The following is a 54,948-nucleotide window of genomic DNA, read 5'->3' as shown; positions in this document are numbered from 1 at the left end:
CGCTCCGCCGCCACCCCTGAGCGGAGCGCCGCCCAGCCCGGAACCGGAGGCGAAGGTGGACGCGAACATCGGCTTCATCGGACTCGGCGTCATGGGGCGCCCCATGGCGCTCAACCTCGCCCGCGCCGGGGTCCCCCTCGTCGTCTGGAACCGCGGCGCCGCCGCGAGCGAGGCACTGCGGGCGGCGGGCGCGGAGGTGGCGTCCGGCCCCGCCGAGGTGTGTCGGCGCGCGGACGTGGTCCTGCTCATGCTGGCCGACGGGCCCGCGATGGACGCCGTCCTCAGGCGCGGCACCCCCGGCTTCGCCGCCGCCGTCACGGGACGCGTGATCGTCCACATGGGCACCACGTCACCGGGCTACTCCCGCGACTTGGCGGCCGACGTCGCGGCGGCGGGCGGCCGGTACGTCGAGGCGCCGGTGTCCGGGTCGCGCGGGCCCGCCGAGACCGGCGACCTGGTCGCGCTGGTGGCCGGCGAGACCGCCGACGTCGGGGCGGTCAGCCCGCTGCTCACCCCGATGTGCCGGCAGGTGTTCGCCTGCGGGCCGGTGCCCGGGGCGCTGCTGATGAAGCTCGCCGTCAACCTGTACCTGATCACGATGGTCACCGGCCTGGCCGAGGCGTTCCACTTCGCCGACCGGTACGGGCTCGACCGGCGGCTGCTGCGGGACGTCCTCGACGCGGGCCCGATGGCCAGCGCGGTCTCCCGCGCGAAGGCGCGCAAGCTCCTCGACGGCGACTTCACCGTCCAGGCGTCCATCACCAACGTGCTGGACAACAACCGCCTCATCGCGGAGGCCGCCCGGCACGCCGGCATCGCCTCGCCCGTCCTGGACGCCTGCCATGCCCTGTACCGCGAGAGCGAGGAGCAGGGGCACGGGCCGTCCGACATGGCCGCGGTCGTGCACGCGATCGCGTCCCGGACGGCCGGGACGGCCGGGAGCGCGGCGGTCACGGCCAGTCCGGATCGGGGCCGTCCAGCTCCAGGCGAGCGAACGCCGCCGTCTCCAGCAGCCCGGCCAGCCGGAACTCGATCTCCCGCTCCGGGGCCTCGCGGATCAGCGCGCTGAACGCCTCGCCGGCGTCGCGTCCGGTGCGGGCGGCGATCAGCGCTTCGACCCGCCGGTCGGCCGGGACGACCGGAACCGCCTCGACGATCGCGGTATCGGCCAAGGCCGCGGCGTCGGCGAGCGCGGCGGTGTCGGCCAGGTAGGCGTCGCACCAGACGGCGGCGATCACGGCCAGGAGGTCGCGGCGGTGGACGGTGCGGCCGACGAGGCGCAGGCCGGGCCGGTGGTCGCCGTACAGGGCGGCGGTGTGCGCGGCACGGGCGAGGCGGGCCGTGTTCCACGTGCGGACGCGTGCGGCGGCACGGCGGACGAGGTCGGTCATGTCGGTGCCGTTCAGATGAGTGGCCCTCCGCGGGGGCGGTGGTCGCGCCGCCGGGCTCCGGGAACGGGCGGGCCGCCGCCCCGGAGGCGGGACGGCGGCCCGGTGCGGACGCTGCGGCTCAGCGGTGGGTGAAGACCGGGGTCCAGGCGCCGGCCTTGTCGGAGCGCTGGTAGCCGGTGAGCGGGGTGATCTTCCCCTTGAGGTCGACGAGCAGGAGGCGGTTGCGGAACTCGTCCTTGCGGGCGCACTTCTTCACGTCGCAGCCGATGGCGAACAGCCGGCCGTTGTCGGCCCATGCGAGGGCCTGCTGGACGGGGAAGGACGCCACCTTCCGGCCGCCGTCCGCCTTGGTGATGGTGATGGAGGGGCCGGGACGCGGCCCGAACACGGCCCGCAGCGTCCCGTCGGGGGACAGGCCGGCCGCTTCCATGTCATCGGCCTCGTGCGCGGGCGCGGGCCGGCGGCGTCCGTCGAGGTCGTAGAAGACCTTGGTCGGGACGGTCGCGGTCGGCGCCCAGATCAGCTTCCCGTCGCGGCTCCAGCCGAGGTCCTGCCGGTGGTTCGGGTTGTCCTTCGACGCGGGCAGGGGGTGGAACGCGCCGGGCTTCTTCGCGCTGCCGGCGACGTAGTAGCCCGTCCGCGGCGACGTGCCGGGCGACCGGCCCAGCGCGTCGGGGTTCGAGGAGTAGGACGTCAGGAGCAGCCGGCGGCCGTCCGGCGACCAGGCGAGCCCCCCGACGGGGTGGTCGACGGGGATCCAGTGCGTGACCTTCCGCGTCTTCATGTCGAGCACCCCGACCCGGCGCGCGGGCAGCGGGCCTTGCAGGACGGCCGCGCGCTGCATGCCGGGCGCGACGCTCAGGTAGGCCCACGGTGCCTGCTCGTACACACCCGTCGACGGGTTGTAGAGGTGCCAGGTGCGGCGGATCGTGCCCGTCTCGGCGCCCATCGGGGCGTTGTGGGTGTAGTAGGCGGCGACGGCCGTGTGGCCGGCGGCGACGAGACGCTGGGGGAAGGCGCTGCCGAGGTCCGTCCGCAGCGACGTGTCCGAGGACAGGGAGACGGGCTCGAACGCGACCTCCTGCCGGTCCGGCGCGCCGCCCGTGACACCGCCCGCGACGAGCACGGCGGCGGTCGCCCCGGCGAGGAGCGCGCCCGTGCCGCCGAACAGGGCGAACTTGACGGAGCGGCGCCGGGTGCCGCGGCGCAGCGCGCGGTCGGCGAGGCCGTGGGGGACGCGGGCCTCGTCCGCCCAGTCGTCGAGCGTGCTCTTGAGGATCGTGTCCGGCTTCATCGGCGGGCCTCCTCGGGCTCCAGGGCGTTCAGTTCGGGGGCGAGTTCGCGCAGCCTGGCGAGCGAGCGGTGCGTGGTGCTGCGCACCGTGCCGACGCTGCAGCCGAGGACGCGCGCGACCTCCGCCTCGGGCAGGTCCTCGAAGAACCGCAGGACCAGGACCGCGCGCTGCTTGGGCGTGAGGCGGGCCAGGGCCGTCCGCACGGTCAGCTTCAGATCGACCGCCGACGCCGCGTCCGGCCCGGCCGGGCCCGCTCCGTCGGGGAGCGCGCCGATCTGCGTCTCGCGCCGCCGCCGCGTCCGCCGCCAGTTGCTGACCTGCTGGCGGTACATCGTGCGCCGGACGTACGGCTCGGGGTTGTCGACGCTGCCCCAGTGCGCCGCCGTCTTGGCGAGCGCGGTCTGCAGGAGGTCCTCGGCCGCGTGCTGGTCGCCTCCCGCGAGCAGGTACGCCAGCCGCATCAGGGCCACCGACCTCGTCTCGACGAACTCGCGGAATCGCCGCTCCGCTGCGTCGTCCATCGTCACCTCCGGATTGCTGTCCCCCTTCCAGACGCTCCCGGGCGCGCGCCGCTATGCGTCCCGCCGGCCGATTTCTCCGGTGGGCCGCTTCCTCCGGCGGCCCGCGCGGTCGGCGGTCGCGGTCAGCGGTCGTCGTCCGCCGGGGTATCGGCGAGGGGCCGCCCGACGATCCGCTGGAGCGTGGCGACGTACTCGTCGAACGCGCGGCGGCCCTCGCGGGTGAGCTTGAACCAGGTGCGGGGGCGCTTGCCGACGTAGCCCTTGCGGATCTCGACGTAGCCGGCCTTCTCCAGCGCGCTCGCGTGCTTGGACACCACCGAGTCGCTCAGGCCGAGGCTGTCGCGGATGAAGCCGAACTCGGCCTCGGTCGCGGTCGCCAGCAGGGAGACCATCTGCAGCCGCGCGGGGGTGTGGATCACCGGGTCGAGGTTCATCGGGCGACCTTCCCGGCCAGCCGCGCGAACACCATGGTCTCCGCCCGGCGGAGGGTCGCCGCGCTGTAGGCGGCGGCGACGACGCCCGCGACGGCCTTCTGCCAGACGCCCGAGTCGGCGGCCAGGCCGACGAGGAGCGGGACGACGCCCCAGACCACGAAGATCGAGATGATCCAGAGCGCCATCACGGCACCGGCCTTCGGCGTCCAGGTGCCCGGCCGGAACCTGATGCGGGTGCGGCTGGACAGCGCGGCGACGAGGCCCAGCAGCCCGGCGACCGCCGCGGCGGTGAGGCCGGCCTGGGCGGAGCCGTCCAGCTCGGTGGCGACCGCGGCCGCCGTGGCGAGGCCGATGACGCCCGGGAGGTACCACATCGGCAGCCGCTGGTCGGCGTACGCCTGCTGCTGGGTCCGCTCGATCGCGGCGAGGGCCTCGGCGGCGTCGGTGTACTGGTCGCTCATGGGGGGCTCCTGCTTGCTCAAGAAGTACTTTCCGATGAAGAAAGTACTTTCTACTTTCCGATCCGTCAAGTACTTGCTGGAGGCGTGCACGGCCGTCCCCGCGCGGACGCGGCGGGAGGTGACAGGTCTGCGGCGGGAGGTCTCGGACCTGTCGAATCTCGGTCATTCGGTCGGCCGAAGCTGGTCGAAAGTCGACCTAGACTTTGCGCCCGGGCTCGCCACGGGTCATGATTTGCCTCACATGGTTCTCATAAGTAACTAATTACCCCCTGTGTACGGCGCGCAACGCTGGGGGATGAGGAGGGGGAGAATCTGTGGCGAACGACGGTTCGACCACTAATGGGCGCCCGTGGGCGGATCTGCCGAGGGAACTGGCAGACCACATGAGGCCGCACCTCGACGAGGTGGCGGACGACATGATCCTGGAGATCCAGACGCGCGTCAGGGAGTACGACCGCCCCGGGGACGGCTCCTACTCCGGCACCCTGCGGCTCGCCGTCGAGCGCGTGCTGCACTTCTTCGTCGACCGGGTGGGCGACCCGGCGCACGACCCCGCTCCCGTGACCGACTTCTTCCGCGCCATCGGCCGCGGCGAGGCCGGCGAGGGGCGCAGCCTCGACGCCATGCAGACCGCGATGCGGGTCGGCGGCATGGTCGCGTGGCGACGGATGACCGAGGGCGCGGAGGCGCTGAAGGTGTCCCCGCGCACGCTCGGCGCCGTCGGCGAGGTGCTGATGCAGTTCCAGGACGAGCTCGCGCACGCCGCCGCCGAGGGCTTCTCGCAGGCCAAGGCCGCCGTCGCGGGCGAGATGCAGCGCCGCCGCAAGCGCCTGCTCGACCTGCTGTTCGCCGACCCGCCGGCCGCGCAGGAGGCCATCGCCGACCTCGCCGCCGCCGCGCACTGGCCCGTCCCCCGGACGGTCGCTGCGGTCGCGCTCGGCCGGCACCACCAGGACGCCCGGCAGCCCGCGTTCCCGCCGGACGTCCTCGCCGACCTGACCCGGCGCACCCCCAGCCTGATCATCCCGGACCCGGACGGCCCCGGCCGCGCCAAGCTCGTCGACCGGGCCCTGTCCGGGACGCTCGCCGTCGTCGGCCCCACGGTCCCGCTGATGGAGGCGGCGCGGTCCATCCAGTGGGCGCGCAAGACGCTGTCGCTCGTCCAGCGCGGGGTCATCGAGGCGGAGAGCGGCGTGATCCGCAGCGTGGAGCACATGTCCACGCTGATCCTGTTCCAGGACGAGGGCCTCATCACCTCGCTCGCCGACCTGCGCCTCGCGCCGCTGGCGCACCTGCGCCCGAGCCAGCAGGACCGGCTCGCCGAGACGCTGCTCGCCTGGCTCCAGTCGGGCCGCAACGCCAACGAGGTCGCGATGCGGCTGCACGTCCACCCGCAGACCGTCCGGTACCGGCTGCGCCAGCTGGAGGAGCTGTTCGGCGACCAGCTGCTCGACCCGGACCTGCGCTTCGACCTGGAGATCGTGCTGCGCGCCCGCGCGCTGCTCGCCGACAACGCGGGCGAGCGGATCATCACGCCGTCCCGGGAGGCGGTCGGCGACTCCGGCGAGGTGGTCAGCTTCCGCCGGAGCTGAGCCCCTGGGCCGGGCCCTCCGCCGCGGGTTGGACGCGGCGGAGGGAGCGCAGCCGCTCGGCGGTCGCGACGCGCTCGGCGAGCCGGGTCTGCGCGTCGCACAGCAGCCACAGCTCGCCCTCGTCCGCCGCGTGGATCTCCTCCAGGCAGCCGTTCACGAGCTGGTAGTCCGACAGCCGGGTGACCCTCGTGGCGCGCAGGCCGCCGTCCGAGCGTTCGCTGCGCCATCCGGGCATGCACATGGTCACCGACATGGTCCGGGGCTCCCTCGGTCGGCCTATGGTAGGTCTACCATAGGACTACCAAGCATCGCCCACAACGCGTTCCGCAGAACCCCAAAAGGCCGCCGGGACGGGTGGGATCTGTACGGTGTGAGGTCAATGCACCGACCCGGAGCAGGATCTGATCTGGTATGCCGCGACCCCCCACGAAGGCACAGGTGATCTCGAACGCGCTCGCCGCCCGCATCGTCGAGGGCGAGCTCGACCCGGGGTCCTGGCTGCCGTCCGAGCGGCGGCTGGCGGAGGAGTTCGGCGCCGACCGGTCCACCGTGCGGCGGGCGCTGCGGATCCTCGCCGAGGCGGGCCTGGTCCAGCTGCGGCACGGCGCGGGCGCGCAGGTCCGCACGGCGCCGCGGGTGCGGCGCGCGGCCGCCGACATCACCCGGCAGGTCGGCGAGTGGCGCGGCTTCCACGTGTCCGCGCAGACCGGCGGGCGCCGCCCGTTCACCCGCACGACCGTGACCGAGATCCGCGCCTGCGCGCGGCTCGCGCCCCGGCTGGACGTCCCCGTCGGGACGCGGGTACTGGAGCGGGCGCGCGTGCAGGGCGTGGAGGGGGAGCCGCCCGTCCAGACGGCGACGACCTGGGTGATCTGGCCCGTCGTCGAGCAGATCCCGGTGCTGCTGGAGGTCAACACCGGCCCCGGCGGCATCTACTCGCGGCTGGAGGAGGCCGGGCACCGCATCACCTTCGAGGAGGCGGTGACGTGCCGGCTGCCCCGCGCGGACGAGCAGGAGACGCTCGGCATCGGCCCGGACCAGCCCGTCCTCACGCTGTGGCGGCGCGCCTACGACCAGGACGACCGCGTCGTCGAGGTCACCCACCGGGTGGTGGTCGGCGACCGTCACGAACTCGTCTACCGCTACGGGTCGGGAGCCTGAGATGACCGAAGAGCCCGCAGTCCGCCAGGTCGCCTCGCGGATCGTCTACGAGAACCCCTGGATGGTCGTCCGGGAGGACGAGGTCGAGCGCCTGGACGGCTCGCGCGGCATCTACGGCGTCGTCGACAAACCCGACTTCGTGCTGGTCATTCCGGTCGAGGACGGCGGCTTCCACCTCGTCGAGGAGTACCGCTACCCGATCGGCAAGCGCACCTGGAGCTTCCCGCAGGGCTCGCTCCCCGACCGCCAGAGCGCCCACCCCGAACTCCTGGCCCGCCTCGAACTCGCCCAGGAGACCGGCCTGCGCGCCGGGACGCTGCGCCACCTCGGCCACCTGAACTGCTCGCACGGGACGAGCGGCCAGGGCTTCGACATCTTCGTCGCCTCCGACCTGGAGGAGGGCGAGGTCGACCGCGAGCACGAGGAGCAGGACATGCGGCAGAAATGGGTGTCCAGGGACGAGTTCAAGGCGCTCATCAGGGCGGGCCGCATCACCGACGACTCCACCCTCGCCGCCTACGCCCTGCTCACGATGGACGAGACGAGCTGAAGCAGTCCACCGAGCGGTCGGCGGGGCGCTCCTCCAGGATCCTCCTGGCCCGCGACCGCGCGAGGTTGGCGCTCATCGCCGGCTCGTTCTCTTCGAGGTCGAAGGCGATCTCGCGCAGCGCGCACGACCGCAGCGGCTCCGGCAGCGCGTCCAGCGCGGGCACCGCGTCGGCGGACAGCCCCCGCAGGTACGGGACGTCGATCTTGCCCGTCTCGGCGTGCCGGGCGACGTTGTGCTCGGCGATGAACCCGTCCGGGTTGAGCAGCGCGAGCGCGATCATCGCCGCCGCGCCGGTGCCCGCGACCGCGCGCGGCAGCCAGGCGACGCGCCCCCGCACCACGCCGGCGACGGCCACCATCACCACGACGAGGCCGAGCCACAGCTCGAACGCGTGCACCCACAGCCGCAGCCGCGTCCAGCCGAACGTCTCCTCGTACAGGTAGAGGCGGCGCAGCGCGACCGCGACGACGACGAGCGTCAGCGCGCACAGCAGCCCCAGCAGCACCCGGACGGTCACGTCGTCGCCCCGGCCCCCGGCCGGCGCGTAGCGCTTGGCGACGGCGACGACCACCAGCACCAGCACGGTCACGACGACGAGCTGGAAGAACCCCTGCCGCGCGTACTCGGCGTAGGTGAGGCCGGTCGAGCGCAGCAGCTCGTCCTTGTCGTCGGCGAGGAACACCCCGGCCTGGATCGCGCAGAACAGCAGGAACAGCAGGTCGAGCGCCGCGATCGGCACCGCCCACGACCAGCGCCCGGCGGGCCTGCCGCGCTCGGGGGTCAGCATGCGCAGCGGCGGCGGCGACTGGCCGAGGTAGGCCCCGGCGGACGCCACCGCCATCGTCACGACGCCGGTGGCCGCGTAGAGGACCACCGAGAACGGCGACACCTCGGGGACGAGGCCCGAGGCGAGGCTGCCGAACGCCGCGTCCGCCCCGACGAACAGCGCGCCGAACACCGCGAGCAGCCCGCCCGCGACGAGGGACGTCCGGATGACCGGCCACGCCTTGCTCTTGTCGGACGTGACCGTCTCGAAAGCGCTCTCCCCCACCCACGGCAGCATGGCGATGCCCGCCGGCGCGACCGCGATCCCGCCGAGCAGGACCTCCGCCCACGACCGCCCGCCGGACGCCGCGTACGACCCGGTGGCGACGGCGAGCATCAGCGCGGGCACGACGACCCACTCCGCCTCCCGCAGCGCGACGGTCGAGGCCAGGCCGAGGGCGAGCAGCCCGAACACGATCGCCGTCCGGTTGACCCGCGTCCCCCGCTTCCCGGCGCCGGGCCGCACCATCCGTCCCGCCGACCACGCCGACGCCGCCGCCACGTACGCGACGGCCACGGAGGCGATGACGACCCCGACGCCGAACAGCCCCTCCCGCAACTGCGGCCCGACCGCGACGGCCCCGATCACCCCGGCGATCAGCGTGCCCGCCATCAACGACGGCGCCATCGGCCGCACCGGCCGCTTCCACGCCTTCAGCGCCTTCTCGAGCTTGGTGGGCGCGTAGACGACCGGCGCCGCCGCATATCCCGGCCGCGCCCCGTAGACCGGCGGCCCCTGATGAGCCGGATAACCCACCGCCCCCGGCGGCGGCGGGGGAGCGACCGCCGCCCCGCGCGCCCCTTCGGCGCCCACACCGGACGTCCCGCCAGGCTCCGCGCCGGGCATGCCACCAGGCTCCGCGACGGGCGCCCCGCTCGGCTTGGCGCTGGGCGTCTGGTCGGCGGCGGGGGGTGGCGTCCGGTCCGCTGCATCTCCCGGACCGGTGTCCGGCTTTGGTGCGGGTTCGTCGGGTGTTTCGGGGGTGGAGGTCATGTGGGGTCTCCGGTGGGTGGGGGGATCAGGACGCGGATGCGGCAGCCGGTCGGGGTGTCCAGGACGGTGATGTCGCCGCCGTGCAGGTCCACGGCCCAGTTCGCGATGGCGAGGCCGAGGCCGGTGCCGCCGCCGGGGGTGCCGGCGCGGGTGCCGGACGCGGCGCCGCGGGAGAAGCGCTCGAACACGCGGGCGCGCTCTTCGGGGGGAATGCCGGGTCCTTCATCGGCTACTTCGATGATCAGTCCGCCCGGGAGGTTCGCGGGACGCGCGGTGACGGTGACGGGGCGGCCGTCCGGGCCGTGCCGGGCGGCGTTGTCGAGCAGGTTCGCGACGATCTGGTGCAGGCGGTCGCGGTCGGCGACGGCGTGCAGGCCGGGGGCCACGTCGGTGGCGAAGACGGCCTCCGGGTGCCCGGCGCGGGCCTCGGCGGTGACGCCGTCCACGAACTCGGCGACGTCGATGTCGGCCAGGTCGAGGACGGCCGCGCCGGCCTCGGCGCGGGACAGGTCGAGCAGCTGGGTGACGAGCCGCCCGAGCCGCTCGGTCTGGTCGAGCGCGGATTCCAGGACGTCGGGCGTCGCCGGGGTGACGCCGTCCGCGACGTTCTCCAGGACGGCGCGCAGCGCGCTGATCGGGGTGCGCAGCTCGTGCGAGACGTTGGCGACGAAGTCGCGGCGCTGCCGCTCCACCTCGGCGAGGTCGGCGGCCATCCGGTTGAACGCCTGCGCCAGCTCGCCGACCTCGTCCCGCGACGTGGCCCGCACCCGGCGGCTGTAGTCGCCGCGCGCCATCGCCCGTGCCGCCGCCGTCATCTCCCGGAGCGGCGCGGTCATCCCGTGCGCGAGGAGCTGTATCACGACGAGGGAGATCAGCACGCCGACCGGCATCGTCTGCCGCGCGCGGAACCCCAGCGGGTACCCCCACAGCACGATCAGCACGGCGACGCACGCGGTCACGACGACCACGACGCCGAACTTGACCTTGATCGACCGGAGCGGGTCCAGGGGGCGGGGCAGCCGCGCCCACAGCCGGTGGACGATCGGGGTCACGGCGCCGGCTCCAGGCTGTACCCGACGCCGTGCACGGTGCGGATCAGCTCCTGCCCCAGCTTGCGGCGCAGCGCCTTCACGTGGCTGTCGACGACGCGGGTCCCGGAGGCGTCCGCCCAGTCCCACACCTGCTCCAGCAGGACGGCGCGGGTCAGCACCGCCCCGCGGTTGCGCAGCAGGCAGGTGAGCAGGTCGAACTCGGTGGGGGTGAGGTGCACCTCGCGGCCGTCCCGGCGGACGCGGCGGGCGCGCTCGTCGATCTCCAGCGCCCCGAGCCGCACGGCACCGTCGGACGCCTCCATGGCGGGCCGCTCCACGCGCCGCAGCACCGCCCGGATGCGGGCGACCAGCTCGCGCATGCTGAACGGCTTGGTCACGTAGTCGTCGGCGCCGACGCCGAGGCCCACGAGCAGGTCCGTCTCGTCGTCGCGCGCGGTGAGCATGAGCACCGGCACGGGACGTTCGGCCTGGACGCGGCGGCACACCTCCAGGCCGTCGAAGCCGGGCAGCATCACGTCCAGCACGATGAGGTGCGGCTCGTACGAGCGCGCACGCTCGACCGCCGAGGGTCCGTCCCCGGCGGTCTCCACGCCGAAGCCCTCGGCGGCCAGCCGGTCCGCCACGGCGCGCGCGATCGTCGGCTCGTCCTCGACCACGAGGACGCGAGTCTCATTACCCGTCACGGGACCAGACTCTAGGAGTCCGGTATGTGTGCGCCGGGCATGGAATGTGGAGGAGCCGTGAAGATCAGGGCCCGGTGGGCCACATATGGACGGGGGTGTTCGCGCGCATGTGCTCGGTGTAGGAGCGGGTCATCATGCGGAGCGCGTCGTGGCGGGACGTGCCGGACGACTCCTCGATGGCGTTGACGGTGGCGATCTGCCAGGCGGCGCCGGTCTGCCCGGTGACGCAGCGCCGCTCGATGATGCCGAGGAGCCGGTCGCGGCGGGCGGGGTCGACGCCCCACCGGTCCAGGCCCTCGTGGGCGAGCGGCAGGAGCTTGCGGAGGACGAGTTCGGCGGCGGGCACCTCGCCCATGCCGGGCCAGTAGAGGGTCGAGTCGAGGCCGTCGCGGGCGGCGCGGTGCAGGTTCTCCTCGGCGGTGGCGAAGGACATCCGGGTCCAGACGGGACGGTCGGCCTCGGCGAGCATCCGGACGACGCCGTAGTAGAAGGCGCCGTTGGCGACGACGTCGGCGACGGTCGGCCCGGCGGGCAGCACGCGGTTCTCGACGCGCAGGTGCGGGCGGCCTTTCACGACCGCGTAGATGGGGCGGTTCCAGCGGTAGATCGTGCCGTTGTGCAGGGTCAGCTCGCCGAGTTCGGGGATGCGGCCGTCCTCCAGGACGTCCCGGGGCTCCTCGTCGTCGCACAGCGGCAGCAGCGACGGGAAGTAGCGGGTGTTCTCCTCGAACAGGTCGAACACGGAGGTGATCCAGCGCTCGCCGAACCAGACCCGGGGCCGGACGCCCTGCGTCTTCAACTCGTCCGGGCGGGTGTCGGTGGCCTGCTCGAACAGCGTGATCCGGGTCTCGTGCCAGAGCCGGTGCCCGAACAGGAACGGGGAGTTGGCGCCCATCGCGACCTGCGGGCCGGCGATGGCCTGGGCGGCGTTCCAGTACGCGCCGAACTGGTCGGGGCTGACCTGGAGGTGGAACTGGACGCTGGTGCAGGCGGCCTCGGGGATGATCGTGTCGGCGTGCATGCGCAGCGGATCGCGCCCGTCGATCGCGATGCGCATCTCCTCGCCGCGGGCGGCGAAGATCTGGTCGTTCAGCATCTTGTAGCGGGCGTTGGCGGAGAGGGTCTCCTCGCCGATGTCGGTGCGCCGCAGGGTCGGCAGGATGCCGATCATGAGGAGCCGGCCGCCGACCTCGGTGGCGCGGTCGTCGGCGTGCCGCAGGTGGTCGCGGACCTCGGCCTCCAGCTCGCCGGTGCCCTCCCCGCCGAGCTCGCGCGGCGGGATGTTGATCTCCAGGTTGAACTGGCCGAGCTCGGTCGCCCAGGCCGGGTCGGCGATCGCCTTGAGGACGTCCGCGTTGCGCATCAGCGGGTCGCCGAGCGCGTCGATCAGGTTGAGCTCGATCTCCAGCCCGATGTGGGGGCGTTCGAAGTCGAACTGGGATTCGCCCAGCATGCGGGCCAGCACGTCGAGGCACCTGCGCACTTTGTCGCGGTACCGCCGCCGGTCCTCGCCGCTGATGGTGACCGAAGCCACGTCCCTGCCCATGTGTCCGTCCCTGTGCTTCGGAGGAACCGTCATAAAACGGGATGTCCCGGTAAGCGAAGGCGAAAACCCGGCATCCATGTTGGGACTCCCCGTTGGTGAGCGATGGATAACGTGTCTCCCCGGGAGGGCCCATGCGCATGCGCCCCCGGTCCATCCGGGCCCGGGACACGCTCGTCGCCGCCGTCATCGCCGCGTTCGTGCTCGGCATCACGGCGGCCGGCGTCGACGTCGCCGTGCGCGTCGACGTCAAGGCTGATCTCCTGCGGCAGACGCAGGTGGACGCGCGCCGGGTCAGCGGCGGCGTCCGCGACGGGTCGCTGGAGGGCGCGATCCCCGACGACACCGGAGGCCGCCTCCACATCCAGGTCGTCGAGCCCGGCGGGCGGGTGACGAACGCCACGCCCGGCGAGGCGCGGCGGCCGCCGGTGAGCAGACTCTGGCCGTCGAGCAACCTGCGCGTGCGCGACTTCACCGTGTGCGACGGCACCTGGCCGCGCCGGGAGTGCTTCGTCGTCGAGGCGATCCGGGTCAGCACCGCGCCGGACTCCGTCGTCGTGTACGCCGCGGAGCGGCTGCCGTCCTACTTGGTGAACGGAGTGCTGGAAGGCGTGCTCGGCGCCGCCGTGCTGCTGCTCGCCGGGGGCGTCGCGTGGATCACCTGGCGGATCGTCGGCCGCACCCTCGGCCCGGTCGAGGCGATCCGCGCGCAGCTCGCCGAGATCAGCGCCACCGACCTCAGCCGGCGCGTCCCGCAGCCGGCCGGCGAGGACGAGATCGCGCAGCTCGCCCGTACCGCGAACGCGACGCTCGACCGGCTGGAGCGCGCCGTCGGGCGGCAGCGCCAGTTCGCCTCCGACGCCTCGCACGAGCTGCGCACGCCGATCGCCGGCCTCCGGGCGAACCTGGAGGACGCCGCGATGCACCCGGGCGACACCGACCTGGAGGAGGTCGTCCGGTCGGCGCTGCGCGACACCGACCGGCTGGAGTCGATCGTCACCGACCTGCTGCTGCTCGCCCGCATCGGCACCGGCGGGACGGCGGTCCAGGAGCCGATCGACCTGGCCGCGCTCGCCGGCGCGGAGCTGCGCCGCCGCGCGTTCCCGGTGCGGATCGCCACGGACCTGTCCGCGGGCGTCCCGGTGCGCGGGGTGCGGATGCAGCTCGTCCGGCTGCTCGGCAACCTGCTCGACAACGCCGAGCGGTTCGCCGGGTCGGCCATCACGGTGGAGGTGCGGCGGGAGGACGGGCAGGCGCTGCTCGCCGTCACCGACGACGGGCCGGGCATCCCGGCCGCCGACCGGGAGCGCGTGTTCCAGCGCTTCACCCGGCTCGACACCGCCCGCAGCCGGGACGCCGGCGGCACCGGCCTCGGCCTCGCGATCGCCCGCGAGATCGCGCGGGCGCACGGCGGGACGCTGCACGTCGAGGAGCACCGCGCCGCCGGTGCCCGGTTCGCGCTCCGGCTGCCGCTCGTCCCGCCCCAGGGACGCGAGAAGGCCCAGGGACGCGAGAAGGGCCAGGGACGCGAGAAGGGCCAGGGACGCGAGAAGGGCCGCCCGAAATCGGACGGCCCTTCTCGCTGAAGCTGGGTGCGGGAGACGGTCAGGCGCGGACGGCCTGGACCTCCAGCTGGATGTCGACCTTGTCGCTGAGCAGGGCCTTCTCGCCCTTCAGCGGGACGTTGAACTCGATGCCCCAGTCCTTGCGGTTGATCGAGGTCTCGGCGGAGAAGCCGGCGCGCGTCCCGCCCCAGGGGTCCTCGGCGACGCCGTTGAACTCCACGGACAGGGTGACCGGGCGGGTGACGCCCTTGATGGTCAGGTCGCCGTCCAGGAAGTACTCGCCGCCCTCGGCCCGCACGCCCTTGGTCGCGAAGGTCATTGTGGGGTGCTTCTCGACGTCGAGGACGTCGGAGGTGCGCACGTGCGCGTCCCGGTCGGCGTTGCGGGTGTCGAGCGAGCCGACCTGGATCTCGGCCGTCGCGGTCGACGCGGCGAGGTCCTCGGCGATCTGCACCGAGCCGGTGAACTCGGTGAACGTGCCGCGCACCTTGGTCATCAGGTGCCGGATCACGAAGGTGACCTCGGAGTGCCCGGGGTCGATGTTCCAGGTCCCGGCGGTCAGCTCGGGGGCGACGGCGGCGATGCTCATGGTGACTCCCGTAGTGGTCGGTGATGCTTGGTGCTTGAAACTTCAACGACTCGTCGAAGGTTAGTTGAGGGTTCAAACACCTGTCAATCCCGGATTGTTCCACGCGCCGCGCGGTGGCTCACGGGCGAGGGGTGGTTCACCGACCGCAACTTGGTCCATACAGCGTGCAACCCCCGGTGCGCCTCATGCGTAATCAGCGGGCACAGAGGCGAGCCGGAGTCCCTCCGGCGGGATCACTTGGAGTCTTCGTGAGCGATGCACCACCGCGCGCCGCCCGTCCGGCGGCCGGGGCCGCGGTCCCGGCCGTCCTGCTGGCGGCGGCCCTGCTCCTGACCGGCTGCGGCGGCGGGAGCAAGCCCGACCCGGCGAAGGCCGCGCCGGTCAAGGGCACGACCGCGCTGCCGCAGGCGACCACCTACACGACCCTGGACGACCTGCCGACGGACACCTCGGCCACCGCGGGCAACGGGACGGTGGTGCACCCCGAGGCCGCGACCCCGATCTCGGCCAAGCCAGGCGCGCCCGCCGTGGCCGAGCTGCCGAGCACCCAGCTCAAGGGCCCCACCTGGGTGCCCGTCGTCGAGTCCCGGCCCGGCTGGCGCCGCGTGCTGCTGCCGAGCCGCCCGAACGGCGTGACGGGCTGGATCCCCGACACCGGCCTGAAGGCCGCCCGCAGCGGCCACGTCGTCAAGGTCGACCTGAGCGACCGCAAGATGGCGCTCTACGACGCGGGCCGCAAGGTCGGCGCCTGGACCGTGGCCGTCGGCGCGCCCAAGACGCCCACCCCCACCGGGCGGACGTTCATGCTCGCCTCGCTCGCCCCCGCGAAACCGACCTACAGCCCGCTGATCCTGCCGGTCGGCGCGCACTCCGACACGCTCGACACCTTCGGCGGAGGACCCGGCACGGTCGCCTTCCACGGCTGGCCGTCCAAGGACGTCTTCGGCAAGGCCGTCACGCACGGCTGCGTCCGCGTCCCGGCGGACGCGCTGAAGCACCTGGCCAAGGTGCCGCTCGGTACGCCCGTCCTGGTCACCGCCTGACCCAGACCTCCGGCCGCCAGGCCGGTCCCCTTCACCCCCGACTTAGGAGAAACCGTGCGTTTGCAGACACTCACCAAGGCCGTCGCCGTCGCCGGGGCGCTGGCCCTGCCCTTCGGCCTGGCCCCGGCCGCGTCCGCCACCAGCGGCGGAACCGGCTCCGCCACCGCGATCTCCGCGACCGGCCCGGTCGCGATCCCGGCGACCCCGACGGTCACGTCGTCCGCCCAGCAGCCGGCCCGCAAGAGCCTCGCCGAGCTGCCCGCGAACCCCCTCGTGGAGGCGGGCCTGCTGAACGTCGCCGCCTGGTCCGGCCACGGCCGCGCGTCCGTCGCCGACCTGAAGGTGCCCAAGCTCGGCCTGTCCGCGCACGCCGTCACCGCCAAGTGCGAGAACGGCAACGGCGTCTCGCACCTGACGAAGGCGACGCTCAACGGGCGGACGCTGAAGCTCGGCGCGACGCCCAACACCACGATCAACGCCGACCTGAAGGGCCTCGGCACCGCCGCGATCACGCTGAACAAGCACGTCAAGGACAAGGACGGCAGCCTCACGATCACCGCCATCGAGGTGGTCGCGACGCTGGCCGGCAAGACGCAGACGCTCAGCATCGCGTCCGTCACCTGCGGCAAGGCCGGCAAGCCCGGCAAGCCCGGCGAGCCCGAGCAGCCCGGCACGCCGACCAGCCCGCCGTCGAAGACCCCGGCCCCCGCCCCGTCGGCACCGACCAGCCCGGCCCCCGCGCCGACCCCGGTGCCCGGCGACCTCCCGGTGACCGGCTGACACACCCCTCCCGGTGGCGTGCGGGGTGGTCCACATCCGGCCACCCCGCCCCGCCGCCGAGGACGCCGCACGGCCGCCGGCCCGCCCGACCTAGAATCCGGCTCGTGGACGGCGACGCGCTCAAATCGCACATCCCGCACTCCGCGCGGGTCTGGAACTACCTGCTGGGCGGCAAGGACAACTTCGAGGCCGACCGCCGGGCCGCCGAGCACTCCATCAGCCTGAAACCCGACATGGTCGAGCAGGCCCGCGCCGACCGGGCGTTCCTCGGCCGGGCCGTCCGGTACCTGGCGGGCGACCAGGGCGTCCGCCAGTTCCTCGATATCGGCACCGGACTGCCCACGGCCGAGAACACGCACCAGGTCGCGCAGCGCGTCGCCCCCGATTGCCGCATCGTCTACGTCGACCACGACCCCCTGGTGCTGGCGCACGCGCGGGCCCTGCTGGCCAGCAGCGCGGAGGGAGAGTGCCACTACATCGACGCCGACCTGCACGACCCGGACGGGATCCTCGCGAAGGCCGGAACCCTGCTCGATCTCACCCGCCCGGTCGCCGTCATGCTCGTCGGCATCCTGCACCACGTCGAGGGCGCCGAGGACTCCCACGCGGTCGTCCGGCGGCTGATGGCGGCCGTGCCGTCCGGCAGCCGCCTGGTCGTCAACCACCCGACCAGCGTCGTCCACGGCGAACGGTCGGAGCGGAGCGCCCGCACCTGGAACGAGTCCGGCGGCAGGCCGACCGTCACCCTGCGCACCCCCGCCGAGATCGCCGCGTACTTCGACGGCCTCGAACTGGACGAGCCGGGCGTGGTCTCCTGCTCCCGCTGGCGCCCGGAACCCGCCGTCCGCGAACCCGAAGTGGACGCCTTCTGCGCCGTCGGCCGCAAGCCCTAGAGCGACGGCGATGGCGCACGCCACACCACTCCCGCCTTGTATTTACACAGTCGTCCTTGTAAAAAAGTAAGAAATAGGACCGCGGGAGCCTGGCGGGTGCACATGTCTCATGGAGTCGAGGTCGTTCTCGCCTGCGTCCTCGTCCTGGCCTCGGCCGTGTGGGTCGGCGGATTCGTGGCGATCGGCGTGGTCGCGCGGGTCAGCGTCCAGACGCTCGGTCCCGGCGACCGGGTCGCGTTCTTCCGCGCGCTGGGCCGCCTGTACCTGGGCGTCGGAACCGGCGCGCTCGTCCTGGCTCTGGCCAGCGGCGCGGCCCTGGTCGCCGACCGCCCGTGGGACGGCACACTCACCGCCACCGCCGTCCTGGCCGCCGCCCTCATCGCGGCACTCGCCTTCGGCGTCCTCCAGGCCCGCCGAATGACCCGCCTTCGCCGCAGCGCCCTGGCCCACCCGGATGACGCCACGCTGACGGCCCGCGTACGCACCGGAGCCCGCAACGCCGGCCTCCTGCGCGCCTCCATCGGCCTGCTCAGCCTCGCCCTGGTAATCCTCGGCACGGTCCTGGCGACCTGACCCGCCAGGTCGGGCACCGCTCACGTGCTCGGCTCGGCTCAGGCGAAGAGGGCGGCGAGGCCGGGGGTGAAGTCGCTCGCCCGGGCGCCCAAGATGGTCCGTTGCAGGACGAACCCGGGGAGCAGGGCTGGTGGCGGCGTCTCCTGAGGACCCGCGGGGCGCGGTGCTGGCCTCCTCGGTCATGCCGCTCGTCATCGTCAGCGTGCTGACCGGCGTGATCGTCTACCTGGTGACGCGCTCGGCATGGGGACGGTCCCTCGGTCTCTTCGGCGGGGCGGTGCTGGCCGCGCTGGTCGTCACGGGGATCATCCAGGGCTGGCTCGGCGTGCTCGGCGGGGACTGGTACCTCAACGCGGCGGTGCTCGCCCTCATCGTGGTGTCCATCGCCGGGGCGGAGATGGGCGCCGAGATGCTGCTCGGCCCGAAGGGCCTCGCCGTCGTCGCCCCGCTGATGGTCTTCATCGGCAATCCCTGGTCGGGCGCGTCGTCCGCCCCCGAACTGCTGCCGGAGCCGGTCGGCTGGATCGGTCAGCTGCTGCCCCCGGGGGCGGGGGTGACTCTGCTGCGCAGCACCGCGTTCTTCGATGGCGCCGGCGGTGCACGGGCCCTCGTGGTCCTCTTGGCGTGGGCGGCTCTCGGCCTCGCCGCGATACACACCGCGGACTGGCGGCGTCGGCGGTCGCAGGGCCGCCCGACTGCCGGTACCGCAGCGCACCTCGCGGAGAGCACGGCCTGACCCGGGTCAGTCCTGTGAGAGCGCCAGGTCGATCCTTGGCCGGTCAGCCCGCCTGCTCGACGGGCTGCCGGAGGACGGTTCTGAGCTTGTCGGGCGCTGCCCGGCGGGGGTCGCCCAGGTAGACCTCGTGGTGGTGGCCGGTCATGCGCAGGTTGTTGGCGGCGAGGTACTCCCCGTGGAGCTTGGCGAGTATGGGGCCCTCGTCGTCGTACGGCCCGATGTGCAGGACTTGGGCGCAGAGGCCCTCGTGCAAGGGCTCATGGCGGACGTCGGCGATCGTGGGGAAGCCCTTCTTCTTCAGTGCGGTCTCTTTGGCGTCGTCGATGAAGTCTTCGGTGATCCAGTCGGGCTGGCTGATGAGCATGCGCCATTGCCAGGCGTCCTTGTCCCGGGCGGTGAACACTTCCGGGCGGTCGGACCACCACAGCCCTTCCAGGGGGCCTACGACGAAGTCGCGGTCGAGGGCGCGCTTGCTGGCGAACTTGATCGTGTAGGCGACGGTGTAGAGCGCTTCGACGGCGCGGGCGTAGTCGGCGCTGGTGTTGGGGTCGCCGCTGCCGTCGACGGCGATGAACTGTTGCGCGGGGACGTCGACCAGCGCCCAGTCGCTGTTCCTCGGCGCGTAGTACTGCTTGAGTTCTCGCTTGACGTCATAGCGGGTCATGGGCGTCGCCTTCCTGGCGGGGATTGCCGGCCAATTCCGTCCGGTAGGCGGCCAGCCATTGCTGTTCGGCGGTCAGTTGGCCGAGCGTGTAGTCGAAGACGGCGCGGGCGAAGGCGGGCATCTGCGGCTGGGCGTCGCGGGCCGCGGTGATTTCGGCGATCTTCTCCGCGAGGGCCGTCGCGCGCCGGTCGAGCGCGGCCTTCAGGCGTTCGGGCGGGATGACCGGCTGGTTGGCCAGGCCGACCAGGATGGGCGGGAACACCGGCTGGAGTTCGGCCACCACCGCCTCGGCCGCCCGCGCGCACGCCCGGCGCCCCTCGGCCGTGGGCCCGTACACCCGCCGGGCCTTGCCCCGCGCCGGACGCTCCGTGTCGGTCTCGGCGATCAGGCCGCGGTCGCGCAGCCGGGTCAGCAGGTAGTAGATCGAGCTGAACCCGATCTCCGTCCACTCGCGCATGCCGCGCGCGCTGATGACCTCGTCCAGCTCGTACCCGTGCCTCGGCTTCTCCGTCAGCAGGCCGAGCAGGGTCAGCTCGGCAGGCGTCAACTCAGCGGCCATGCTTCTATCCTAGTACTAGAATAGAAGCGCGCGGGCAAGTGCGGGGACTGCCCGGTCCGTTAGGCGGCGGACCGGGTCTTCAGGGGGTGGGCGCTGCCCTGGAGGAGGGTCTGGGCCACCAGGGGCGGGTCGTCCGCCATGGGGACGTGGCCGCAGCCCTCCAGCCAGACGAAGCGGGCGTTCGGGAGGCGGCGTTGGGCGCGGATGGCCTGGCTGCGCAGGAGCAGGCGGTCCTTGGTGCCCCAGGCGATGGTGACGGGGACGTCCGCGCAGGAGCCGAGGAAGCGGGTGGTGCGGCCGGCGCGGAGGGTGGGTTCGAAGCCCGGGGCGTCGCGCATGGCGCGGGCGTCGCCGGTGAGGGTCTCGACGTCCATCAGGTCGGGACGGCCGTAGATCATGCCGAACATGAGGGTGCGGCGGCGCGGGGAGCGGGCCAGGCGGGTCAGGAAGGTCTCCGGGACGCGGGCGCCGAGGCGGGACGCGCGCAGCACCGACATGCCGTAGCGGAGTTCGAGGGCGTTGAAGAAGCCCGCCGGGGACAGGACCGTGGCGGAACTGGCGAGGCCGCGGTCGGCGGCTTCGAGGGCGAACAGGCCGCCGAGCGAGTTGCCCGCGATGTGCGGCCGGTCGAGGCCGAGGTCGGCGAAGGTCTGCGCGAGGGCGCCGATGGCGGTGTCGAGGGTGTAGGGCGTGCCGGCCGGGAGGGCCGGCGAGTCGCCGAAGCCGGGCAGGTCGACGGCGATGACGTCGCGTTCGGCGGCGAGCAGGTCCATGACGGGCGCCCAGCCCTGGCGGCGGTGGCCGATGCCGTGCAGCAGGACGAGGGGCGGGCCGTCGCCGCGGCGGTCGAAGACGATGTCCACGGCCGCAGGGTAGGCCGGAAGTTACTCAGCAGTCACTAGTGACGCTCGTCACTGTGCGCACTCGGCCGGGCGGCGGTGCTCCAGGGCCTCGCGGAGCTGGCCTCGGCCGCGGTGGATGCGGGAGCGGACGGTGCCGAGCTTCACGTTGAGGGTCGCCGCGATCTCCTCGTAGGACAGCCCCTCGATGTCGCACAGCACGACCGCGGCGCGGTACTCGGGGGCGAGGGAGTCGAGCGCCTTCTGGATGTCGGCGTCGAGGTGCCGGTCGTCGTAGGCCTGCGCCGGGGACGGCTCGCGGCCCTGCAGCCGCTCGGCCGCGTCGTCGGCGAGCGAGTCGAACCGGATGCGCTGCTTGCGCCGGGCGCGGTCGAGGAACAGGTTCGTCGTGATCCGGTGCAGCCAGCCCTCGAACGTGCCGGGGCTGTAGGACGACAGCGAGCGGAACACCCGGATGAAGACGTCCTGGGTCAGATCCTCGGCGTCGTGCCGGTTGCCGGTCAGCCGGTACGCCAGCCGGAACACCCTGGTCGAGTGCTCGCTGACGATCTCCTCCCACGTCGGCGGGGTCCACGCCATCGCGCCTGCGCTCACCACTACCCCCGTCTGATACTGGATCGTTACGGCCAAGCATGCCGGTACCCAGATAAGAGCCGTGTAAGGACCCCGCGCGTGGCCGGATGAGGCGGTGTGGGATGTGACTCATCTCATTGGACCGGGCGCCAATAGGCATTGAGTTCACGCGCCGTCCGGCAGCAGGATCGGGATCGGTCCCCACCCCGACTCCTGCGAGGACGTGGCATGGCGCGAAGCTACAACCTGGCCGACCTGATCGAGATCCTGGCCGCCGCCGGACCGGACCGTCCGGCCCTCGTGGCCGGAGCCGAGCGGCGGACGTACCGGCAGCTCAGCGAGCGTGCGAGCCGGGTCGGGCACCATCTGGCGGCGGCCGGGGTGCGGCCCGGCGAGCACGTCGCGATCCTCGCCTTCAACCGGGCCGAGTGGATCGAGGCGATGCTCGGCGCGTTCAAGATCCGCGCCGTGCCGATCCCGGTGAACTACCGCTACGTGGCGGCCGAACTGCGCCACGTGCTCGCCGATTCTGATTCGGTCGCGCTCATCGGCGAGCGTTCGCTCTTGGCGAAGGCGGAGGAGATTCGCGGGGAACTGCCCGCGCTGCGGCATGTCGTCGTCCTGGAGGACGGTTCGGCGGACGAGATCCCGGGCGCCGTCGAGTACGAGGCGGCTCTCGCGGCGGCCGACCCGAGCGACGACTTCCCCGAGCGCTCCAGCGACGACCGCTACATCATGTACACCGGCGGCACCACCGGCTACCCGAAGGGCGTCGAGTGGCGCTGCGAGGACATCTTCTTCGGCGCGCTCGGCGGCGGGAACGCCCTCGGCGACCCCATCGGCAGCCCCGAGGAACTGGCCGCCAACGCCGACCAGCCGGGGATGGCCGTCCTCGACTGCGCGCCCGTCATGCACGGCGCCGGCCAGTGGGTCGCGTACATGGGGCTGTTCACCGGCGCCAAGGTCGTCCTCTACACCGACCACGCGTTCGACGCCGACAAGGCGCTGCGGCTGCTCGCCGAGGAGAAGGCGAACGTGCTGATGCTGGTCGGCGACGTCATGGCGCGGCCCGTCGCCAAGGCATTGGCGGGCGGCGGGCACGACACGTCGTCGCTGCTGGCGATCGCGTCCGGCGGCGCGCCGCTCACCGAGGGCGCCAAGCAGGCCCTGCAAGAGCATCTGCCGAACGTGCTGTTCCTCGACAATTACGGCGCCTCGGAGACCGGCGCGTGCGGCCCGTCCGTCGACTCCAAGGAGGGCACGGCCCGGTTCATGATGAAGCCGGGCATCACCGTCCTGGACGACGACCTCAACGTGGTCAGGCCCGGCGAGATCGGCAGGCTCGCGCGCAGCGGCCACATCCCGCTCGGCTACTACAACGACCCGGAGAAGACGGCGTCGACGTTCTTCACCGACGCCGACGGCACCCGCTGGTCGGTCCCCGGCGACTTCGCGAGCCTGGAGAAGGACGGGACGATCATCCTCCTCGGCCGCGGCTCCCTCATGATCAACACGGGCGGCGAGAAGGTCTACCCGGAGGAGGTCGAGGTCGCGCTGAAGGACCACCCGGACGTGTACGACGCGGTCGTCGTCGGCCTGCCCGACGAGCGGTTCGGGCAGCGCGTCGCCGCCGTCGTCGCGCCCCGTCCCGGCACGACCGTCACGCTGGAGCAGCTCACCGAGCACTGCCGGGGCCGGCTCGCCGGCTACAAGCTCCCGCGCCAGATCACCCTCGTGGACGAGGTGCAGCGCACGGCCGTGGGCAAGTCCGACTACAAGTGGGCCCGCTCCGTCCTCGGCTGACGGCGCCGCGCCGGTAAATGCGCCGGGCGCGGTTATACCACGCCCGTGCGCGCTTTTCTCGCTGGACCGCGGTCAAAAAACAATTGATGGCGAGGGAGCGTGCCTTGAGCGCGTTCCGGCGATTAACCCCTTCATGAATGGGGATCGGCCGATACCGCTGGCGCGGCGGTATCGCCTGCTCTCTGTGGTCGGCAGGGGCGGCATGGGCACCGTGTGGCGCGCCTACGACGAGATGCTCGACCGGGACGTCGCCGTCAAGGAGGTGCACCTGCCGGCGCGCATCACGCAGAGCGAGCGCAGGGTGCTGTGCCGGCGGCTGCTGCAGGAGGCGCGCGCGACCGCCGCGCTGCGGCATCCCGGCGTGGTCGCCGTGCACGACCTGATCCTGGAGGACGGCCGGCCCTGGATCGTCATGGAGTTCCTGGCGGGTTGCTCGCTGAACCGGCTGGTCATCGAGGACGGCCCGCTGAGCGTGCGGCGGACGGCGGAGATCGGCGCCGCGGTCCTGGCGGTGCTGCGGGCATCGCACGAGTCGGGCATCCTGCACCGCGACGTCAAGCCGAGCAATGTGCTGCTCTGCGACGACGGCCGCGTCCTGCTGAGCGACTTCGGGCTCGCCGTCCAAATGGACAATGGCCGGGAGTTGGCCGACACAATGCCCGCGGGCATTGAAGGGTCGCCCGCCTATCTTCCGCCGGAGCGCATCGACGGGCAGCCGAGCGTGCCGGCGTCCGACCTGTGGTCGCTCGGCGCGACGCTCTACATGGCGGTCGAGGGTTTCGCCCCGTTCCTGCGCTGCCACGCCCTCGCGTCCATGGTGGCGGTGATGCTGGGCGACTACGCGCGCCCGGCGCGGGCGGGCCCGCTGACCCCGGTCATCGAGGGGCTGATGCGGCAGCGGCCCGAGGACCGGCTGACGGCCGAGGCCACGGCGGAACTGCTGCGCGACCTCGTCGCCGACCTGCCGGAGCCGGGGATCACCCGGGCGCCGCGCCCCGAGCGGGTGCGCGTCCCGGCCGCGCGCCGGGCGTTGCGCGGGCCGCGCGTCCCGTGGACCCTGCGCAGCGGGAAGGCGCCGTGCGGCTCGCCGCGCTCCCGCCGGTCGTTCAAGGCCCCGATGTTCCGTGGGCGGCGGCTGCGGCCGGGTGCCGTCGCCGGGGTGGCGGTGCTGGCCGTGCTCGCGGCGGGCACGGGCACCTGGGCGGCCCGCTGGACGGCGGTCGGCAAGAGCGACGCGGTGGCGCTGCGGCCGGCGGCGGGCGTGACGGCGAAGACCGCGAAGTACCACGAGAGCGGCGCCTACTCGGTGCGGGTGCCGGCGGGCTGGCAGTCCGAGCGCAGCGGCACCGTCATGACCTGGAAGGACGCCGGGGCGGGACGGGGCCTGCGCATCTCCCCGGCACCGGGCGATCCGCTCGCGGGGCTGCGCGCCGAGGAGCACCGGGCGGTGGGCGAGCACCGCTTCCCGGGCTACCGCAGGCTGCGGCTGGAACCCGCTCCCGAGGTCGCCGAGGGCGGCGCCGAGTGGGAGTTCACCTGGCGGTCGGGCGCGGGCAACGGCGTCAGGCACGTGCTGTGCAGCCGGGCGGCCGGGTACGAGTTCTGCTTCTCCGCGCCCGACCCCGACTGGACGCCGGGCCAGCGGCTCTACGACAGGATCCTGAAGTCGTTCAGGCCGGAGAAGCCGAAGAAGCACCGGAAGCAGGAGAGGGCGCAGCAGAGCGACTGAGGGGTCTCCCGGGTTCGTGGCGGGGGCGGCGGCTCAGGTGGTCTGCTGGAGGCGGAGCAGGAACTCGGCGTTGGACGAGGTGCCCTTCATCTTCTCCAGCAGCTGCTCGACGGCCTGCTGCTTCTCCAGCCCCTGGAGGGCGCGGCGCAGCCGCCAGGAGAGCGCGAGCTCCTCGGGGGACATCAGCAGCTCGTCGCGGCGCGTGCCGGACGCCTCGATGTCGACGGCGGGGAAGACTCGGCGGTCGGCGAGGCCCCGGTCGAGCTTCAGCTCCATGTTGCCGGTGCCCTTGTACTCCTCGAAGAAGACGTCGTCCATGCGGGACCCGGTCTCCACGAGCGCGGTCGCGAGGATCGTCAGCGAGCCGCCGTTCTCGATGTTGCGGGCGGCGCCGAAGAACTTCTTCGGCGGGTAGATCGCGGTCGTCGCGACGCCGCCGGCGAGGATCCGGCTGCTGGAGGGCGCCGCGAGGTTGTAGGCGCGGCCGAGCCGGGTGATCGAGTCGAGCAGCATGACCACGTCGTGGCCCTGCTCGACGAGCCGCTTGGCCCGCTCGACGGCGAGTTCGGCGAGGGCGGTGTGGTCCTGCGCGGGGCGGTCGAACGTCGAGTGGATGACCTCGCCCTGCACGGTCCGCTGCAGGTCGGTGACCTCTTCGGGCCGCTCGTCGATGAGCACGACCATGAGGTGCACTTCGGGGTTGTTCTGCGCGATCGCGTTCGCGACGGCCTGCAGCACCATCGTCTTGCCGACCTTCGGCGGCGACACGATGAGCCCGCGCTGGCCCTTGCCGATCGGCGCGACCAGGTCGATGACGCGGGTGGCGAGCGGGCCGGTGTCGAGGCGGAGCCGCTCGTCCGGGAACAGGGGGGTGAGCTTGCCGAACTCGGGACGGTTCGCGGCCTCGGCCGCCGGGAGGCCGTTCACGGTCTCGACGCGGGCGAGCGAGCCGAACTTCTCCCGGCCGGACTTCGGCGCCTTCGCGGTGCCCGCGATGACGTCGCCGGGGCGCAGGTGGTGCGCCTTGACCTGGGCGAGGGAGACGTGCACGTCGTCCGGCCCGGCGAGGTAGCCGGAGGTGCGGATGAAGGCGTGCTTGTCCTGGACGGCGAGCAGGCCGTGGAACGGGACGGCGGGCCCGTCGTCGGCGGTACCCGTGCGCCGCGCCTGCTGGCCGCTCTTGCGGGCGTTCTGGGCGGGCACGGTGTGCGCCTGCGAGCGGCGGCCCGCGGCGGTGCGCCCGGTGGCGGGTTCGGAGGTGAGGGTGGAAGTGGACATGCGGGTCCCTTCTCAGGCTCGCGCGGAGCGGTCCGCGCCGCCTGGAGTCGTTTCCCGGGTACGGCGGCGGAACCCGCGGCGCGTACGCGAGAGGAATGCGAAAGATGCAGCTCGGTTCACCGGGCTGACGTCGGCTCCCTTGTGCGGCGGTCCGGAACGCCGGAATGCGCGTGCCGAACCGGGAGGATCACCGGGCGCTCAGATGGCCCGGGCGGGGAAGAAATGCCTTCGTTGCGATTCGCGGAATCCGGAGGCACTGCCTTGACAGTACAGCACGCGACGCGGGTTGCGCATTCCCCGATTGCCGCTGATTTTCTTCATGCAGGTCGAGCCCCCTGTGACGATGCGGCGGCACCGCGTGGCGCCGCCGGTGGCCGCCGGCGCGCGTCCCCCGACGCCTCAGGCGGCCATTGCACGGTATGACTCCCCGAAAGGCCCCGGGGTTCCCGGAGGCCGCGGCCGGGACCGGCCGCCCCGGGATCGCCGGGGCGCGGCGCGCTCCGTACGATGAGCCGGGCCGAGGCGCGACGACATCCGGGCACGGGACGCCCGGGCGAGGGAGGACCATGGCCGCCGGGCTTGACTTCGAGGTCGCCGAGGGCGTCGGGACGATCACCATCGACCGGCCGGCCAAGCGCAACGCCATGTCGGCGGACATGTGGCGGGCCCTGCCCGGCATCCTGGAGGCCCTCGCCGAGGACCCGGCCGTCCGGGTCGCCGTGCTGACGGGCGCGGGCGGGAACTTCTGCGCGGGCGCCGACATCGCCGAGCTGAACGACATCCACCGCGACGACGACTCGCACCTGTCGACGGTCGCCGAGCGGGCGCTCGCCGCGTTCCCGAAGCCGACGCTGGCCGCGATCGAGGGGTACTGCGTGGGCGGCGGCTGCCAGCTCGCGGCGGCCTGCGACCTGCGCTTCGCCGCCGAGGACGCCCGGTTCGGGATCACCCCGGCCAAGCTCGGCATCGTCTACCCGGCGGCCGCGACGGCGCGGCTGGTCCGGCTCGTCGGGCCGGCCGCCGCGAAGTACCTGCTGTTCTCCGCCGACCTGGTCGGCGCCGGGCACGCGCTGCGGATCGGGCTGCTGGACGAGGTCGTCCCGGCGGGCGGCCTGCACGACCGGGTCGCCGCGTTCACCGCGACGCTCGCGTCCCGGTCGCTGCTCACCCAGCAGGCCACCAAGGAGATCGTGGACGCGATCGCCGCCGGCGGCCCCGTCCGGGAGAAGACGGACCGGTGGCTGGCGGAGGTCGCGGCGAGCGGCGAGGTCGACGAGGGCGTCGCCGCGTTCCTGGAGCGCCGCGCCCCCGCGTTCACCTGGACGGCCCCTACTCGCTGAGCCCGGCCGGTGCGCCGGCGGACCAGCCCGACAGGTCGCAGAACCGGCCCTCCGGCAGCCGGTGCAGGCGCCGCGCCGCGCCGGACGGGTCCGCCAGCGGCACGGCCCCCTCGGGGCGGCGCAGCTCGGCGAGCGGCACGACCCCGCACACGAGCGCGGCGGGCGTCCGGACGATCAGCAGCGGCCCGATCTGCGCGCCGCCCCGCTCGACGCCGCGCAGGGCGCCCAGCAGGACGCGGGCCTTGCCGGTGCTCTCCGGGCAGTCCTCGCGCAGCGCGGCGACGAGGTCGACGAAGTCGCGCTCCAGCGCGCGCGGGCTGCGCCCGGACAGGAAGTAGCGGTCGCGGTCGGTCAGCTCGACGCGCAGCCCGTACCCCTCGGCGAACCGCTCGTACGGGCCCGCCAGCGCGGGACGCGCGTCGGGCGGGTCGGCCATGAGCGCCCCGGCGACCAGCTCGGCGGGCTCGGCGCCGAGGGACGCGGCCACGGCCTGGTCGAGCCGCCCGACGAGGTGCGCGCGCAGCGACGCGACCTCGGCGGCGAGCCGGTCGAGGGCGTCGCGCTGCTCGGCGGCGGCGTCGCGCTGCTGCTTCAGCCGGGCGGTGACGTCCGGCAGCAGCCGGTCGTTGATCTGCGAGATCAGGGACCGAATCCGGGAGTCGGCGGCGCCGAGCGCCTCCCGGTCGCGGTCCTGCTCGGCGGTGAGCCGGTCGAGCCGCTCCCGCTGGGAGGCGCGGAACCCCTCCAGCTCGTCCCGGGTGCCCTTGAGCGCGCGGAGCTGGGTGCGGATGTCGGCGATCTCCGGCGCGCCCGGGGAATGCCGGCGCTCGAACGCCAGATACAGCTCCCGCCCGGCGATCGCCAGGCACAGCAGGACCAGAACCACCGTCATCGCGCCCTCCCGGGGCCGTCTCGCGGAGCAGACTATGCCACCCGGTACGGCCCGGCGGGGGCCGCGCGGCGCCCCCGCCCGTCCAGCGGCCTACTTGTTCAGATACGCGAGGACGGCGAGGACGCGGCGGTTGTCGTCGCCGGTCACCGGCAGGTCGAGCTTGGCGAAGATGTTGGCGGTGTGCTTGGTGACGGCCCGCTCGGTGACGACGAGCCGCTCCGCGATCGCGGCGTTGGAGCGGCCCTGCGCCATCAGCTCCAGCACCTCGGTCTCGCGCGGGGTGAGCCGGCTCAGCGGGGTGTCGCGGGTGTTGGACGCGACGAGCCGGGAGATGACCTCGGGGTCCATCGCGGTGCCGCCCGCCGCGACCCGGCGGACCGCGTCCACGAACTGGGCCGCGTCGAACACCCGGTCCTTCAGCAGGTAGCCGATGGCGCCGGTGCCGTCCGCGAGCAGCTCCCGGGCGTAGAGCTGCTCGACGTACTGCGACAGCACCAGTACCGGCAGGCCCGGCACCTGGCGGCGGGCCTCCAGGGCGGCCTGAAGGCCCTCGTCGGTGAAGGACGGCGGCAGGCGCACGTCGACCACCGCCACGTCCGGGCGGTGGTCGAGCAGTGCCTTCAGGAGCGACGGGCCGTTGTCGACGGCGGCGGCGATCTCGAAGTCGTGCGTCTCCAGCAGGCTGACCAGGCCCTCCCTCAGAAGGGCGAGGTCTTCGGCGAGGACAACGCGCACGGCAGCTCCAGCGTCACGATCGTCGGGCCGCCCACGGGCGAGCTGAGGGCGAGGACGCCGTCGAATGTACCGATCCGCCGCTCGATGCCGCGCAGCCCGGTCCCGCCGTCGAGGGTGGCGCCGCCGCGCCCGTCGTCGGTGACGGTGACGCGCAGCATGCCGTCCTCGTACCGCAGGTCGATCCAGACGCGGGACGCGCCGGCGTGCTTGGCGGCGTTGGTGAGGATCTCCGACACCGCGAAGTAGGCGGCGGACTCGACCGGCGGCTCGGCCCGTCCCGGCAGGTCGGCCTCGACCTCGACGCGCATCGGGTGGTCCAGTGCGAGGGCCTTCACCGCGTCGCCGAGGCCGCGGTCGGCGAGCACCGGCGGGTGGATGCCGCGGACCAGATCGCGCAGCTCGTGCAGCGCCTTCGCCGACGACGCGCGGGTCTCGGCGAGCAGCAGCCGCGCCTTCGCCGGGTCCTTGTCGAGGAGGTGCTCGATGGCGCCGAGCGTCATGCCCATCGCGACGAGCCGGGCCTGCGCGCCGTCGTGCAGGTCGCGCTCGATGCGGCGCAGCTCGGCGGCGGAGGAGTCCACGGCCTCCGAGCGGGTCTCGGTGAGGTGCTGGACGCGCAGCGCCAGCTGCGACTTCTTCGTCGGCCCGAGGATCGTCCGGCCCCAGCGCCCGTACACGGCCATCATCTTCGGCCCGATGGCGTACCCGAGGGCGATGCAGGCGGTCGCGACGATCACGGTGGACAGGATGCGGCCGGGCTCGCGGCCGTACCCCTTGGTGACGTGGATGTAGGCGTACCAGTCGCTGCCGCCGTAGTGGCCGATCATGTCGCCGGCGAACGCGGCCAGCAGGTACCCCCAGATCCCGTACAGGATCAGCAGACCGGGCAGCGCCGCGGTGAACAGCGCGACGAACGGGTCGGTGACGACCCACAGGTAGTCGCGCCAGGTGGCCGGGTCGGAGATCAGCGCGATGAACCGCTTGAACATCCCGTGCAGGCCGGGCTCCTGCTCCGGCTCGGGCAGGTACGGGCGCTCGATCCGGGCGTCCGTCCACTTGTTGATGCGCTCCCGGTAGGCGTCGAGCTGGGTGCGCATCAGCATCGTCGCGGACGGGAACAGCAGCACCCCGATGAAGCTCGTGATCATCGAGACGACCGTGAGGAACCAGAGCCCGGCGAGCGTCGCCGGCACGGCCAGCAGCCACAGCGCCAGCCCGCGCCACGGCGCCCTCGCATGGCGCAGCAGTCGGGTTTCCTTCACCAATTCACCGCTCACTGGTTCCTCCAAGGCTCACCTGCCATCTGGAGTCCAGTCTTCTGGCGAGCGCCCACGTGCACAGTGTGCCCGCACACCGAGCGTGGGGTGTACCTACGTCCACCCTGGGACGCCGTTTAGAGCCATGTCCCGCCGGGTGCGCGCTTCCTAGCGTCATTGGGTGTCACCCCGCAGACGACCTAACCAGGGGAACCCCCATGAAGCGAAATCTCGCCGCCGCGCTCGGCGGCTGGAGCGCGCGGCACCGCGTGACGGCCATCCTCGGCTGGCTGCTGTTCGTCGTGCTGGCCTCCGTGCTGGGCGGCGCGGCCGGCCAGATCACGATGGCCGACCACGAGCAGGGCGTCGGGCAGTCGGCGCGGGCCGCCCAGATCGTCGCGGAGGCCGGCATCGAGGACCCGGACCAGGAGACGGTGCTGGTCTACGGCGCCCCCGCGGGCTCGCCGGAGATGCGCCGGGCGGTGGCGGACGTACGGGCGAACGTCCAGGCCACGGGCTTGATCACCGGTCTGCGGCCGGACGTGGTGGCCAAGGACGGGCGGCATGTGATCGTCCAGTTCACGCTGAAGGCGGCGCCGGACGACCCGCTGCCCGCGATCCGGGACGCGGTGGCGAAGGCCGAGCGGGGCAACCCGTCCGTGCGGATGGGGCAGTTCGGCGGCGCCACCGCCGACGCCTGGTTCGACGACGCCCTCGGCTCCGACTTCAAGCGCGCCGAGCTGACGGCGGTGCCCCTCGCGCTCGGCATCCTGCTGGTCGCGTTCGGGGCGCTGCTCGCCGCCGTGCTGCCCGTCGTCCTGGCGTTCACCGCGTTCCTCGCCGCGACCGGCGTCCTCGCGGTGGTCAGCCACGCGCTGCACGTCGACCAGACGACGAACTCGGTGATGCTGCTGATGGGCCTCGCCGTCGGCGTCGACTACTGCCTGTTCTACCTGCAGCGCGAGCGCGAGGAGCGCCGCAAGGGCCGCGACCGGGAGACCGCCCTGGCGATCGCCGCCGCCACCTCCGGACGCTCCGTGCTGGTCTCCGGAATCACCGTGATGGTCGCGATGTCCGGGATGTTCCTGTCCGGCCTGCTGCTCTTCAAGGGGTTCGCGGTCGCGACGATCCTCGTCGTGCTCATCGCGATGCTCGGCTCGGTGACCGTCCTGCCCGCGCTGCTGTCCCTGCTCGGCGACAAGGTCGACTTCGGCCGCGTCCGGCTGCCCCGGCGGCGCCGCGAAGGGCGCGCCGGCGTGGTCGGGACGCTGCTGAGGCCTGTCCTTGCCCGTCCCGGCATCGCCGCCCTGCTGTCGGCCGGGCTGCTGCTCGCCCTGGCCGCGCCCGCGCTCGGCATGAAGACCGAGCGGCTGCGCATCGACCAGCAGATCCCGCCCGGCGAGGAGATCGCGCAGACCTACACGCGGCTGAACGAGGCGTTCCCCGGCAACCCGGAGCCCGCGGTCGTCGTGCTGAAGGCCCGCGACATCGACGCGCCGCAGGTCGCGCGGGCGATCGACGAGCTGAAGCGGCGGGCCGTCGCGTCCGGCGAGATGAACGAGCCGATCGACGTCACCGTCCACGACCGCGCGAACGTCGCCGAGATCGAGGTGCCGCTCGCCGGGACGGGCTCGGACGCGACCTCGAAGCACGCCCTGGAGACGCTGCGGGAGCGGATCGTCCCGGAGACGGTCGGCAAGGTCGGCGAGGCGCCGGTGACCGGGCAGCTCGCCTGGTCGACCGACTACAACGGGCAGCTGAAGTCGAGCATCGCGCCCGTGTTCCTGTTCGTCATGGCCATCACCTTCCTGCTGATGCTGGTCTTCTTCCGCTCGCTGCTGATCGCGGCCAGCGCGATCGTGCTGAACCTGCTGTCGGTGGGCGCCGCCTACGGGGTGATGGTGGCGGTCTTCCAGCACGGCTGGGGCGACTCCCTCGTCGGGACGACGGGCGCCGGGGCCCTCGAATCCTGGATCCCGCTCTTCGTCTTCGTCGTCCTGTTCGGCCTCTCGATGGACTACCACGTGTTCGTCGTCTCCCGGATCCGCGAGGCGTACGACCGGGGGCTCGACACGGCCCGCGCCGTGCACGAGGGCGTCCGCGCCACCGCGGGCGTCGTGACCGGCGCGGCCGTCATCATGATCGCGACGTTCGGCATCTTCGGCACCCTGTCGATGCAGGACTTCAAGCAGCTCGGCGTCGGGCTGGCGGTCGCCGTCCTGATCGACGCGACGATCGTCCGGGTCGTCCTGCTGCCCGCGGTGATGTCGCTGCTGGGGCGCGCGAACTGGTACCTCCCGGCGTGGCTGGACTGGCTGCCCCGCATCTCCCACGGCGACGAGCCGGCCCCCGCTCCCGCGCCCGACCTGCGCGCGGGCACAACGGAAGACCTGGTATCCGCCCGCTAGGGTCCCGTTCGCCCTCTGACCGTGCCGTCGCGGCCGGTCAGAGGGCGACGAGGGTCAGAGGGCGACGCCGGTCAGAGGGCGACGAAGGTCAGGCCGCGCTTCTTCAGCTTCGGGATGGCGTCGCGCAGGGCCTTGATGGTCTGGGAGCGGTCGCCGCCGCCGTCGTGGCACAGGATGATGTTGTTCTCCTCGCCCTTCAGCACGGCACGGCGGATGCGGCCCACGCCGGGGCGGGCCCAGTCGCGGGGGTCGACGGCCCAGTCGATGGGGAGCATGTCGTGCTCGGCGACCATCTCCAGGACGGTCTTCGACCAGGCGCCGCCGGGCGAGCGGAAGAACTGCGGGACGATGCCGGTGACGTCGGCGATCCGGTCGTGCGCCTCGACGATCTCCTTGCGGACCTTCTTCTCCGACAGGTGCGCGATGGCGATCGGGTGCGTCTCGGTGTGGTTGCAGATCTGGTGCCCGGCGTCGGCGATGCGGCGGGTGAGCTTCGGGAACTCCTTCACCTGCTCGCCGATGATGAAGAACGTCGCGTGGATCTCGTGCTCGGCCAGCAGGTCGAGCATCTTCGGCGTCCACGTCGGGTTCGGGCCGTCGTCGATGGTCAGCGCGATCGACTTCGGCGGCGCGGGCGGCGCGAGCTGCGACAGCTCCCGGACGGGCGTCTCCAGCGCGGTGAGCTTGCCCGGCGTCCAGGACGCGGCCCGCGGCGTGGGGGTCGGCGTCGGCGTCGGGGTGGGCGTCGGATGGATCACCGGCCGCGCGCGGGGCGTCGCCGCGGGCGCGGCCGCGGCCCGGGAGCCCGAGGGGCGCGCGGCGTCGGCACCGAGCGTGGCGAGCCCGGCGGCGCCCAGCAGCAGCAGCGCTTTGCGGCGGGATGTCCCACCTGACTCCTCAACCTCCACAAGTCCCACGCTATCGAGGTTTTCACCGGGTAGGAGGTCGCTATGGGATCACAATCGGCTCATTTGGGCGGCAGGTGAGCGCGACTCCGGAGGTCGGCCCGCTGCTGGCGTTCGTGCTGGCGTCGCTGGCGGCGGTCGCGGCGCTGCTGGCCCGGGTCGGCGGGCTCGGCCTCGGCCGGGACATGCTGGTCGTCGCGGTGCGCGCGGCGGCGCAGCTCACCGCGGTGTCGCTGCTGATCGCGGCGGTGCTGCGCAGCGCGGGGCTGACGGCCGCGTTCATCGCCGGCATGGTGGTGATCGCGGTCGTGACGGCGGGCCGCCGCATCACCGGGTCGGCGCGCGGGCCCGGCTGGTGGACGGCGCTGCCGATCACCGCCGGCGTCGCGCCCGTCCTCGGCCTGCTGATGGCGACCTCGCTGGTCCCGGCCCGCACGGTGTCGGTGCTGCCGATCGCCGGGATCTTCATCGGCGGCGCCATGTCGGCGACCGGGCTCACCGGCCGCCGCGCGCTGGACGAGCTGGCGACGCGCCGCGGCGAGTACGAGGGCGGCCTCGCGCTCGGGCTGCCGCCGCGCGACGCCGCGCTGGAGGTGTGCCGCTCGTCGGCGGCGCTCGCGCTCTTCCCCGTCCTCGACCAGACCCGTACGGTCGGGCTGGTCACGCTGCCGGGCGCGTTCGTCGGGGTGCTGCTCGGCGGCGCCGACCCGGTCGAGGCGGGCGCGGTGCAGCTGCTCGTCCTGATCGGGCTGCTGGCCATCGAGTCGATCGCGGTGCTGATCACACTGGAACTGGTGGCCAGGGGCCGGCTCGACGGCGCCGCGTCGTACAGGAGGCAGATGAATGGGCACTGAGCATGGGCATTGACGTCACGGCGGTGGACGCCCTCGGCGGCGAGGTTCTCGACTGGCGGTTCAAGGCGGTCCCCGCGTCCGCGCACGGGATGACGGTGGCGGAGGCGGGCGAGGCGCGGCTGCCGCTGGACGATTTCGGGACGCCGCTGCTGACCCTCGACGCGGGCGCCCTGGCGCACAACGTCCAGACGATGGCCCGCTGGACGCGCGACGCCGCCCTGCTGCTGGCCCCGCACGGCAAGACGACGATGGCCCCCGCGCTGTGGCGGCGGCAGCTGGACGCCGGCGCGTGGGGGATCACGGTCGCGAACCTGCCGCAGCTGCGGGTGGCGCGCGCGTTCGGGGTGCGGCGCGTCATGTACGCGAGCACGCTCCTCGATCCGGCCGGGCTGGCGTGGCTGTCGGGCGAGCTGGACGGCGACCCCGAGTTCGAGTTCCTGTCGTGGGTCGACTCGGTCCGGTCGGTGGAGTTGATGGACGAGGCGCTGCGCGCGGCCCGCAGCCAGCGGCAGGTCGACGTGTGCGTGGAGCTGGGCGGGCCGGGCGGGCGCACCGGCGTGCGGGACGACGGCGACGCGCGGGAGATCGCGGCGGCCGTCCGCGAGGCCCGCACGCTGCGGCTGGTGGGCATCGGCGGGTACGAGGGCGCCCTCGCCCACGACGCGTCCGAGCGGGGCCGCGCCTCGGTCGACGCCTACCTGCGGCGGCTCGGCAACCTGCACGCGCGGCTGGAGTACGAACTCGACGAGCCGATCCTGACCGTCGGCGGCAGCGCCTACTTCGACCAGGTCGCGGAGGTGCTCGGCGGTGCCGGCGGACGGGTCGTGCTGCGGTCGGGCGCGTACGTCGTCCACGACGACGGCTTCTACCGGGGCATCTCACCCTTCGCCCGGGGCACGGACGGCGAGCGGCTGCGTTCGGCGATGCACGCCTGGGCACGCGTCATCTCCCAGCCTGAACCCGGCCTGGCGCTGCTGGACGTGGGTAAGCGCGACGTCCCGTTCGATGAGGGCCTGCCTACACCGCAACTGGTCCGGGGCAAGGGCCCGCTGGAGGGCGGCCGCATCACCGTGCTCAACGACCAGCACGCCTTCCTGCGGGACACCACCGCCGAAATCGGTGATGTGGTCAGGCTCGGCCTGTCCCACCCGTGCACCGCGCTCGACAAGTGGACGATGATCCCCGTCGTGGACGACGCCGACGCGAGCCACCCCGTCGTGGTCGACTACGTCCGCACGTTCTTCTGACAGGGGTGCACGGCGAGTTCCCGCAGGTCGGAGATGCGGCCGCCGGGGTTTATGGACACAAACAAGCAACGGGTCCGGGATGCCGGAGGTAATCCTTTTACTACGAACAATGATGTTCGCCAGAGGTGTTACGGTCTTCAGTGCAATATCGGGGGCCGGACGTCCCAGGCCGGAATCGAGCCGGGACGGCCGTGCGATCACGGCCCGGCGCAGCCGGCGTGTGGTGACCGAGTGACCAGGCAGTGCGCCACGGGGGCCGATCTGCACTGGACGATGCCCGGGTCGCCGACCGCGTCGCTGACCCCGTCGCCGGGCCGATCCACCGAGAAGCCGCGCGGCCCCGCGGTTCTCCACCGGCCCCCCGGCCCCTACGGGAGCAGGCCGGCGCGCCGTGCGGCGGTCACCGCCTCCAGGCGGGTGTGGCTGTCCAGTTTGCGCATCGCCGAGCGCAGGTAGCTCTTCACCGTCTCCGGCAGCAGCCCGAGCCGCTCGGCGGCCTCCGCGTTCGTGCAGCCGATCGCCACGTACGACAGGACGTCCAGTTCACGCGGCGACAGGACGGGCCGGGGCGCGGCGTCCGCGTCGTCGGTGTCGGCCGGCCCGGCGGCGGCGAGCCGCAGCGACGCCCGGCGCAGGCGGTCCCGGGTCGGCAGGTCGCTGACCTCCTCGGCCAGCGCCCGCAGCTCCGCGTGGACGGCCCGCACCTCCTCCCAGCGCGCCGCCGACGTGCCGGGCCGCGCCCGCGCGAGGGCGTCGTCGGCGCGGTCCTGGACGGCGAGGTCCTGTTCGAGGTCGCGGGCGACCTGGACGGCGGCGCCCACGATGCGGTCGGCGAGGCCCAGCGGCTCGCGGAGCGCGCCGTACAGGACGCCGCGCACCCGCCGCCGGACGACGATCGGGACGGCGACGATCGACAGCAGCCCTTCCCGCCCTACGGGCTTGTCGTAGTCGTGGCTGATGGTCGCGGCGCACGGGTAGTTGCTCACCCAGGCGGGGCGTCCGAGGGCCATCGCCTTGCCGCCGAGCCCGTTGCCCTGCCGGACGACGAGGCCGCTCAGCGAGTCGGTCGTGTTGCCGACCAGCTCGGTGATGCGGAGCCGGTCCTGGCCGCTCAGGGCGCCGCCGAACACCATCGGCAGGCCGGTCGTGCGGTGCAGCGACAGCACCGCCGACCGGACGGCTCCCGCATCGTCGCGCGTCCCTCGGGGGGCGCGTCCTCCCGAGGCGCCCGGCTCAGCCGCATCCATGGTTCGAGCATGCCTTGGGTGACCCTCGTCACGAAAGGCCGCGCGCGGAGAAACGCCGGGGTTTCCGCAGGCGGTCACGGGTGCCGGACGGGGAGTCAGGCGCGCCGCGCGGCGGCGGTCACGCGTGGCGCGCGGCGGCGGTCAGGCGTGGCGCGCGGCGGCGGCGTCCTCCAGGCCGAGGATGTCGACGGCCTCCGCGCGCATCTGCACCTTGCGGATCTTGCCGGTGACCGTCATCGGGAACTCCTCCACGACGTGCACGTAGCGGGGGATCTTGTAGTGGGCGAGCTTGCCCTCGCAGAACGCGCGCAGCTCCCCGGCGGTCATCCCGGGCACGCCCTCGCGCAGCCGCACCCAGGCCATCAGCTCCTCGCCGTACTTCTCGTCGGGGACGCCGATGACCTGCGCGTCCACGATGTCGGGATGGGTGTAGAGGAACTCCTCGATCTCGCGCGGGTAGATGTTCTCGCCGCCCCGGATGACCATGTCCTTGATCCGGCCGGTGATGTTGACGTAGCCGGCGTCGTCCATCACGGCGAGGTCGCCGGTGTGCATCCAGCGGGCCGCGTCGATGGCCTCGGCCGTCTTGTCCGGCTCCTCCCAGTAGCCGAGCATCACCGAGTAGCCGCGGGTGCAGAACTCGCCGGGCACGCCGCGCGGGACGGTCACGCCGGTCTCCGGGTCGATGATCTTGATCTCCAGATGCGGCAGCACGGTGCCGACCGTGGACACCCGGCGGTCGAGCGAGTCGCCCGCCCGGGTCTGCGTCGACACCGGCGACGTCTCGGTCATGCCGTAGCAGATCGCGACCTCGCCCATCCCGAGCCGGTCGATGACCTGCTTCATCACCTCGACCGGGCACGGCGAGCCGGCCATGATCCCGGTGCGGAGCGTGGACAGGTCGAGGCCGTCCAGCGAGGGCTCGTTCAGGACGGCGATGAACATCGTCGGCACCCCGTACAACGACGTGCAGCGCTCGGCGGCGACCGCTTCGAGGGTCGCCTTCGGGTCGAATGCCGGCGCCGGGATCACGACGCACGCGCCGTGGCTGGTCGCCGCCAGGTTGCCCATCACCATGCCGAAGCAGTGGTAGAAGGGCACAGGCACGCACACACGGTCCTCTTCGTCGTAGCTGCACAGCTCACCGACGAAGTAACCGTTGTTCAGGATGTTGTGGTGCGAGAGCGTCGCGCCCTTGGGGAAGCCCGTCGTCCCGGACGTGTACTGGATGTTGATGGGGTCGTCGGCGGTGAGCGTCCGGGCGATGTCGGCGAGGACGGCCGGATCGCTCGTCCGGCCCGCCTCCATGAGCGCGTCCCAGTCGGGAGTACCGATGAGGATGACGTCGCGTAGGCCGGGGCACTTCGGCCTTACCTCGTCCACCATCGCCGCGTAGTCGGATGTCTTGAACGTGGACGCAGACACCAGCGTCCGGATGCCCGCCTGGTTGAGGACGAACTCCAGCTCGTGCACCCGGTAGGCGGGGTTGATGTTGACGAGGATCGCGCCGAGTTTCGCCGTCGCGTACTGGACGAGCATCCATTCGGCGCAGTTCGGCGACCAGATCCCGACACGGTCGCCCTTCACCACGCCTAGGTCGCGCAGGCCGAGCGCCACGGACTCCACGTCGTCGGCGAACTGCTCGTACGTCCAGCGGCGGCCGGAAGTGCGGTCGACGAGCGCGTCGCGTTCGGAGAAGGCGGCGACCGTCCTGTCGAGGTTCGCGCCGATGGTGTCACCGAGCAGCGGGGTGGTGGAAACGCCCGACGCGTAGGAGAGGGTCATCGCAGGTCCTCCTCGCGGAACTCGCCCGGCGGCCGGTCGTCCGGGCCGGGATGCTTGTCGATCTCGCTGGTCCGCAGCTCGACCCGGCGGATCTTGCCGGAGATCGTCTTCGGCAAGACGGCGAACTCCAGCAGCCGCACCCGCTTGTACGGGGACAGCTGCGCCCGGCAGTGCTCGAAGATCGCCTTCGCGGTCTCGGCGGTCGGCTGCCAGCCGTTCGCGAGCGTCACGTACGCCTTCGGCACGGCCGCCCGGACCGGGTCGGGCGACGGCACGACCGCCGCCTCCGCGACCGCCTCGTGCTCGATCAGCACGCTCTCCAGCTCGAAGGGCGAGATCTTGTAGTCGGACGCCTTGAACACGTCGTCGGCGCGTCCGACATAGGTGATGTAGCCGTCCTCGTCGCGGGAGCCGATGTCGCCGGTGTGGTAGTAGCCGCCGGCCATGGCCTCCTCCGTGCGGGCCTCGTCGCCGTGGTAGCCGGTCATCAGGCCGAGCGGGCGGTCCTCCAGTTCGAGGCAGATCTCGCCCTCGTCGCCGGCCTCCCCGGTCAGCGGGTCGATCAGCGCGACCTTGTAGCCCGGCACGGCACGCCCCATCGAGCCCGGCTTGACCGGCTGGCCCGGCGTGTTGGCGATCTGCACGGTCGTCTCGGTCTGCCCGAAACCGTCGCGGATCGTCCGGTCCCAGGCGTCGCGCACCCGCTCGATCACCTCGGGGTTCAGCGGCTCGCCGGCCGCGACGACCTCGCGCGGCGGCGTCGCGAGACGTCCGAGATCGGCCTGGATCAGCATCCGCCACACGGTCGGCGGCGCGCAGAAGCTCGTGATGCCGCAGCGCTCCATCGTGTCGAGCAGCCGGTCGGCGTCGAACCGCGTGTAGTTGAAGATGAAGACGCACGCTTCGGCGTCCCACGGCGCGAAGATGTTGCTCCACGCGTGCTTCGCCCAGCCCGGCGACGAGATGTTGAGGTGGACGTCCCCGGGCCGCAGCCCGATCCAGTACATCGTCGACAGGTGCCCGGCCGGGTAGGACGCGTGGGTGTGCTCCACCAGCTTCGGCTGCGCCGTCGTCCCGGACGTGAAGTACAGCAGCAGCGTGTCCCGCGACATCGTCAGCCCGTACGGCGTGTAGGACTCGCCCTCCTCGTAGGCGTCGGCGTACGTCGTCCAGCCCTCGACGGGCGCGCCCACGGCGATCTTCGTGTAGTCGCCCTCGACGCCGTCGAACTTGCCCGTGTCGGCCGAGGCGACCACCACGTGCCGCGCCTTGCCGCGGGTCAGCCGGTCCTGGAGGTCGGCCGTGCCGAGCAGCGGCGTGCACGGGATCATGATCGCGCCGAGCTTCATCACCGCGAGGACGGTCTCCCACAACTCGACCTGGTTGCCGAGCATCAGGATCACCCGGTCGCCGCGCCGCACGCCCGTCCGGCGCAGCAGGTTCGCGACCTGGTTGGACCGCCGCGACAGCTGTGCGAACGAGTACTTCGCCTCCGAGCCGTCCTCCTCGACGATCCACAGCGCGGGCGCGTCGTTGCCCTCGGCGATCTTGTCGAACCAGTCCAGCGCCCAGTTGAAACCGGTCAGCACCGGCCACCGGAACTTCTCGTACGCCGTCGCGTAGTCGTCGCGATGCGCGAGCAGGAAGTCGCGCGCCGCGCGGAACTCGACTGCGGGCATGGTCTCTCCTCGTAGCCGCACGGACACCCGGTCACCTGGATGGTTGGCCATCCGGATGACCCGCGCCACCCCCGAACGGGGGTAGTCGTGATCGTCCTACCCGCGCGCTACGAAAGTGGACCGCAGTAACCGCGCCATGTGCTCGCCGATCTGCTCGGGCGTCCACCCGCGCTCGTTCAGCAGCGTCTCGCCGACCCCGTTGGAGATGAGCGCGAGCAGCATGTCGGTGGCGGTGTCGACCAGCTCGGTGATCAGGTCGGCGCGCGACGCGAAGTGCAGGTAGACGGCCCGGCGACGGGTTAACGCACAGCTTTCGCTCTGGCCACGGCGACCACCCTCACCACCGTGCTGACCCTGCGCGCGGGACGCCGAAACGGCGGACGACCCGGGCCGCTGTGGCCGCGGGGCGTCCGCCGTGAAGCGTTGTCGTTACCGCTTGAAGGAGCGCAGCAGCTCGCGGGTCTCGTAACGGCGGTTCCAGGCGATGGCGGCGAACACGACGGCGAACGCGGCGGGCATGAGGCCCCAGACCGGGTCGAGCACCAGCAGATGCGTGGTGATCGCACCGGCCATCAACCCGATGAGCCCGGTCGCGGCGAGCCCGGCCAGTCGCGGGATCAGCAGCCCGATCGCCCCGGAGACCTCGACGACCCCGGTCACGTACCGGAACCACTGGCCCCAGCCGATCAGCTCGAACGACTCGACCGCGTCGGCCTGCCCGACCAGCTTGGGCAGCCCGGAGGCGACGAGCAGGAACACGGCGAGGAGGATCTGCGGGACCCACAGCACCTTGCGCACGGTGCGGCGGTCGGCGGCGGGCTGGACGGGAGCGGCGGTCCGGGACTGGACGGTCTGAGCGGTCATGGGGGTGGCCCTTCCGTGCGGTGCGTCTCATCGGCCTTCACTGATACGTCGTACGGGCGCACCCCCCGATCGACACTCCGCCGACTTTTCTTCAAGATTTTTTCTAGACCACATAAGCCCAGGTCAGACAGGGCAAGCTCACCTCGAAAGCCGCCACGGCACCTCTGGCAGATCGCCCCGCATTGTGCGGAAATGTAGGGGAGTGGTGACGGCAGGCTGGGGGCGTCATGGCGGTCCGGATCGGCGGCATCGAACTGCACGCGGGGCCCACGGTCCTGGGCGGCCCCGACGACCTCGACGCGGTGATCCGCGACTTCGTCGCCGAGGCCCGGCACACGCTGCGCGTCGCGGTGCAGGAACTGGACTCCCGGACGATCGCGCGGGCGGTCCTCGCGGCCCGGGCGCGCGGCGTCCGGGTGCAGATCATCCTGGAGGGCGACTACCTGCGGGAGGACCGTCCCGCCGCGGACCCGTGGGCGGCGTCCGGGGCCAACGAGGAGAACCGGCTCATCCACGCGGCCCTGCTGCGCGCGGGCGTGGACCTTGTCACCGACCTGAACCCGGCGATCTTCCACCAGAAGTTCATCGTGCGGGACGCCGGCGAGGCGACGGCCGCGGTGCTGACCGGCTCGGCGAACTTCACCCGCACCGACACCGGCACGAACCAGGCGGGCGGCTCCGCCGGGAAGGCGGGCAACAACCTCAACCACGTCCTCGTCCTGCGGGGCCGCCGCGCCGCGGCCCTCTACCTGGAGGAGTTCCTCCGGATGCGCTCGGGGACGTTCGGGGCGATGCACGAGCGCGTGGAGCCGCGCCCGGCGGAGTTCCGGCTGGGCCAGGTCCGCGTCAAGCCGCTGTTCGCGCCCCGGCACGGCCCGGAGATGGAGATCATGAAGCAGATGCTCAAGGCCGCGTCGAGCGTCGACTTCGCGATGTTCACCTTCGCCCGCTCGTCCGGCATCGACGACACGATGATCAGGCTCGCGCCCTCGCTGACCCGCGTCCGCGGCGTGCTGGACCACGGCCAGGGAGCCCAGGCGTGGGCCGCCACGGAGCCGCTGAAGGCCGCCGGGGTGCGGCTGTTCGAGAACAAACCGGGCACCGGCGTCCGGAAGGTGCACCACAAGCTGATGGTCATCGACGAGCGCCTCGTGATCGCCGGCAGCTTCAACTACACCGCGCCCGCCACGACGCTGAACGACGAGAACATCATCGTCCTGGGCGACCTGGAGGAGACCCGCGAGGACGCCGAAACCGCCCAGCGCCGGCTCGCCGCGTTCGCCCTCCAGGAGATCTCCCGCATCACTACAGAACTCTCCCGCCCCGCCTAAGACGGCGGACGACCCGGGCCGCTGTGGCCACGGGTCGTCCGCCGTGAAGTGTGGTCGTTACCGCTTGAGAGACTGCAGCAGCTCCCGGGTCTCGTAGCGGCGGTTCCAGGCGATGGCGGCGAACACGACCGCGAAGGCGGCGGGCATCAGCGCCCAGGCCGGCTCGATCACCAGCAGCTGCGTGGTGATGGCGCCGGCCATCAGGCCGATGAGCCCGGTGGCGGCGAGCCCGGCCAGCCGGGGGATCAGCAGCCCGATCCCGCCGGCGACCTCGATGACCCCGGTGACGTACCGGAACCACTGGCCCCAGCCGATCAGGTCGAAGGTCTCGACGGCGTCGGCCTGCCCGACCAGCTTGGGCAGCCCGGAGGCGACGAGCAGGAACACGGCGAGGAGGATCTGCGGGACCCACAGCACCTTGCGCACGGTGCGGCGGTCGGCGGCGGCGGTGCGGGGCTGGACGGTCTGGGCGCTCATGGTGGTGGTCCTTCCGTGCGGTGCTTCTCATCGGCGTTCACTGACGCGTCGCACGGCTCCCGCCCGGATCGACATCCCACCCGACTTTTCTTCAAGATTCTTTCCGCGACCACATCACCCCAGGTCAGCCCGCTGTGCACGCCGCACTCCGCGCCGCCGCGCGACGACCGCCCAGACGAGCGGCACCGTCCCGGCGGCCAGGCAGACGATCGCGGCGGGGAGCGCGAAGCCGAAGCGCAGGCCGATCGTGGCGCGCACGTCCACGCCGGGTCGTCCGTCCATGCGCATCACCACGACGGACCAAGCCCCACCGGTCTTGTCCCATGTGACGGTGCGAGTCCCAGAACCGGCCGAACTGGCCACCCAGAACGGCTGCCGTAACGGCGAATCAGCGGCTCGGGGCACACCCTGCACCTTCCGGAAGACCGGCCGGAACGGATCGAGGTCCGCCGAAACGAACTCCTCGTACGCGACCCCACGCAGATAGCCCTCGACCTGCTCCTTGGGCCCGATCCCCACGAACAGCGGGACGCGGGGATCCGCACCGCGCACCACGATCTCGACCTCCGCGAGCTCCCCGAGGTCGGGCATGGGGTCCCCCGCGCGGGCCGTCTCGGCCCCCACCTCGATCTCGTCGGTCTTGAGCGCGACGGCCGAACTGCTGAAGCGCCGCTCCGGCGTGGCGAACGCGCCACCGGACGACGCCTGCAAGCCGGCCCCGACGGCCAACCCGACCCCGCTGACCAGCAGCGGAGCGGCGATCGCAGTGACGACGAGGGCACGCTTCATGGTCGGCTCCTTTTTAGTACGACCGTGCTACCAAGCCCGAAGATAACACACCTGTGCTATAAAAACCCCATGCCGAAGGTGGTGGATCCGGCCAGGCGCCGGCAGGACGTGGTCGCGGCGGTGTGGCGGGTCGTCCGGCGGGACGGCCTGGACCGGGCGTCGGTCCGCAACGTCGCCCGCGAGGCGGGGCTGTCGGCGGGCTCGCTGCGGCACTACTTCGCCACGCAGCCCGAACTGCTGGCGTTCACGCTCCGGACGATCATCGAACGGATCGAGGAGCGGATCGCCGCGGCCCCGCCGCCGGACGGCGACCCCCGCGAACGCGCCGCCCGCGTCCTCGACGAACTCCTCCCGATGGACGCCGAGCGCGCCGCCGAGAACCACGTCTGGCTCGCCTTCACGGCCCGCGCGCTCGTCGACCCCGACCTGCGCGCCCTCTGCGAGGAGGCCCACACCGCCCTGCGCGCGGGCTGCCGCGCCCTGGTCGCGTCCCTGGCCCCGGAAGCGGACACGGAACTGGAAACAGACCGCCTCCACGCCCTGGTGGACGGCCTGGCCGTCCACGCCGCCCTACACCCCCGAACCACCACCCCAACCCGAATGCGAGCCGCGATATCCGCCCACCTCGACGCCCTCAAACACGCCCCAGCGACCGCCACGCCCGAACCCGCCAGCCCTCACGAAGCGCTTCCGCCACGTGGTGCCGTGCACCATGGCTAGGGCGAGGGCGGACAGGGCGCGGGCCTCGGACCGGCGGAGCCGGTTTTAGGGGGTGCGGAAGCCGCGGAAGGTTACCTTTTTGCGGGGTTTGAAGCCCAGGTGCTTGTAGAGGGTTATTGCGCTGGTGTTGTCTGCGGCGACGTGCAGGAAGGGGCGGTCGCCTCGGGAGGTGATGCGGGCTGCCAGGGCGTGGATCAGGCGGGCCGCGTGGCCTTGGCCTCGGGCTTCGGGGGACGTGCAGACGGTGCTGATCTCCGTCCAACCGGGAGGGCGGAGGCGTTCGCCCGCCATGGCCACCAGGGTGCCCTTGTCGCGTATGCCGAGATAGGTACCGAGTTCGTGGGTGCGCGGCCAGAAGGGGCCCGGGCGGGTGCGTGCGACGAGGGCCAGCATCTCCGGTACGTCTTGCTCGCCTAGTTCGACCACGGTGGGGGCGGTTTCGGGGAGGACGCCGTGCCAGAGCATCTGGAGGCCGTCCAGAACGAAAACGGGTTCCCAGTCCGATGGGGGAATGGCGGGGCTGCTGAACATGTCGGCGAAGCCGCCGGGGCCGAGGAGGCGCGCCAGGTCGGCCCAGTCGGCCGGGGTCGGGTCGGTGGGGACGGCGGAGAAGGTCGCGACGTCGGGGACATAGGTGGCGACCCGGCCCAGGCGGCGGGCGAGGTGCGCGTGGTGGCCGCGCAGGGATGCGCCCACGGGGTCGTCGAGCGGAGTCTCGTCGCGGTTCATGACGGTTCGAGGGTGGCGAGGGCCTCGTCCAGGGCCTCGGGGAGGTCGAGGGACGGGCCCTCCGACCAGCGGAGCATCAGGTCGAGCATGATGCCGAAGGCGGCGCCGGTCAGGGTGCGGGTGTCGGCCTCGGGGCGGCCGGAGCGCTCGGCGAGGATGGCGTTCACGGTCCGCATGGTGTCCATGAAGCTGCCGAACGCGACGCCGCGCAGGGCGGGGACGGAGAGGATCAGCATGGTCCGGTCGCGGCCCGCCGCGAGGTCTTCGGCGGAGAAGGCGTCGAGGACTTCGCGCAGGGCGGCGCGGAGGGCCGCCACCGGGCCCAGGTCCGGGGGCTGGGCGCGGAGCGCGTCGAAGAAGACCGGGTCGGCGTCGTCGCTGATGACGAGGTCTTCCTTCGTCGGGAAGTAGCGGAAGACCGTCGTGTGCGCGACCTCGGCGGCCTGCGCGACCTGCTCGACGGTGGTGGCGTCGTAGCCGCGCTCGCGGAACAGGCGCAGGGCCTCCCGCTGGATCGCGGCGCGGGTCCGCGCCTTCTTCAGCTCCCGCAGGCCCTGCTTCGGCGCCATCGCCCGCCTTCCGTCAGTTCGCCTCGGACGAGGAGCCTACTGGCACCGCGGCGGGGACCTTCCGGACGCCCTCCACGTCCACCCGGGGCAGGACGCGGTCGAGGCGGGCGGGCAGCCACCAGCCGGCGCGGCCGAGCAGCGCCATCACCGCCGGGACGATCGTCAGCCGGACGAGGAAGGCGTCGAAGAACACGGCGGCGGCGAGCGCGAAGCCGAACGACTGCACCATCGGGGTCACCGACAGCACGAAGCCCGCGAACACGCTGATCATGATGATGGCGGCGGCGGTGACCACCCGCGCGCCGTGGGCGAGACCGGCGACGGCGGCGTCCGCGGGGGACGCGCCCCGGACGTGCTCCTCCCGCATGCGGGTGACGAGGAAGACCTGGTAGTCCATGGCGAGGCCGAACACCATGCCGATCAGCATGACCGGCAGCAGGTTCACGATGACGCCGGACGAGTGGACGCCGAGCGGCCCGTTCAGCCATCCCCACTGGAACACGGCGACGACCGCGCCGAACGTGGCGGCGACGCTGAGCAGGAAGCCCGCGGTCGCCTTGAGCGGCACCAGGATCGAGCGGAACACCACGGTGAGCAGCAGGAACGCGAGGCCGATGACGAGCAGCAGGTACGGGACGAGCGCGCCGCCGAGCTTCTCGGACGTGTCGATGTCGATGGCGGTCCGCCCGGTGACCGCGACGCCGCGGCCGTGGAGGCGGTCCCGGATCGCGTGGACGAGGTCCTCGGTGGCCTCGGTGGTGGGCCCGGTGGCCGGGACGACGCCGACGAGGGCGGTGGTGCCGGCGGCGTCCATGACCGGGGCGTCCACGGAGGCGACGCCGTCCATGGCGGCCACGTCCTCGGCGACGCGTTCGGCGGCGGCGCGGGGTGCTTGCACGACGAGGGTCAGCGGGCCGTTGATGCCGGGGCCGAAGCCGTCCGCCAGCAGGTCGTAGGCCTGGCGCTGGGTGGTGCCGGACGGAGCCGTGCCGTCGTCCGGGAGGCCGAGGCGGAGGGCGGGCCCCGGCTAGCGTTATTTGTCAAAGCCTGGAAACGCGAACGTGCCGCCCTCCGCGACGGGAGGACGGCACGTCTCGCAGAGCGCTACTTGGAAGGGATGTAAGGCGGCGCCACGCCCCAGCCCCAGTGCGGCATGGGTGCTTCAAGGGGCGGCTTGGCGTCGGGCTGGGAGTTGGAGAGGGCGATCCGCGTGCCCCACTCGATGTAGGACGCGAACGCGGCGCGGAACTCGGGGTCGTCGGGGAGGCCGACCTCGTCCGCCGCGTCCATCAGCAGGGACACCCAGCGGCGCCGCTGCGCCTCGGTGATGCCGCGCCGCAGGTGCTGCCGGACCATGTGGTGATAGCCGCCGCGCTCTCCGCTGTAGCGCTCCGGGCCGCGGAACACCTCGCTCAGCCAGATCGCCACCCACTTCGGGTGGTCCGGAGCCATGTGCTCGAAGAGCGGGAAGAGCAACTCGTCCTTGAGGACGTTCGTGTAGAAGACCTCGGTGAGGCGCTCGAACGCCTCGCTCCCGCCCGCCCAGTCGTACATCGTCGGGACCGACGACCCGGCGCCGGCCACCGGCGTCCGCTCGTAGTGCCGCATCTCCTCGATCTGCTGCACGTACGGCTTGATCTCGGCGAAGAAGGCGGGGAAGTGCTCGCCGCCGCGGAACCCCTTCATGTGGTCGTCGGCCGACGTCCAGCAGATGCGCAGGATGTAGGACGACGGCTCCTCGACGCAGCGCGACAGCTCGTAGTCGACGCACTGGGGCGCCGCGGCGAGCGGAACGGAGGCCCGCGCGTAGGCGGCCTCGAACTCGCCCGCGCGATCCGGTTCGATGCGGTAGCGGATGTACTCGACGATCACGGGGACCCCCAGGATGCTTCCGGTCGGATCATCAATGTAATCCTGTAATCATCCGACCGGAAGCAAAACGATCAATCCTGCGCCACCGGGGTCCGGTCAGTCCTGCGAGGGGGAGCGGCGGAGCCAGGCGACCGCGCCGCCCGCCGCCGCGATGACCAGCGCGATCAGGCCGATCCACAGCCAGCCGGACGAGCCGCCCGAGTCCTCGCCGGAGGCGGTCGCGGCCGGGCTGCTCGCCGGCGCGGGCGCCGCCGGGGCCGCCGACGCGGAACCGCCGGAACCGCCGGAGTCGCTTGGCGAGCCCTTCACCGTGAAGGTGTAGGTGCCGTCGACCGGGTGCCCGTCCGAGGAGACGACCCGCCAGCCCACCGTGTACTTGCCGTTCGGCAGCGTGCCGTTGACCGCCTGGGTGACCTTGTTGTCGACCGCCCGCGGCGACCCGGCCTGGTGCTGCGCGCCCGACGCGTCCGTCAGCACCACGCGTGGCAGCCGCACCGGGTCGGAGTAGGTCAGGACGATCTCGGTCGGCGCCGCGACCGTCGAGTCCTTCTCCGGGGTGGCGGACGTCAGCGCGGCGTGGGCGGAGGCCGGCGCCGCGGTCAGGGCCAGGACCGTCCCGGCGGCCAGCACGCCGGCCGCGATCCGTCGCATCGCCGTGATCATGCCCGGCTCCGGGCGCGGCTCAGGCCGTAGCCGCCGAGGCCGAGGCCGACGACGCCGACCGCGATGCCGATGCCGCCGAGGAGGCGGGCCGTCCCGTCCTCGGACGAGGCGGCGGCCTCGGCGGCGGGCTTCTTCTCGGCGGTCAGGCCGACCGTGGCGGCGCCGCCCTTCGGGGTGAGCTGGAGCGTCGGCGCCGGGTGCTCGGGTTCGGCGGCGCCCTCGGCCGGCGCCTCCTCCCACTTGACGACCTCGCCGTTGGAGTAGGTCTGGTCGGCCTTGAACATCAGCTGGTCCGTGTCGGTCGGGAGCGGCCCCATGGAGACGTCGAACTCCTCGAACCGACCGGCCTCGATCTTGCCGCCCGACCAGGTGATCGTGGTGACGGCCTCGGTCAGCTCGCCGCCGTGGGACTGGATCGGCTTCGGCAGCTTGGACTTCTCCGCCTTCACCGTCCAGCCCGGGGTCGGCCGGACGGACACCGACGCGAGCGGGTGGTCGACGGGCAGGTGCACGACGACCTTGGTCGTGGCGGCGTTGTCGCGCTCGTTCGGCACCCGGAACGAGACCTTGGCGTAGGAGCCCTGCTCGGCGCTCTTCGGGTTGGCGGTGACGTGCGCGGACGCGGCCGTGGCCGCCCCGAGCACCGAGAGGGCGGCGAGGGAGACGATGGCGCCGGCGCGGCGCGCGGGCACGGTGAAGGACATGCGGGAACTCCGTTCGAGTCGTACGGGAAGAGCCGGATGCGCCGTGGATCGGCGTCCGGTGACGTACGGCGCGCGCGTCAGATGTGCGCGAGCGCCCTCGAACGGAACGGGGGACCCCGCCGGACGACCTGGTGCCGCAGCGCGCGGTCGACGGCGGGGACGGCGGCCGGCGCCGGGGCGGGGACGGCCGGGCGCGGCGGCCCGGCCGGTTCGATGGTGAGCAGGGCGAGGAGCAGCCGGACGGGACGGTCGGCGGCCGCGGCGACCCGCCGGGCCATCGTCCACACGGACCGTTCGCCGCGCCGCAGCCACCAGGCGGCGACCAGCGCGGCGACGCAGTGCGCGAGCGTCATGGCCAGGCCGTTGCCGCCATGCGCGGCGGTGGCGCCGGGCATCGCGGCGGCGTCGGTCATGGCGGCGTGCATCGCCGGGGTGTGGCCCGCCATGGCGGGCATGGGGTGCGCGGCCGGATCGGCGGCTGCGCCCGTGAACAGCGTGTGCAGGGCGAACTGCCCGCCGAGGAGCCCGCCCAGGATCGTGCCGAGCGAGCGCTCATGGCCCGCCAGCATCAGCGTCACGCCGACGACCGCGCCGAACCCCATCGTCCCCGCCCAGAGCGGGACGGCCGCCCCGCCTGCGAGGACGTGCCCGAGCGCCGCCAGCGCGACGCACACGGTGGCGAACACCACCGCGCGTGCGGCGCGGAACAGGGGCTGCGGGGAACGCTCCGACATGACGGCACCATCGTGCCACCCCGGTCCGCGACCGTGTACCCGACCCCGGAAACCCACGGCGACACGCCCAACATCTTGGGGTTGCGCATTGATCGCAAACAAGATGTAGGGTTCAACCCCGTGCTGGTACGCCCCCGCCGCCCGGCGGCGGGGGCGTCGTGAGAGGGAACCCGGTGCGATTCCGGGACTGCCCCGCAGCGGTGAGCGGGAACGACCGCCGTCATGAGCACTGGGCCCGCCGGGCCCGGGAAGCGACGGCCAGTAGGACGTGCCTGACAGGTGCGCCGCCCGCGAGTCCGAAGACCTGCCCGCACGAGAAGGTCCGGGGGTCGTCCCCTCGGGCCGACACGTCCAGGCTTCGCGGGTGGGCCGGGGGCGGAGCGCGGCATGCCGTCGCGTCCCGTTCGCATGCCTCCGCGAGGCGGCTTGCGAGGGGAGAAGCACGTGACACAAGTGTTGGCCGACGCACCGGCGGCCGGGGGCATCGCCGGGGAGGTCGAGGCCGCCTGCGCCGGGGTACCGGATGTGGCGGCGGGGCGCGTGCTGGCCGCCGTCCGGTCCGGCGACGGGCTGGACACGGCGGCGCTGCGGGATCTCGCGATCGCCGAGGCCGCCGCCCTGGTGGCCGCCGAACCCGGCTACTCGAAGGTCGCCGCGCGGCTGCTCGGCGCCCGGATCCGGGACGAGGCGGCGTCCGCCGGCGTCACGGCGTTCGCCGAGTCGGTCGCCGCCGGGCACCGGGAGGGCCTGCTGGCGGACGGTCCGGCCGCGTTCGTCGCCGCCAACGCCGCCGCACTCGACGCGCTCATCGACGACGGCGCCGACGACCGGTTCGAGTACTTCGGGCTCCGCACCCTCTACGACCGGTATCTGCTGAGGCATCCGCGTTCGCGGCTCGTCCTGGAGCGTCCGCAGCACTTCCTGCTGCGCGTGGCATGCGGCCTCGCCGACACGGTGGACGAGGCGGCGGACCTGTACGGCCTGCTCAGCACGCTGTCGTACCTGCCCAGCTCGCCGACCCTGTTCAACTCGGCCGCGCGCCGCCCGCAGCTGTCGTCGTGCTTCCTGCTCGACTCGCCGCGCGACGAGCTGGAGGCGATCTACGAGCGGTACGGGCAGGTCGCGCGGCTCAGCAAGTACGCGGGCGGCATCGGCATCTCGTGGACGAAGGTGCGCTCGCGGGGCTCGCTGATCCGCGGCACGAACGGGCACTCCAACGGCATCGTCCCGTGGCTGCGCACGCTGGACTCGTCCGTCGCCGCCGTCAACCAGGGCGGCCGCCGCAAGGGCGCCGCCTGCGTCTACCTGGAGCCGTGGCACGCCGACGTCGAGGAGTTCCTCGAACTGCGCGACAACACGGGCGAGGACGCGCGCCGCACCCACAACCTGAACCTCGCCAACTGGATCCCGGACGAGTTCATGCGCCGCGTCGAGGACGACGCGCCCTGGTCGCTGTTCGACCCGAAGGAGGTCCCCGAGTTGGCCGACCTCTGGGGGGACGAGTTCGACGCGGCGTACCGGGCGGCGGAGCGGGACGGACGGTTCGTCCGGCAGGTCCCGGCCCGCAAGCTGTACGGGCGCATGATGCGCACCCTCGCGGAGACGGGCAACGGATGGATGACGTTCAAGGACGCCGCCAACCGCGCCTGCAACCAGACCGCCGAGCCCGGCGAGCCGCCCGTGGAGGGGCGACCCTCCACACCACCCGAAAAGAGGGTCGTCCACCTCTCCAACCTGTGCACAGAGATCCTTGAGGTGACCAGCGATGGCGAGGCCGCCGTCTGCAACCTCGGATCGGTGAATCTGGCCGCGCACGTGACGCCCGCCGGGGTCGACTGGGAGCGGCTTCGTTCAACGGTCCGCACCGCCGTCCGCTTCTTGGACCGCACCATCGACAGGGGCTTCTACCCCACGCCGGAGGCGGAGAAGGCCAACCGCAAGTGGCGTCCGGTCGGGCTGGGCGTGATGGGTCTCGCCGACGTCTTCTTCACGCTGCGCCTGCCGTTCGACTCCGACGAGGCCCGCGCGCTGTCGACGCGCATCGCCGAGGAGATCGCGCTGGCCGCCTACGGGGCGTCCGCCGACCTCGCCGCCGCGCACGGGCCGCTGCCCGCCTACGGCATGACCCGTACCGCGCGCGGCCGGCTCCACCTGGACCACTTCCCGGACGCCGCGCCGGCCCGTCCCGCCGAGTGGGCCGCGCTCCGCGAGCGCGTCGCCGCGGTCGGGCTCCGCAACTCGCTGCTGATCGCGATCGCGCCGACCGCGACGATCGCGTCCATCGCGGGCTGCTACGAGTGCATCGAGCCGCAGGTGTCCAACCTGTTCAAGCGCGAGACGCTGTCCGGCGAGTTCCTGCAGATCAACGGCTACCTGGTGGCCGAGCTGAAGGCGCTCGGGCTGTGGACGCCGGCCGTCCGCGAGGCGATCAAACGCGCGAACGGCTCCGTGCAGGGCCTCGTCGACGTCCCGGAGGAGACCCGCGCCCGCTACCGGACGGCCTGGGAACTGCCGCAGAAGGCCCTCATCGACCTCGCCGCCGCCCGCACCCCCTACATCGACCAGTCGCAGTCGCTGAACCTGTTCATGGAGACGCCGACGATCGGCAAGCTCTCCTCGATGTACGCGTACGCGTGGCGCAGCGGGCTGAAGACCACCTACTACCTGCGCTCCCGCCCGGCGACGCGCATCGCGCAGACGACCGTCGCGTCGGAGGCGGCCGTGTGCTCCCTGGAGAACCCCGAGACCTGCGAGGCGTGCCAGTGAGCGCGCGAACCGAAGGACACAGCATGCTGCTCGACCCCGGCATGGACCTGACCCTGCGTCCCATGCGCTACCCCGACTTCTACGAGCGCTACCGCGCCGCGATCCGCAACACGTGGACGGTGGAGGAGGTCGACCTCGCGTCCGACATGGCCGACCTGGAGCGGCTCACGCCCGCCGAGCTGCATCTGGTGAACCGGCTCGTCGCGTTCTTCGCCACCGGCGACTCGATCGTGGCGAACAACCTGGTGCTGAACCTCTACAAGCACGTGAACGCCCCGGAGGCCCGGCTCTACCTGTCGCGGCAGCTATATGAGGAGGCCGTCCACGTACAGTTTTACCTGACCCTCCTGGACACCTACCTGCCCGATCAGGACGAGCGCGCGCGGGCGTTCGCGGCGATCGAGCACATCCCGTCCATCCGGGCGAAGGCGGAGTTCTGCTTCCGCTGGATCGACTCGCTCGGCGCCCTGGACGAGCTCCGCACCGCCGCCGACCGCCGGACGTTCCTGCTCAACCTGATCTGCTTCGCGGCCTGCATCGAGGGCCTGTTCTTCTACGGCGCCTTCGCCTACGTCTACTGGCTGCGCTCGCGCGGGCTGCTGAACGGCCTCGCGTCCGGAACCAACTGGGTCTTCCGGGACGAGAGCATGCACATGGAGTTCGCGTTCTCCGTGGTCGACACCGTCCGGGCCGAGGAGCCGGAGCTGTTCGACGACGCGCTGACCGCGCAGGTCAACGCGATGCTGGACGAGGCCGTCCAGGCGGAACTGGCCTTCGCCCGCGACCTGTGCGGCGACGGCCTGCCCGGCATGAGCGCCGGCGACATGCGCGCCTACCTCGAATACGTCGCGGACCAGCGGCTCGTCCGGCTCGGGCTCCCAGCCCGCTACGGCACCGCGAACCCGTTCGCGTTCATGGAGCTGCAGGACGTCCAGGAGCTGTCCAACTTCTTCGAGCGGCGGGTTTCGGCCTACCAGATCGGCGTCGAAGGGAGCGTCGCGCTCGACGAGGCGTTCTGAACTAATGCGGGCGGGCACTCGTTGAGCAGAGACCCTAGGCCGAGGAGGACGCCCATGCCTTCCGTCGTCGACCGGATCAAGAGATATATCAGCGGCCCGCAAGGCCGGAAGATGCGGGCCAGAGCCGAGCAGTACGCCCGCGACCCGCGCACGCAGGCCAAGGCGCGCCGCCTGCTCGCCCGGTTCCGCGGTGGCCGCCGCCACTGAACACGGCACCGACACGGCCCGTCCCCTCTCGGGGGCGGGCCGTATCGGTGTCCGGCCGGGATTCAGGGGCGGGGCACGTCGCCGCTGGTCACCTTCGCCCCACTGACGACATGCACCTGATCGCCGATCATCGCCACGACCCGGTCCCCGGACACGGTGAAGTCGGACGGCGCCTCCGGAGCGCTCGGCGGCAGCTCCACCCGCCGCGTGACCGTCTTCGCGGCGGTCGAGTACCAGACCACGCGATTGCGCCCGCCCTCGCGCAGCAGCGCCACGATGTGCGTGCCGCCCTTGTCGAACGCGGCGCCGGCCAGCGTCGCGCCGGGCGCTCCCAGGCGGATCGCGCTGATCTCGCCCGTGGCCGCGTCGAGGGTGTGCAGGCTCGGGTCCCGGTAGTCGCCCACCATTCTGAAGACCAGCTCCCGGCCGTCCGGTGCCCAGCGCAGCAAACCGGCGAGCGCACCGGCCGGCAGCCGGGTGACACGGTGGTCACCGGTCGAGGGCTCGACGACCGTGATGGTGCCCTGGGCGGACGTGCCGCACTCCGTGCCCGCGTACGCGATCCGGCGCACCCCGGGGGAGACGGCCAGCGGCTCGCGCTCCCCGCCGCCGCGCTGCCGCAGCGCGGCGCCGCGCAGCTCGGCCGGCGGCCCCTTCGGCCGGCCGTCGGGCCCCAGGGTGAGCCGGTAGAAGTGGACCGCGCACGCCTGCGGGGCGGCGGTCGTGAGGACGAACGTCCGGTTGTCCCCGGAGTCGGCGTCGTCGACGAAGCCGGACGACCCCGGCGGCACCGGGACCGTCGCGACGGCCTGGCCGGTGTCGGCCTTGCGCACCGTCACCGGCTCCCCCGGCGCCCACGGCCCGTTGAGGACGAAATCGGCGCCCGCGTAGGCCGCGAGCGCGAACCGGGGAGACGGAGCGTCCCGCCCGTCCCGCGACCACGGTGCGACGGCGACGACCGCGACCACCGCGACCACCGCGACGACCGCGGCGGCGAGCCCGACGATCGG

General features: G+C 72.7%; 55 protein-coding genes, 1 pseudogene and 1 riboswitch (1 of these 57 running past the window's edge). Of the genes and pseudogenes, 22 read left to right on the top strand and 34 right to left on the bottom strand.

Annotated features, from left to right (window positions below; all coding sequences use genetic code 11):
- Nucleotides 1–55 precede the first annotated feature (55 nt).
- Complete coding sequence (locus tag HUT06_RS42065) at nt 56–1,069, top strand: NAD(P)-dependent oxidoreductase (protein WP_254715679.1); 1,014 nt, start codon at nt 56–58, stop codon at nt 1,067–1,069.
- Here the strand turns inward: HUT06_RS42065 and HUT06_RS42060 are convergent.
- From HUT06_RS42060 to HUT06_RS42040, 5 genes are all read right to left on the bottom strand, one after another.
- Nucleotides 951–1,391, bottom strand: a complete 441-nt coding sequence (locus tag HUT06_RS42060) for a hypothetical protein (RefSeq protein WP_176200792.1) — start codon at nt 1,389–1,391, stop codon at nt 951–953. The genes HUT06_RS42065 and HUT06_RS42060 overlap by 119 nt on opposite strands.
- 118 nt (nt 1,392–1,509) lie before the next feature.
- Nucleotides 1,510–2,685 (bottom strand): hypothetical protein, encoded by a 1,176-nt coding sequence (locus tag HUT06_RS42055; RefSeq protein WP_176200791.1) that lies wholly within the window; start codon nt 2,683–2,685, stop codon nt 1,510–1,512.
- Nucleotides 2,682–3,206: a SigE family RNA polymerase sigma factor gene (locus HUT06_RS42050; protein ID WP_176200790.1), complete on the bottom strand. Its 525-nt coding sequence runs from the start codon at nt 3,204–3,206 to the stop codon at nt 2,682–2,684. The genes HUT06_RS42055 and HUT06_RS42050 overlap by 4 nt, the downstream gene beginning before the upstream one ends.
- 122 nt (nt 3,207–3,328) lie before the next feature.
- Nucleotides 3,329–3,640 carry a transcriptional regulator gene (locus HUT06_RS42045; RefSeq protein ID WP_176200789.1) on the bottom strand — a complete coding sequence of 104 codons (312 nt, stop codon included), beginning with the start codon at nt 3,638–3,640 and terminating at the stop codon, nt 3,329–3,331.
- Nucleotides 3,637–4,101, bottom strand: a complete 465-nt coding sequence (locus HUT06_RS42040) for a hypothetical protein (protein WP_176200788.1) — start codon at nt 4,099–4,101, stop codon at nt 3,637–3,639. The genes HUT06_RS42045 and HUT06_RS42040 overlap by 4 nt, the downstream gene beginning before the upstream one ends.
- A 383-nt stretch (nt 4,102–4,484) precedes the next feature.
- Between HUT06_RS42040 and HUT06_RS42035 the strand changes: the two genes are divergently transcribed.
- Entirely contained in the window at nt 4,485–5,693 is a 1,209-nt protein-coding gene (locus HUT06_RS42035) for a helix-turn-helix domain-containing protein (protein ID WP_240807714.1), read from the top strand.
- On the opposite strand, the gene HUT06_RS42030 is transcribed toward HUT06_RS42035, so the two are convergent.
- Complete coding sequence (locus tag HUT06_RS42030; protein ID WP_176200787.1) at nt 5,674–5,946, bottom strand: hypothetical protein; 273 nt, start codon at nt 5,944–5,946, stop codon at nt 5,674–5,676. The two genes, HUT06_RS42035 and HUT06_RS42030, sit on opposite strands and share 20 nt — an antisense overlap.
- 185 nt (nt 5,947–6,131) lie before the next feature.
- Between HUT06_RS42030 and HUT06_RS42025 the strand changes: the two genes are divergently transcribed.
- A complete protein-coding gene (locus HUT06_RS42025; protein WP_217711660.1) occupies nt 6,132–6,854 on the top strand; it encodes a GntR family transcriptional regulator in 723 nt (240 codons plus the stop codon).
- Between the two features lies 1 nt (nt 6,855).
- Nucleotides 6,856–7,404, top strand: coding sequence for an NUDIX hydrolase (locus tag HUT06_RS42020; protein WP_176200785.1), 549 nt, complete (start codon nt 6,856–6,858; stop codon nt 7,402–7,404).
- On the opposite strand, the gene HUT06_RS42015 is transcribed toward HUT06_RS42020, so the two are convergent.
- The 4 genes from HUT06_RS42015 to HUT06_RS42000 all read right to left on the bottom strand — a co-directional run bounded on the left by HUT06_RS42015 (nt 7,382) and on the right by HUT06_RS42000 (nt 12,504).
- A complete protein-coding gene (locus tag HUT06_RS42015) occupies nt 7,382–9,076 on the bottom strand; it encodes a DUF4153 domain-containing protein (protein ID WP_176200784.1) in 1,695 nt (564 codons plus the stop codon). The genes HUT06_RS42020 and HUT06_RS42015 overlap by 23 nt on opposite strands.
- A 143-nt stretch (nt 9,077–9,219) precedes the next feature.
- The gene (locus HUT06_RS42010) at nt 9,220–10,275 is read right to left on the bottom strand and encodes an ATP-binding protein (RefSeq protein ID WP_254715678.1); all 1,056 of its coding nucleotides are present in this window, start codon (nt 10,273–10,275) and stop codon (nt 9,220–9,222) included.
- Nucleotides 10,272–10,958 (bottom strand): response regulator transcription factor, encoded by a 687-nt coding sequence (locus HUT06_RS42005; protein WP_254715677.1) that lies wholly within the window; start codon nt 10,956–10,958, stop codon nt 10,272–10,274. Before HUT06_RS42005 ends, HUT06_RS42010 begins: the two co-directional genes overlap by 4 nt.
- 64 nt (nt 10,959–11,022) lie before the next feature.
- Entirely contained in the window at nt 11,023–12,504 is a 1,482-nt protein-coding gene (locus tag HUT06_RS42000) for a glutamate--cysteine ligase (RefSeq protein ID WP_176200783.1), read from the bottom strand.
- A 131-nt stretch (nt 12,505–12,635) separates the two neighbouring features.
- Here HUT06_RS42000 and HUT06_RS41995 point away from each other — a divergent pair, with 131 nt between their 5' ends.
- Entirely contained in the window at nt 12,636–14,087 is a 1,452-nt protein-coding gene (locus HUT06_RS41995) for a cell wall metabolism sensor histidine kinase WalK (RefSeq protein ID WP_176200782.1), read from the top strand.
- A gap of 19 nt (nt 14,088–14,106) precedes the next feature.
- Here HUT06_RS41995 and HUT06_RS41990 read toward each other — a convergent pair whose 3' ends face one another.
- Nucleotides 14,107–14,655, bottom strand: a complete 549-nt coding sequence (locus HUT06_RS41990; RefSeq protein ID WP_176200781.1) for a YceI family protein — start codon at nt 14,653–14,655, stop codon at nt 14,107–14,109.
- A 248-nt stretch (nt 14,656–14,903) separates the two neighbouring features.
- Between HUT06_RS41990 and HUT06_RS41985 the strand changes: the two genes are divergently transcribed.
- The 5 genes from HUT06_RS41985 (at nt 14,904) to HUT06_RS41965 (ending at nt 18,680) form a co-directional block, all read left to right on the top strand.
- The gene (locus HUT06_RS41985; protein WP_254715676.1) at nt 14,904–15,698 is read left to right on the top strand and encodes a L,D-transpeptidase; all 795 of its coding nucleotides are present in this window, start codon (nt 14,904–14,906) and stop codon (nt 15,696–15,698) included.
- 54 nt (nt 15,699–15,752) lie between these two features.
- Nucleotides 15,753–16,478 (top strand): choice-of-anchor P family protein, encoded by a 726-nt coding sequence (locus HUT06_RS41980; RefSeq protein WP_176200779.1) that lies wholly within the window; start codon nt 15,753–15,755, stop codon nt 16,476–16,478.
- A gap of 104 nt (nt 16,479–16,582) precedes the next feature.
- Entirely contained in the window at nt 16,583–17,371 is a 789-nt protein-coding gene (locus HUT06_RS41975) for an SAM-dependent methyltransferase (protein ID WP_254715675.1), read from the top strand.
- Nucleotides 17,372–17,473: 102 nt separating this feature from the next.
- Nucleotides 17,474–17,944, top strand: a complete 471-nt coding sequence (locus tag HUT06_RS41970) for a hypothetical protein (protein WP_176200778.1) — start codon at nt 17,474–17,476, stop codon at nt 17,942–17,944.
- Nucleotides 17,945–18,074: 130 nt separating this feature from the next.
- Entirely contained in the window at nt 18,075–18,680 is a 606-nt protein-coding gene (locus tag HUT06_RS41965) for a hypothetical protein (RefSeq protein ID WP_176200777.1), read from the top strand.
- Nucleotides 18,681–18,723: 43 nt separating this feature from the next.
- On the opposite strand, the gene HUT06_RS41960 is transcribed toward HUT06_RS41965, so the two are convergent.
- Genes HUT06_RS41960 through sigE form a run of 4 tightly spaced genes read right to left on the bottom strand, consistent with a single transcriptional unit; the run spans nt 18,724 to nt 21,342 of the window.
- On the bottom strand, nt 18,724–19,344 hold the full coding sequence (locus HUT06_RS41960) for a GyrI-like domain-containing protein (protein ID WP_176200776.1): 621 nt from the start codon (nt 19,342–19,344) through the stop codon (nt 18,724–18,726).
- Nucleotides 19,331–19,903: a PadR family transcriptional regulator gene (locus HUT06_RS41955; protein ID WP_176200775.1), complete on the bottom strand. Its 573-nt coding sequence runs from the start codon at nt 19,901–19,903 to the stop codon at nt 19,331–19,333. The genes HUT06_RS41960 and HUT06_RS41955 overlap by 14 nt, the downstream gene beginning before the upstream one ends.
- A 59-nt stretch (nt 19,904–19,962) precedes the next feature.
- A complete protein-coding gene (locus HUT06_RS41950; RefSeq protein WP_176200774.1) occupies nt 19,963–20,766 on the bottom strand; it encodes an alpha/beta fold hydrolase in 804 nt (267 codons plus the stop codon).
- Between the two features lie 48 nt (nt 20,767–20,814).
- Nucleotides 20,815–21,342, bottom strand: a complete 528-nt coding sequence (gene sigE, locus HUT06_RS41945) for an RNA polymerase sigma factor SigE (RefSeq protein WP_176201962.1) — start codon at nt 21,340–21,342, stop codon at nt 20,815–20,817.
- Between the two features lie 222 nt (nt 21,343–21,564).
- Here sigE and HUT06_RS41940 point away from each other — a divergent pair, with 222 nt between their 5' ends.
- Nucleotides 21,565–23,139: an acyl-CoA synthetase gene (locus HUT06_RS41940; protein WP_176200773.1), complete on the top strand. Its 1,575-nt coding sequence runs from the start codon at nt 21,565–21,567 to the stop codon at nt 23,137–23,139.
- 133 nt (nt 23,140–23,272) lie between these two features.
- Entirely contained in the window at nt 23,273–24,868 is a 1,596-nt protein-coding gene (locus HUT06_RS41935) for a serine/threonine-protein kinase (RefSeq protein WP_302931870.1), read from the top strand.
- Between the two features lie 33 nt (nt 24,869–24,901).
- Here HUT06_RS41935 and rho read toward each other — a convergent pair.
- Nucleotides 24,902–26,017: pseudogene (rho, locus tag HUT06_RS41930) on the bottom strand (transcription termination factor Rho); the annotation flags it as partial.
- Between the two features lie 695 nt (nt 26,018–26,712).
- Between rho and HUT06_RS41925 the strand changes: the two are divergent.
- The gene (locus tag HUT06_RS41925) at nt 26,713–27,486 is read left to right on the top strand and encodes an enoyl-CoA hydratase/isomerase family protein (protein ID WP_176200770.1); all 774 of its coding nucleotides are present in this window, start codon (nt 26,713–26,715) and stop codon (nt 27,484–27,486) included.
- Here HUT06_RS41925 and HUT06_RS41920 read toward each other — a convergent pair.
- The 3 genes from HUT06_RS41920 to HUT06_RS41910 form a co-directional block, all read right to left on the bottom strand.
- Entirely contained in the window at nt 27,476–28,378 is a 903-nt protein-coding gene (locus HUT06_RS41920; RefSeq protein WP_176200769.1) for a hypothetical protein, read from the bottom strand. The genes HUT06_RS41925 and HUT06_RS41920 overlap by 11 nt on opposite strands.
- Before the next feature lie 90 nt (nt 28,379–28,468).
- Nucleotides 28,469–29,113 carry a response regulator transcription factor gene (locus HUT06_RS41915; protein ID WP_176200768.1) on the bottom strand — a complete coding sequence of 215 codons (645 nt, stop codon included), beginning with the start codon at nt 29,111–29,113 and terminating at the stop codon, nt 28,469–28,471.
- A complete protein-coding gene (locus HUT06_RS41910) occupies nt 29,077–30,375 on the bottom strand; it encodes a sensor histidine kinase (RefSeq protein WP_254715674.1) in 1,299 nt (432 codons plus the stop codon). The genes HUT06_RS41915 and HUT06_RS41910 overlap by 37 nt, the downstream gene beginning before the upstream one ends.
- 212 nt (nt 30,376–30,587) lie before the next feature.
- Here HUT06_RS41910 and HUT06_RS41905 point away from each other — a divergent pair, with 212 nt between their 5' ends.
- Complete coding sequence (locus HUT06_RS41905) at nt 30,588–32,777, top strand: MMPL family transporter (protein ID WP_176200767.1); 2,190 nt, start codon at nt 30,588–30,590, stop codon at nt 32,775–32,777.
- Nucleotides 32,778–32,848: 71 nt separating this feature from the next.
- Here HUT06_RS41905 and HUT06_RS41900 read toward each other — a convergent pair whose 3' ends face one another.
- Nucleotides 32,849–33,685, bottom strand: coding sequence for a polysaccharide deacetylase family protein (locus HUT06_RS41900; RefSeq protein WP_176200766.1), 837 nt, complete (start codon nt 33,683–33,685; stop codon nt 32,849–32,851).
- A 74-nt stretch (nt 33,686–33,759) separates the two neighbouring features.
- Between HUT06_RS41900 and HUT06_RS41895 the strand changes: the two genes are divergently transcribed.
- Nucleotides 33,760–34,536, top strand: coding sequence for an ABC transporter permease (locus tag HUT06_RS41895; RefSeq protein ID WP_254715673.1), 777 nt, complete (start codon nt 33,760–33,762; stop codon nt 34,534–34,536).
- 2 nt (nt 34,537–34,538) lie between these two features.
- A complete protein-coding gene (locus tag HUT06_RS41890; RefSeq protein WP_176200764.1) occupies nt 34,539–35,783 on the top strand; it encodes an amino acid deaminase in 1,245 nt (414 codons plus the stop codon).
- A 368-nt stretch (nt 35,784–36,151) separates the two neighbouring features.
- Here the strand turns inward: HUT06_RS41890 and HUT06_RS41885 are convergent, their stop codons facing one another.
- From HUT06_RS41885 to HUT06_RS41875, 3 genes are all read right to left on the bottom strand, one after another.
- Nucleotides 36,152–37,030 (bottom strand): helix-turn-helix transcriptional regulator, encoded by an 879-nt coding sequence (locus HUT06_RS41885; protein ID WP_176200763.1) that lies wholly within the window; start codon nt 37,028–37,030, stop codon nt 36,152–36,154.
- A 141-nt stretch (nt 37,031–37,171) separates the two neighbouring features.
- Nucleotides 37,172–38,815: an AMP-binding protein gene (locus HUT06_RS41880; protein ID WP_176200762.1), complete on the bottom strand. Its 1,644-nt coding sequence runs from the start codon at nt 38,813–38,815 to the stop codon at nt 37,172–37,174.
- Complete coding sequence (locus tag HUT06_RS41875; RefSeq protein ID WP_176200761.1) at nt 38,812–40,494, bottom strand: AMP-binding protein; 1,683 nt, start codon at nt 40,492–40,494, stop codon at nt 38,812–38,814. Before HUT06_RS41875 ends, HUT06_RS41880 begins: the two co-directional genes overlap by 4 nt.
- 115 nt (nt 40,495–40,609) lie before the next feature.
- Here HUT06_RS41875 and HUT06_RS41870 point away from each other — a divergent pair, with 115 nt between their 5' ends.
- Nucleotides 40,610–40,777 carry a hypothetical protein gene (locus tag HUT06_RS41870; RefSeq protein ID WP_176200760.1) on the top strand — a complete coding sequence of 56 codons (168 nt, stop codon included), beginning with the start codon at nt 40,610–40,612 and terminating at the stop codon, nt 40,775–40,777.
- A gap of 146 nt (nt 40,778–40,923) precedes the next feature.
- Here the strand turns inward: HUT06_RS41870 and HUT06_RS41865 are convergent, their stop codons facing one another.
- Nucleotides 40,924–41,358: a DoxX family protein gene (locus HUT06_RS41865; RefSeq protein WP_176200759.1), complete on the bottom strand. Its 435-nt coding sequence runs from the start codon at nt 41,356–41,358 to the stop codon at nt 40,924–40,926.
- Nucleotides 41,359–41,585: 227 nt separating this feature from the next.
- Between HUT06_RS41865 and HUT06_RS41860 the strand changes: the two genes are divergently transcribed.
- On the top strand, nt 41,586–42,689 hold the full coding sequence (locus HUT06_RS41860; RefSeq protein WP_176200758.1) for a phosphatidylserine/phosphatidylglycerophosphate/cardiolipin synthase family protein: 1,104 nt from the start codon (nt 41,586–41,588) through the stop codon (nt 42,687–42,689).
- Between the two features lie 57 nt (nt 42,690–42,746).
- Here the strand turns inward: HUT06_RS41860 and HUT06_RS41855 are convergent, their stop codons facing one another.
- Together HUT06_RS41855 and HUT06_RS41850 are read right to left on the bottom strand one after the other, a co-directional pair.
- Nucleotides 42,747–43,166: a DoxX family protein gene (locus HUT06_RS41855; protein WP_176200757.1), complete on the bottom strand. Its 420-nt coding sequence runs from the start codon at nt 43,164–43,166 to the stop codon at nt 42,747–42,749.
- 114 nt (nt 43,167–43,280) lie between these two features.
- Nucleotides 43,281–43,955: a hypothetical protein gene (locus HUT06_RS41850; protein WP_176200756.1), complete on the bottom strand. Its 675-nt coding sequence runs from the start codon at nt 43,953–43,955 to the stop codon at nt 43,281–43,283.
- A gap of 69 nt (nt 43,956–44,024) precedes the next feature.
- Here HUT06_RS41850 and HUT06_RS41845 point away from each other — a divergent pair, with 69 nt between their 5' ends.
- Nucleotides 44,025–44,675 carry a TetR/AcrR family transcriptional regulator gene (locus tag HUT06_RS41845; RefSeq protein ID WP_176200755.1) on the top strand — a complete coding sequence of 217 codons (651 nt, stop codon included), beginning with the start codon at nt 44,025–44,027 and terminating at the stop codon, nt 44,673–44,675.
- A 45-nt stretch (nt 44,676–44,720) separates the two neighbouring features.
- On the opposite strand, the gene HUT06_RS41840 is transcribed toward HUT06_RS41845, so the two are convergent.
- The 7 genes from HUT06_RS41840 to HUT06_RS41810 all read right to left on the bottom strand — a co-directional run bounded on the left by HUT06_RS41840 (nt 44,721) and on the right by HUT06_RS41810 (nt 49,946).
- Entirely contained in the window at nt 44,721–45,404 is a 684-nt protein-coding gene (locus HUT06_RS41840) for a GNAT family N-acetyltransferase (protein WP_176200754.1), read from the bottom strand.
- The gene (locus tag HUT06_RS41835) at nt 45,401–45,973 is read right to left on the bottom strand and encodes a TetR/AcrR family transcriptional regulator (RefSeq protein ID WP_176200753.1); all 573 of its coding nucleotides are present in this window, start codon (nt 45,971–45,973) and stop codon (nt 45,401–45,403) included. The genes HUT06_RS41840 and HUT06_RS41835 overlap by 4 nt, the downstream gene beginning before the upstream one ends.
- A 13-nt stretch (nt 45,974–45,986) precedes the next feature.
- Nucleotides 45,987–46,871: an MMPL family transporter gene (locus HUT06_RS41830; RefSeq protein WP_254715672.1), complete on the bottom strand. Its 885-nt coding sequence runs from the start codon at nt 46,869–46,871 to the stop codon at nt 45,987–45,989.
- Between the two features lie 206 nt (nt 46,872–47,077).
- Nucleotides 47,078–47,845, bottom strand: a complete 768-nt coding sequence (locus tag HUT06_RS41825; RefSeq protein ID WP_176200752.1) for a group II truncated hemoglobin — start codon at nt 47,843–47,845, stop codon at nt 47,078–47,080.
- Nucleotides 47,846–47,941: 96 nt separating this feature from the next.
- Nucleotides 47,942–48,496 (bottom strand): copper resistance CopC family protein, encoded by a 555-nt coding sequence (locus HUT06_RS41820; RefSeq protein ID WP_254715671.1) that lies wholly within the window; start codon nt 48,494–48,496, stop codon nt 47,942–47,944.
- A gap of 8 nt (nt 48,497–48,504) precedes the next feature.
- Complete coding sequence (locus tag HUT06_RS41815; RefSeq protein WP_176200751.1) at nt 48,505–49,212, bottom strand: YcnI family protein; 708 nt, start codon at nt 49,210–49,212, stop codon at nt 48,505–48,507.
- A 77-nt stretch (nt 49,213–49,289) separates the two neighbouring features.
- Nucleotides 49,290–49,946, bottom strand: a complete 657-nt coding sequence (locus tag HUT06_RS41810; protein WP_176200750.1) for a hypothetical protein — start codon at nt 49,944–49,946, stop codon at nt 49,290–49,292.
- Nucleotides 49,947–50,107: 161 nt separating this feature from the next.
- Nucleotides 50,108–50,252: riboswitch (cobalamin riboswitch) on the top strand.
- A gap of 138 nt (nt 50,253–50,390) precedes the next feature.
- Between HUT06_RS41810 and HUT06_RS41805 the strand changes: the two genes are divergently transcribed.
- From HUT06_RS41805 to HUT06_RS41795, 3 genes are read left to right on the top strand one after another with little or no spacing between them, the layout of a single operon-like run.
- Complete coding sequence (locus HUT06_RS41805; RefSeq protein ID WP_254715670.1) at nt 50,391–52,712, top strand: ribonucleoside-diphosphate reductase subunit alpha; 2,322 nt, start codon at nt 50,391–50,393, stop codon at nt 52,710–52,712.
- A 23-nt stretch (nt 52,713–52,735) separates the two neighbouring features.
- Complete coding sequence (locus tag HUT06_RS41800; protein ID WP_176200748.1) at nt 52,736–53,731, top strand: ribonucleotide-diphosphate reductase subunit beta; 996 nt, start codon at nt 52,736–52,738, stop codon at nt 53,729–53,731.
- Nucleotides 53,732–53,785: 54 nt separating this feature from the next.
- Nucleotides 53,786–53,938, top strand: coding sequence for a hypothetical protein (locus HUT06_RS41795; RefSeq protein ID WP_176200747.1), 153 nt, complete (start codon nt 53,786–53,788; stop codon nt 53,936–53,938).
- A gap of 62 nt (nt 53,939–54,000) precedes the next feature.
- Here the strand turns inward: HUT06_RS41795 and HUT06_RS41790 are convergent, their stop codons facing one another.
- Nucleotides 54,001–54,948 carry the 3' portion of a hypothetical protein gene (locus HUT06_RS41790; protein WP_176200746.1) on the bottom strand. Its footprint extends 111 nt past the window's final position, so 948 of the gene's 1,059 nt are visible here — the last part of the coding sequence; its start codon lies beyond the right edge, outside the window; the stop codon is at nt 54,001–54,003.

The sequence above is a fragment of the Actinomadura sp. NAK00032 genome (assembly GCF_013364275.1).
Taxonomy (GTDB): Bacteria; Actinomycetota; Actinomycetes; order Streptosporangiales; family Streptosporangiaceae; genus Spirillospora.
This window is presented reverse-complemented; position numbering and strand designations above follow the sequence as displayed.

Excerpts from the sequence above, each read along its gene's own strand:
- HUT06_RS42060 (WP_176200792.1), bottom strand. The coding sequence starts at position 1,391 with ATGACCGACCTCGTCCGCCGTGCCGCCGCACGCGTCCGCACGTGGAAC.
- HUT06_RS42055 (WP_176200791.1), bottom strand. The coding sequence starts at position 2,685 with ATGAAGCCGGACACGATCCTCAAGAGCACGCTCGACGACTGGGCGGAC.
- HUT06_RS42050 (WP_176200790.1), bottom strand. The coding sequence starts at position 3,206 with ATGGACGACGCAGCGGAGCGGCGATTCCGCGAGTTCGTCGAGACGAGG.
- HUT06_RS42045 (WP_176200789.1), bottom strand. The coding sequence starts at position 3,640 with ATGAACCTCGACCCGGTGATCCACACCCCCGCGCGGCTGCAGATGGTC.
- HUT06_RS42040 (WP_176200788.1), bottom strand. The coding sequence starts at position 4,101 with ATGAGCGACCAGTACACCGACGCCGCCGAGGCCCTCGCCGCGATCGAG.
- HUT06_RS42035 (WP_240807714.1), top strand. The coding sequence starts at position 4,485 with ATGAGGCCGCACCTCGACGAGGTGGCGGACGACATGATCCTGGAGATC.
- HUT06_RS42030 (WP_176200787.1), bottom strand. The coding sequence starts at position 5,946 with ATGTCGGTGACCATGTGCATGCCCGGATGGCGCAGCGAACGCTCGGAC.
- HUT06_RS42020 (WP_176200785.1), top strand. The coding sequence starts at position 6,856 with ATGACCGAAGAGCCCGCAGTCCGCCAGGTCGCCTCGCGGATCGTCTAC.
- HUT06_RS42015 (WP_176200784.1), bottom strand. The coding sequence starts at position 9,076 with ATGCCCGGCGCGGAGCCTGGCGGGACGTCCGGTGTGGGCGCCGAAGGG.
- HUT06_RS42000 (WP_176200783.1), bottom strand. The coding sequence starts at position 12,504 with ATGGGCAGGGACGTGGCTTCGGTCACCATCAGCGGCGAGGACCGGCGG.
- HUT06_RS41995 (WP_176200782.1), top strand. The coding sequence starts at position 12,636 with ATGCGCATGCGCCCCCGGTCCATCCGGGCCCGGGACACGCTCGTCGCC.
- HUT06_RS41990 (WP_176200781.1), bottom strand. The coding sequence starts at position 14,655 with ATGAGCATCGCCGCCGTCGCCCCCGAGCTGACCGCCGGGACCTGGAAC.
- HUT06_RS41970 (WP_176200778.1), top strand. The coding sequence starts at position 17,474 with ATGTCTCATGGAGTCGAGGTCGTTCTCGCCTGCGTCCTCGTCCTGGCC.
- HUT06_RS41960 (WP_176200776.1), bottom strand. The coding sequence starts at position 19,344 with ATGACCCGCTATGACGTCAAGCGAGAACTCAAGCAGTACTACGCGCCG.
- HUT06_RS41955 (WP_176200775.1), bottom strand. The coding sequence starts at position 19,903 with ATGGCCGCTGAGTTGACGCCTGCCGAGCTGACCCTGCTCGGCCTGCTG.
- sigE (WP_176201962.1), bottom strand. The coding sequence starts at position 21,342 with ATGGCGTGGACCCCGCCGACGTGGGAGGAGATCGTCAGCGAGCACTCG.
- HUT06_RS41940 (WP_176200773.1), top strand. The coding sequence starts at position 21,565 with ATGGCGCGAAGCTACAACCTGGCCGACCTGATCGAGATCCTGGCCGCC.
- HUT06_RS41935 (WP_302931870.1), top strand. The coding sequence starts at position 23,273 with ATGAATGGGGATCGGCCGATACCGCTGGCGCGGCGGTATCGCCTGCTC.
- HUT06_RS41925 (WP_176200770.1), top strand. The coding sequence starts at position 26,713 with ATGGCCGCCGGGCTTGACTTCGAGGTCGCCGAGGGCGTCGGGACGATC.
- HUT06_RS41920 (WP_176200769.1), bottom strand. The coding sequence starts at position 28,378 with ATGACGGTGGTTCTGGTCCTGCTGTGCCTGGCGATCGCCGGGCGGGAG.
- HUT06_RS41905 (WP_176200767.1), top strand. The coding sequence starts at position 30,588 with ATGAAGCGAAATCTCGCCGCCGCGCTCGGCGGCTGGAGCGCGCGGCAC.
- HUT06_RS41890 (WP_176200764.1), top strand. The coding sequence starts at position 34,539 with ATGGGCATTGACGTCACGGCGGTGGACGCCCTCGGCGGCGAGGTTCTC.
- HUT06_RS41885 (WP_176200763.1), bottom strand. The coding sequence starts at position 37,030 with ATGGATGCGGCTGAGCCGGGCGCCTCGGGAGGACGCGCCCCCCGAGGG.
- HUT06_RS41880 (WP_176200762.1), bottom strand. The coding sequence starts at position 38,815 with ATGACCCTCTCCTACGCGTCGGGCGTTTCCACCACCCCGCTGCTCGGT.
- HUT06_RS41875 (WP_176200761.1), bottom strand. The coding sequence starts at position 40,494 with ATGCCCGCAGTCGAGTTCCGCGCGGCGCGCGACTTCCTGCTCGCGCAT.
- HUT06_RS41865 (WP_176200759.1), bottom strand. The coding sequence starts at position 41,358 with ATGACCGCTCAGACCGTCCAGTCCCGGACCGCCGCTCCCGTCCAGCCC.
- HUT06_RS41860 (WP_176200758.1), top strand. The coding sequence starts at position 41,586 with ATGGCGGTCCGGATCGGCGGCATCGAACTGCACGCGGGGCCCACGGTC.
- HUT06_RS41855 (WP_176200757.1), bottom strand. The coding sequence starts at position 43,166 with ATGAGCGCCCAGACCGTCCAGCCCCGCACCGCCGCCGCCGACCGCCGC.
- HUT06_RS41850 (WP_176200756.1), bottom strand. The coding sequence starts at position 43,955 with ATGAAGCGTGCCCTCGTCGTCACTGCGATCGCCGCTCCGCTGCTGGTC.
- HUT06_RS41845 (WP_176200755.1), top strand. The coding sequence starts at position 44,025 with ATGCCGAAGGTGGTGGATCCGGCCAGGCGCCGGCAGGACGTGGTCGCG.
- HUT06_RS41840 (WP_176200754.1), bottom strand. The coding sequence starts at position 45,404 with ATGAACCGCGACGAGACTCCGCTCGACGACCCCGTGGGCGCATCCCTG.
- HUT06_RS41835 (WP_176200753.1), bottom strand. The coding sequence starts at position 45,973 with ATGGCGCCGAAGCAGGGCCTGCGGGAGCTGAAGAAGGCGCGGACCCGC.
- HUT06_RS41820 (WP_254715671.1), bottom strand. The coding sequence starts at position 48,496 with ATGCGACGGATCGCGGCCGGCGTGCTGGCCGCCGGGACGGTCCTGGCC.
- HUT06_RS41815 (WP_176200751.1), bottom strand. The coding sequence starts at position 49,212 with ATGTCCTTCACCGTGCCCGCGCGCCGCGCCGGCGCCATCGTCTCCCTC.
- HUT06_RS41810 (WP_176200750.1), bottom strand. The coding sequence starts at position 49,946 with ATGTCGGAGCGTTCCCCGCAGCCCCTGTTCCGCGCCGCACGCGCGGTG.
- HUT06_RS41800 (WP_176200748.1), top strand. The coding sequence starts at position 52,736 with ATGCTGCTCGACCCCGGCATGGACCTGACCCTGCGTCCCATGCGCTAC.
- HUT06_RS41795 (WP_176200747.1), top strand. The coding sequence starts at position 53,786 with ATGCCTTCCGTCGTCGACCGGATCAAGAGATATATCAGCGGCCCGCAA.